Genomic DNA, 56961 nt, shown 5'->3' on the forward strand with positions numbered 1-56961 from the left:
ACTTCCGCGGGGACACGGTGCACCCCTCGACCCTGCGGATCATCGAGGAACTGGGGATGATCGACGAGTTCCTGCGGATCCCGCACAGCAAGGTCAGCACCATCACCGTGCAGACGCCCGCGGGTCCCACCGTCTTCGCCGACTTCGCGAAGATCCACGGCACCCACCCGTACATCGCGTTCATGCCGCAGTGGGACGTCCTCGACTTCCTCGCGCGCAAGGGCCAGGAACTGGACACCTTCCGGCTGTTCCAGAAGGCCGAGGCCACCGAGGTGATCCGGGAGGGCGACCGGGTCCGCGGGGTGCGGGCCGTGACGCCGGACGGGCCGCTGGAGGTCCGGGCGGACCTCGTGCTCGCCGCCGACGGCCGGCACTCCACCATGCGCCGGTCCGTCGGGCTGCCCGTCTCGGCGTCCGCGGCCCCCATGGACGTGCTCTGGTTCCGGCTGAGCCGGGAGCCGGGCGAGACCATGAGCTTCCTGCACACCGGCCCCGGCTTCGTACTGGTCACCATCGACCGCGGTGACTACTGGCAGATCGCCTACGTCATCCCGCAGAACGCCTACGAGACGGTCCGCGCGGAGGGCCTGGACCGGCTGCACGCCGACGTGGCCTCCGTGCACGGGCCGTTCGCCGCGCGTCTGGGCCGGGAGATCACCGACTGGGACCACGTGAAGCTGCTGAGCGTGCGCGTCGACAGACTGCGCACCTGGCACCGGCCGGGGCTGCTGTGCATCGGCGACGCCGCCCACGCGATGTCGCCGGCCGGCGGGGTGGGCATCAACCTCGCCGTGCAGGACGCCGTGGCCGCCGCGCGGATGCTCGGTCCGGTGCTGCGCGCCGGCCGCACCCCCGGCCGGCGCGAGCTGGCCGCGGTCCAGCGGCGCCGCTCCCTGCCGGTGCGGGCGGTGCAGACGGCCCAGGTGCACATGCTGGCCGACCTGTACCCCAAGGACCGCAGGACCACGGTGGAACGCCCCCTGGCCGCCCGCGTCGTCCGCCGCTTCCCCTTCCTGACCCGCTGGACGGCCCAGTTCATCGGCGTCGGCCTGCGCCCGGAGCACGTGGACTGACACGGTGCGGGAAGGGCCGGACGGCGGAGGACGCCGCCGGGGAGGGGGGACGGGCAAGGGCGCGGCCGGCCCGCCCGGCCCCGTGTCGCGCCGGCGGGCGAACGCGGGGCACGGGCTCCGTGAACGGCACGGGCGTCCGGGACGACGGCCCCGTCGGGTGCGGGGTGGCCGGACACGCGGGGCGGTTCCGTGGCCGGCGTGTCCGGGCCACCGAACCGCGTCAGGCGCGGATCGACGGCCAGATGACGTCCAGGACCCGATCGGCCCAGTCGGACGGCGGCGTGCCCTGGGTGACGGAGCGGGCGATGTAGGAGCCCGCCAGCATGCTCACCACCGTCTCGTGGTCCACGTCGGCCCGCAGCTCCCCCGCCGCCACCCCCGTGCGCAGCGTTCCGAGCATGACGTCCAGGCGGGGACGGAGAATGGTCTCGCGGAAGGCGCGGGTGAATTCCGGGTCCTCGTCACCGTGCAACACCGCGGCGAGGGCGCGCAGCCCCACCACGTCCTCGACACCGCGCCTGAATTGCTCAAGCAAATTCCGCAGCCTTTCCCGGGCCGCGATTCCCACCGGCGGCTCGGGAATGTCCTCCACGAAGGCCAGGGAGGAACGCAGCAGCTCGTAACGGTCCCTGTAACGCCGGTAGATCGTGGTCTTCGCGACCCCGGAACGCTGGGCCACGGCCTCCACGGTGACTCCCGTCGGCCCTCTTTCCCGCAACAACGCGAGCGCCGCCAGGACGATCTCCCTGGACACTTCCGCGCTGCGCGGCCGCCCCGGAGCCGGCCGAGTGTTCTCTCCCTGAACCATTCCGCGGATTATATCGGTGTCAAGGGGTCGTACGGGTCCCCGCGCCGACCGCGGACCGGCTCACCGGCGTCCCGGCCGTGTACAGCCGGCCGAGGGCGTCCAGCATCGTCCCCGTGCCGTCGGTACTGCGGCCCAACGAGGCCGGCCAGAGACGTCCGCCGCCCGGCAGACAGCGGGCACCGAGCCCCACCAGCGCCCGTCCCGGCCCGAGTTCCAGGAAGGCCCGTACCCCCATCGCGTCCACCGCGCGGATCGCGTCCAGGAACCGCACCGGACCGCGCATGTGCCGCCCCCAGTACGCCGGGGTGAGCTGTCCGGCCTCCAGCGGGCGCCCGGTGACGGTGGAGACGAAGGGCACGCGCGGAGCACGGGTGCGCACCCCCTCCGCGGCGGCGGCCAGTTCGCCGAGTGCCGGTTCCTGGAGCGGCGAGTGCAGTCCCGCCGGCACCGGAAGTCTGCTGACCCGGGTTCCCGAGGCGCCCAGCCGCTCCGTGATCCGGGCCAGGGTGGCGGCCCGTCCCGACAGCGACACCTCCCCCGGTGAGATGACCGCCGCGATCCCCACCGTCGGCTCGAAGTCCCCGAGCACGTCGAGTGCGGTGCGCTCGTCCAGGGCGACGACCGCCATCGCGCCGTCCGTGACCCGTTCCGCCAGGGTGATCTCCGTACCGAGCAGCCGCACCGCGTCCTCCACGTGGAGCACGCCCGCGCAGGCGGCGGCCGCGTACTCGCCGGAGCTGAAGCCGAGCACCGCCGCGGGCTCGACGCCCCGGCTGCGCCACAGTTCGGCGAGGGCCGTGCTCACGCAGAAGGTGCCGAGCGCGCCGTGCGCCGTCCGGTGCACGGCGTGGGGCTCCGCGTCGGGGTGGAGGAGCCGCTGCAACGGCGTCGAGACGAACGGCCGGGCCGCCTCCGCACAGCGGTCGAACGTCTCCCGGTACACCCGCTCGGTGCGGTACAGCCCCTGTCCCATGCCCGCGAACTGCGCGCCCTGCCCGCTGAAGAGGAACGCGACGCGCGCGGTCCTCTCGGCGACCCCGGTGTGCACCTCGCGGACCGTCTCCCCGGCCAGGTGGGCGTCGAGGCGGGCGGCGACCTCCTCGGCGGTGCGTCCGGTGACGGCCAGCCGGTGGGCGGCGTGCGGGCCGTCGGCGGCGCGGGCGCACACCTCCGGCAGTGGGGGGCCGCCGGGGCGCGTCAGCCGGGCCGCGGTGTCGCGTGCGAGGCCGGCCAGTTTCCCGGCACTGGGGGCGGACAGCAGGAGCAGGCGGGTGGCGTGGTCCGCGGTCATGGCCGCCGCCCCGTCGCCGGGCCCTCGCCGGCGCGGGCCGTTTCGGCCACCGCCCGGCACCAGGCCGCGCCCGCGTCGGCCAGGGCCACGGGGAAGGCCGTGAAGGTGAAGGGTCCCTCGGGGATCTCCCGGAGCCGGGCGAGCCCTTCGATCTGCACGAACTCCCGTCGTCTGCCGTGCATGTGGGCGGGCCACAGGACGTCGCGGTCCCCCGAGGCGTAGTAGCGCTCGACCATGTCGCGGGCGGGCCCGTCGAAGCTCCAGCAGTCCGTGCCGAGGACCTTCACGCCGAGGTCCAGCAGGTGGTCGACGGCTCCGGGGGTGATCGCCGTGGACCGCGTGTGGTACTCGGGTGTGCCCAGGCGCAGATCGGAATCGGTGCGGAAGAGCACCACGGTTCCGGGCCCGACGTGTGCCCCGGAGCCCGCCAGCGCCTCCTTGACGTCGGACGCGGTCACCCTGTTCCCGCAGGCCCGGACGTCCAGCACGGCCCCGGGCCCGCGGAACCACTCCAGCGGCAGGTCCATGACCTTCTTGGCGGGGCGTCCCTCGCACTCGGGTCCGTAGTGGAAGGGCGCGTCCACGTGCGTGCCCTGGTGCACGGACATGCGGTAGAACTCGTTGGACAGGAAGCAGCCGTCCGGCAGGTCCCGGGGGCTCAGCCGGCGGCGGCCGGTCAGCCACCGCCAGTGGTTGACCAGCCGGTCCCTGCGGCTGTCGCCGGGCAACGCCCGTATGCGGCGGGAGAGGTGGCGGATGCCGTCCCGGTGGAGCCACTGCTCGAACTCGACCCCGGGGGCCCGGCGGCTGACGGGGATGCTCAGGTCGACGTACACGACTACTCCTCACTCAGGGCGTGCGCCGGTGCTCGGTCCGGCGGCCGGTGGTCCTCGCGGTGCCGGGGATCCACCCGGGCACCGCGCGCCGGTAGGCGGCGTACTGCTCCCCGAAGGCCGCCCTCAGCCCCGGCTCCTCGATCCGGACGGTGGTCACGCAGGACACGGCCAGGACGAACGCGGCCCAGACCAGGACGGCCGTCGCGGACCACAACAGGGCCTCACCGGCCAGGAGCAGGGTCATCCCGGCGGCCATGGGGTTCCTGATCACCCCGTACCAGCCCGACCGGACCAGCCGCTCGGGCGGGCGGTCGCCCAGGGGGGTGGGCTGGCGCAGGTAGACACGGTCCACGGCGTCCGCGGTCATCCAGGCGCCGAGCAGGACCAGGGCGAGCCCGCCGGTCGCACGGAGCACGCCCCCGCCCGGCACCGGAGGGCCCTGCAGCCACAGGCCGAGCGCCGCGGGGACCGCGCCGGCCACCACCAGGGGGATCAGCAGGGGCTCCGCGCGCAGTGTCCGTACACGGCTCACGGCATGCTCCCGAGCACGGGGGCGAGCGCGGTCGTCACGCGCTCCCCGTAGGCGGTGCGGAGCCGGGCCGCGAGCGAGCGGGCGCTCACCGTGTACTCCTGGGTGCCGGCCGACTCCAGGGCGAAGGAGGCGAGGACGCAGCCCAGCCGGGCCGCCGCCTCGACCGGGACGCCCCGGGCGACGGCGGCGAGCATCCCGGCGCGCAGCGCGTCGCCCGCGCCGGTCGGTTCGACGGCCGTGACGTCCGGGACCGCCGGCACCACGAGCGGCTCGTGGCCGGAGCGCTCGACCAGCACCCCGGCGGCACCGAGCGTGGTCACCCAGGTCCCGACCCGTTCCAGAACGCGCCGGGCGCTCCAGCCGGTGCTCTCCTGGAGCAGCGCCGACTCGTACTCGTTGGTGAACAGCCAGCGGGCGTCCGTCAGCAGGAACTGCACGTCCGCGCGGTTCAGGCGGGCGATCTGCTGCGAGGGGTCGGCGACGAACGGCAGGGCCGCGGTGCGGCACTCCTCGGTGTGCCGGAGCATCGCCGCCGGGTCGTTCGGCGAGACGACCACGAGGTCGGGCGGCCCGGCCCGCTCGGCCACCTCGTGCAGTGAGATGGTGCAGGCCGCCCCCATGGCCCCGGGGTGGAAGGCGCCGATCTGGTTGTGGTCGGCGTCGGTCGTGCAGACGAACCGTGCCGTGTGCCCGCCGGGCACGACGAGCACGGAGTCGGTGTCGACGCCGCGCTGCTTCAGCCACACCTGGTAGTCGGCGAAGTCGGCTCCGACCGCACCCACGAGAAGGGGCGTCAGGCCCAGCCGGCCGAGGCCCAGGGCGATGTTGGCGGCGACCCCGCCGCGCCGGGTCTCCAGCCGGTCGCACAGGAACGACAGGGAGACGCTGTGCAGCCGGTCGGGTACCAGTTGTTCGGTGAAGCGGCCCGGGAAGAACATGAGATGGTCCACCGCGATGGACCCGGTGACGGCGATACGCACCCTGGAGCCTCCTGAGGGATTGCGTCGGTGCGGGTCAGACCCCGGCGGCCTGCCGGAGTTTGTCGGCCCGGTCGGTGGCCTCCCAGGTGAACTCCGGTCCGGTGCGGCCGAAGTGCCCGTAGGCGGCGGTCCGGGAGTAGATCGGGCGCAGCAGGTCCAGATCGCGCACCAGGGCTCCCGGCCGCAGGTCGAACACCTCGGTGACGGCACGCTGGACGGTGGCGACCGGCACGGTCTCGGTGCCGAAGCACTCCGTGAACAGGCCGACGGGGCGGGCGGTGCCGATGGCGTAGGCGACCTGCACCTCGCAGCGGGCGGCCAGGCCGGCCGCCACCACGTTCTTGGCGACCCAGCGCATCGCGTACGCGCCCGACCGGTCCACCTTGGAGGGGTCCTTGCCGGAGAAGGCGCCGCCGCCGTGGCGGGCCATGCCGCCGTAGGTGTCGACGATGATCTTCCGACCGGTGACGCCCGCGTCGCCCATGGGGCCGCCGACCTCGAAGCGGCCGGTCGGATTGACCAGCAGCCGCACCCCGGAGACGTCCAGGACGCCGGCCAGCGCGGGAAGTTCGGGATCGAGGACGTGGGCGCGCAGGTCGGGGGCGAGGAGCGTGTCCGGGTCGATGTCGCGGGCGTGCTGGCTGGAGATGACGACCGTGTCCAGCCGGACCGGGCGGTCGCCGTCGTACTCGACGGTGACCTGGGTCTTGCCGTCCGGGCGCAGGTAGGGGACCGTGCCGTTCCTGCGCACGTCGGACAGGCGCCTGGACAGCCGGTGGGCGAGGGTGATGGGCAGCGGCATCAGCTCCGGCGTCTCGTCGCAGGCGAAGCCGAACATCAGCCCCTGGTCGCCGGCGCCGAGCCGGTCCAGTGCGTCCGCGTGTCCCTCGATCCGGGACTCGTAGGCGTCCGAGACGCCCCGGTCGATGTCGGGTGACTGCCGGCCGAGGGAGACGCTCACCCCGCAGCTCGCGCCGTCGAAGCCCTTGGCGGAGGAGTCGTAGCCGATGGCGAGGATCCGTTCCCGGGCCACGGCGGCGACGTCGATCCCGGCGCTGCTGGACACCTCGCCGGCGATGTGCACCTGACCGGTGGTCACGAGGGTCTCCACGGCCACCCGGGCGTCGCGGTCCTGGGCGAGCAGGGCGTCCAGGACCGCGTCGCTGATCTGGTCGGCGATCTTGTCGGGGTGTCCCTCGGTGACCGACTCCGACGTGAACAGGCGCCGGGTCACGGCTGTACGGCCCCGGACTCGATCTTCCGCTTGATGCCGGCCTGGTTGTGGCGGGTGTGGTCGTTCATCCGCTCCAGGACGGTCTCCAGCGGCACCTCGAACTTCTCGTCGAGTTCGAAGTCCTGGACCCAGGTCATCAGCGTGCCCTCCGGTACCGGGTGATAGCTCCACCTCAGGTGCATGTACCGGAACGGGTACAGCGGGTCACGCCGCTCGGCGACCGCGACGAGTCCGCGGTGGTCCAGGATGCGCCAGGAACGCCAGCTCGCGCCCTCGGCGTTGGTGAGCTCGAAGACGATCTCGGTCCAGCGGCCCTCCCGCTCCTGGGAGACGACCTTGGCGTCGCTGTACTCGTCGAAGATCTCCGACCAGCGGGCGATGTCGTTGGTGACGTCGAAGACCTGGCCGGCGTCGGCCTCGATGACGATGCTGTTCTCGATGCGCGGCACGGTCTCATCCCCTTCCCGCGACGGCCGGGAGCAGGCGCGTCACGCAGGCCACGAGGTCGCCGAAGGTGGTGAACCCGCCCTCGGTCTCGGCGTCGATGTCGATCCCGAAGCGCTGTTCCAGGGCGACGACGATCTCCACCAGCTCGGTCGAGTCGATGTCGAGGTCGCGGCCGAGGTGCCGGCCGTCCTCGAGTTCCCCGGCGTCGAACCCGACGCCCCGCAGGACGTCGACCACTTCTTCCCGAACGTTCATCCGGCTCACTGACTCCTTCACTCGTTCTCGTCGTGTCTCACACGGCCACGGCGACGGCCACGGCGACGCCGGCCTCGTGCGTGATGCTCAGGTGCAGGCGGCTGAGCCCGGCGGTCTCGAACGCCCGCGCCGCCCGCCCGGTCAACCGGGGCACCGGCGCCCCGGACGGTTCCCGGCCGATCTCCACGTCCCGCCACGCGCAGCCCGCGCCGTGTCCGCCGAGGGTCTTGCGCACGGCCTCCTTGGCCGCCACCCGGCCGGCCAGGCAGGCGGCGCGGTGACGCGCCGACGCCCCCTGGCACAGGGTCTGTTCGGCCGGGGTGAGCAGCCGGTCGAGCAGCGGCTGCCCGCGCCGCTCCAGCATGGTGCGCAGCCGTCCGACGTCGACCACGTCGATGCCCACCGCCCGCACACCCGGTGCGTCCGGGACCACCTGCCCGGTCAGCGCCTCAGCACCAGGCACGCGTTGACACCTCCCAGCCCTCGTGAGACCACCAGCGTGTGCTCCCACCCGGGGGCGGGCCGGGCCTCGCCGCCCACCAGGTCCAGGTCGATGCCCGGCGCCGGGCGGTCGAGGTTGACGGTGGCCGGGACCGTCCCCTCCCGCATGCCCCGCAGCGCCAGCGCCACGTCGGCGGGCGCGGCGGCACCGAGCAGATGGCCGAACCCGGACTTGGGCACGGTGACCGGCACCCGGGCCGCGGCCGGTCCGAAGGCCTCGTGCAGCGCGTAGCCCTCGGTGACGTCCTCGAAGGGGATCGCGGAGCCGTGGGCGAACACCGCTCCCAGGTCCTCGCCCGAGACGCCGGCCCGGTCGGCCGCGGTGCGCATGGCCCGGCCGAGGACCTGACCGGTCGGTTCGACGGTGTAGTACGGCATGTAGCCGTCGGTGCTCACGCCCCAGCCGGCCAGTTCGCCGAGGATCGTCGCGCCCCGGCGTTCGGCGTGTTCGCGCCGCTCCAGGATCAGGAACACCGCGCCCTCGCCGAAGACGCTGCCGCCGTGTCCGGCGTCGAAGGGCCGGTACAGCTCGTCGGGGGCGAGCGTGCCGCGGGCCTTGGCGCCGAGCCCGCTGGTCTCCAGGCACAGCCAGCCGTACGGTGACAGCGGCGCCTCGACACCGCCCGCGATGACGACGTCGGCGCGGTCGCGCAGCAGCGCCTCGGCCCCGCCGATCAGGGCGTACGCGCCGCTCGCGCGGTCGGCCACGAAGGTGCGGGCCGGGCCCTTGACGCCCTGGTCGATGCAGATGTTGCCCTGCGGGGCGGCGGGGAACCAGGCGGTCGCCTGGTAGGGGCTGACCGCGCGCGGGCCGTCGGTCCACAGGTTGCGCAGCTCGCGTTCGGCGAACTCCCAGCCGCCGAGGATGTTGCCGACCATGACGGCGGTGCGCTCGGGGGTCACGTCCGTGCCGACGGCGACGCCGGCCTCGTCGAGGGCCTGGCGCACGGCGTGGACGGCCAGGTGCGTGAAGCGGTCGGTGCGCTTGACGAACCGGGACGGCAGTTCGGCGTCGGCGTCGAAGCCCGACTGGCCCGCGGCCGGGCAGGCGTAGGCCGAGGCGTCGAAGCGGTCGATGGCGGCGATGTGCGCGACCCCTTCCCTGGCTCCCTCCCACAGGGGGTCGAGACCCGTGCCGGCCGGGGTGACCGCGCCGATTCCGGTGACGACGACGCTCATCGCCGGCCTCCTTCCCGGACCGCGCCGGCGACCAGGGCCGCGTGCAGGCCGGCGAAGCCGCTGGCGTCCTTGAGGATGACCTCACCGTCCCAGGGCCGGCCGGTGCCCGGCACGTAGTCGAGGTCGCACGTCGGGTCGGGGTTCTCGTAGTTGGCGGTGGGGTGCACGAAGCGGTGGGTGCAGGCCAGGGCGCACAGCACGAGCTCCATGGCGCTGGCCGCGGCCAGGGCGTGGCCCAGCATGGACTTGGCGGAGTTCACCGGGATCGCCCGGGCGCGCGGGCCCAGGGCCAGTTTGAGCGCACTGGTCTCGCAGGTGTCGTTCTGCCGGGTCGAGCTGCCGTGCGAGCTGACGTGGTCGATGTCGTCGGGGCTCAGTCCGGCGCGCTCGACGGCCTGGGTCATGGCACGGGTCAGATCGGCGCCGTCGGACAGCAGGTCGGTCATGTGGATGGCGTTGGAGGTGTGGGAGAAGCCGTCGATCCGCAGGTACGGCGTCGCCCCGCGGGCGCGTGCGTGCTCCCGTTCCTCCAGCACCAGGATGCCGCAGCCCTCGCCCAGTACGAAGCCGTCGCGCCCGTCGTCGTAGGGGCGGGAGGCGGCCTCGGGCCGGTCCTTGTGGGCGCGGGAGAGGCAGTTGATGATCTCGAAGGATGCCACGGTGACCGGGGTGATGGGCGCTTCGGTGGCTCCGGCGATCATCACGTCCGCGTCCCCGTGGGCGATGGTCTCGAAGGCGTGGCCGACCGCGTCGATGCCGCCGATGCAGCCGGTGGACAGGGTGACGCACGGACCCTGCGCCCCGAACAGGGCGGACAGGACCGTGCCGGGGGTGTTCGACATGGAGGCGAGGTACAGGTCGCGGCCCGCCTTCGCCGGGTCGATGGGCTTGCGGCCCTCATCCGTGACAGCGAGGAACTCCTCCTCCATCTTGGGCGTGCCGCAGATCGCCGTGGACAGCGAGATGCCGGTGCGGTCGGCCGTGTGACCGCCGGCCTCGAGGCCGGCGTCCCGCATGGCCTGGGCGGCGGCCGCGACGGCGAACTGCACGTACCTGTCCAGCCGTTGCACCTCGGGCGGCAGGGAGGGTACCTGCTCCTCGAATCCGGGTACCTCCGCCACCGCGTCGGAGAGAAAGGAGAATTCCTTGAACAGGGCGGAACTGGTGATGTCGGAGAGCGGTTTGGTGACGCTCCTGCCCGCCGAGACCGTGTCCCAGAAGGCTTCCTTTCCTGTTCCCGCCGGGCTGACGACTCCGAGCCCGGTGACGACCACTTCTCGCATGGTTACTGCCTTTCTCCCGTCAGGGCCGTCACCAGCCCGCGAGTGACGCATTCCTTCGCCGTGATCCCGGCCTCGGCCATGAGGGCGCGGTATTCGTCGGCCTCGGGCAGGCCGCCGTTCTCGGTGTTCACCAGGAGGCTGAGCGCGAGCATGGGACGGCCGAGCGGGGACTGTCCGGGCGGCGTCCGCATGATGTCGGCGAGCAGCAGCGTGCCTCCGGGCCGCAGCACGCGGGCGCACTCCCGGAGCAGCAGGGCGGCGGTCCGCCGGCCGGCGAACCGGCCCGCGTGCGCCATGACGACGGTGTCGAACTCGCCCTCCGCGAACGGCGTGCCCCCGAAGTCGGCCGGTACGAAGCGGAACCTTCCGGCGACCCCGAACTCCGCGGCGCGTTCGCGGGCCACGGCGAGCAGGGCCGGATCGTCGTGCGCGGTCACCCGCGCCCGGGGGTCGGCGCCGGCCAGCGCGATGCCCCACTCCCCGCTGCCGCAGGTGAAGTCCAGGACCCGGCCGGCGTCGACCGGCCCCAGGTCCGCGACCACACCGGACGCGATCCGCACGGCGAGCGGGAAGGCGCCGGCGAACATGCCCCGGTGCCGCCCGCGTCCGGCCGGGTCGCCGAGGTCGCCGCCGCGGTCGCCGGAGCGCACGAGGGACGTGAGCGCGCTCCAGCGGTCCCACTGCGCGAGCACCTCGTCGAAGTGGTCCCCGAGGTAGGCCGGGGCTCCCTCCACCAGGTAGGCGCGCGCCGTCCCGGTCGGCGCCCAGCCCGCTCCGCCGTCACCCGACACCAGCCCGAAGTCCTGGAGGACCTCCAGCAGTTCGCCCAGCAGCCGCGCGTCGCAGCCCAGGTCGCCGGCGAGTCGTGCCGTGGTGCGCGGCGCCCCGGCCAGGGCGGTGAACACGCCCAGGTCCAGGGCCGCGCCCAGTGCCCTCGCCCGCGCGAAGCCGAAGTTGAGGGCCAGCAGCGGTGCGGGGTCGGGCAGTGCGGTGTAGCGGGCGAGGGCCGTGGCGACGGAGGCCGGCGGCGTGGACGTGTCCGTCACCCGGAGCCCTTCGTCGCGACGAGCAGCCCGGACAGCGCCGACACGTTCCCGGTCTCCACGTCCCGGAATCCGGCGGCGTCCACCCAGGAGCGGATCTCGTCGACGTCCCGGACCTCGCCCTCCTCGGTGTTGACCAGCAGGATCAGCCCGAACATGGAGGGGAAGAGCCCGGAGGCGAGCGACGGCATGTGGGAGTGCACCAGCAGCCGCCCGCCGTCGGGGAGGTGGGCGTGGATCCGCTTCACCAGGTGCGCGGCGCGCTCGGGGCCGTAACCGTCGAGGACGTGGGAGAGCAGGACGGCGTCGCTCTCGGGCCAGGCGTCCTCCATGATGTCGGCGGGCACGACCTCGATCCGGTCCTCGAGCCCGGCCTCCTTCACGTTGGCGCGGGCCAGGTCGGTGACGGCGGGGTAGTCGAGGGAGGTGACGCGCAGCCCGGGGTGGCGCTTGGCGAGCGCGATGGAGTAGTCGCCGGAGCCGCAGCCCAGGTCGATGACGTGGCGCACGTCGTCCAGGGGCGCGGCGGCGGCCAGCCTGTCCGCCTGGAGGCGGGAGCTGACCCGCATGGCCTGGATGAGCCGGCCGGTGCCCTCGCGGCCCTCGCCGGCCGCGGCGCCCTGGTCGCGGTACCCCTTCTTCAGCACCCGCTGGTTGAGCGAGGCGTTGGTGCGTACGGCCTCGTCGAGCCGGGCGAAGTGGCCGAAGTGGGAGTCCTGGTGCTCGGCGAAGCCGCCCATGTAGTCGGGCCGCCCGGCGACCAGGTAGCGGTCGGCCTCCTCGCTGTTGCGGTACGTCCCGCCCTCGGCGCGCACGAGGTCCAGGCCCTTGAGCGCGACGAGGAGCGCCCGGGTGGGTCGCGGACTGAGGCCGAGCTCGCCGGCCAGGTCCTCCACGGTGCGCGGCGCCTTGTCCAGGGCTTCGAAGACACCCAGGTCGAGGGCGGTGAACACCGCCTTCGACTGGAGGTAGGCGGTCAGGATGGAGTGGACCCGGGAGGAGTCCTCCCGGGTAGGCGCCGTGGTGGTCACTTGCCCTCCAGGAGGCTGGTGTACTCGGGCAGCTGGGTGTACTCGTAGGGGTCCTCGGAGAGGAAGACGTTGCGCACCGGGGGCCGCTCGGTGGGGGCGACGACCAGGAACCGGCAGGTCTGGTCGGGTCCGGTCACGAAGCCGTGCGGCTCGTTGCGGGGGATGAAGATGGCGTCTCCGGGGCCGACCTGCTCGGTGCGGCCCTGGTCGGGCATGACGAGGCCCATGGAGCCTTCGATCACGTAGATCTCGTGCTCCCACTCGTGGAAGTGGGGCGGGGTGGAACCGTTCGGCGCCACCTCGAACTCCGTGAGGACGAACCGGTCGGCACCGTCCGGCGTGTCGATGAGCTTGCGGTGGGTCGTCTCCTTGGCACCCGGCTCCCGTACGATTTCGGCCTTCACCTGTGTCCGGTGCACGCGTTTCATCCGACACCCTTCTTTTCACCGGGGAAATTCCCATTGCGGAATGCGAGCGGAATGCGAGCGGAAATACGACTGGAATACGACGGTTTTCGCCGGGCCGGTTCCTGCCGTACCGGCTTTCGCCTCGCCGACCGCCGGTGCCGAATCTAGGTGAGCGTCTCCGGCCGTCTCGACGGGCAAGGGCCACTGCGCGCGCCGGGCGAATGTCCGGCCCGCGCATGGGACAAACGCCCACGGGGCCGGGACGCACGGGAACACGCCGACGGCTCCGACCGGGCCCCGGCGCAGATGGGCGAGCGGATCCCCTGCCCCGGCGGCCACGCGCGCCGCCCTGCGTCTCCGTGAACGGGCCCGTCACCGGCCTGCTCGCGCTGCCCGACGACGACCTGGTGAAGCAGGCGAACGACGCGGCGGCCGGGGTCCCGGGGGGCTTCGGCCCGCGAGTGGCGCACGGCCACGGTGATGAGTTCCATGGCGTGGCCTGCCGGGTCCATGAAGTACACGCCGCGGCCACCGTCGTTGTGGTCGATCGCGTCGGGCTGCTTGCGGTGGGGGCGGCGTAGTGCTGGGGGTGGTGCTGTCCGCGGGGATGGTGGCGAAGTCCGGCGTGACGCCGTTGCTCAGGTCGGCCGCGGTGAACGGGCCCCACTCGGCGGTGCCCTCAAGGCCGAGCAGCTTCTCGAAGAGCCCCGCGGACTCCCGGTCGCCCCGGGCGTGGACGATCGTGTGGTTCGACCCGACTGACGGGGAACGCCTCCGAAGGGATGTCCCGACACCTCCATGCCTCACCCAGCCGGTGACCGACACGCGATGTCGTCGTGAAGCACGGTCCTGTCGTCACGTGGTACGAGGACGCGCGGACAGCGGGTGCGATCACGGTCGGCGGTTCGGGCGTTCGCCCCGGTGGTGGGCCGTCCCTGAAGGACGTCGAACTCGTCTTCGGCTAGACCCCGCCTCCTTGACCCTCCACGGGCTGAGGCGTTCGCGGGTGGTCCATGGTGGTGCCGTCGGGATTCCGCCCGAAGGCGGCCTCCAGAACGGCGGGGAGGTCTTCCTCGGGGACCGTGGTGCGCACGTCCGCCAGAACCCGGGGAAAGTCGTCGTCGTCGATGACGCCCCTGTGCTCCTGACGGAGTCGGTGGATGATCTCGACGAGCTCCGGTCTCAGCCGCATCCAGGAACGGGAGGTACGTATTTCCTCATCGGCCTGGTGCATGAACCAGCGCATGACCTCGTACGGGACGTCCTGGTGCCCTGCGTGCGGGTTGAAGCACACCGTCGGCTCCCGTGCCGGATCCTCGTCGGGGACGATCGCGGTCACGAGGTTCCGTTGCCCGGCCACGAGATCCAGTTCCAGATACCAGGCGTCATCGGGCACGGAGTACATCGTGGTGATCGCGTAGTCGCCGTCAGGGTGTCGAAGGACCATCGCCACATGCTGCCACGCTGGACCGAGGAGGTGTCTCTCCGGAAGGCGAGCCGGTGCGGCCACGCGAGCAGGGCCGGGCCTCGGACGCCGGCCTACGGGCCGCCCTGGACGATTCCGGCGTGGACCCGCAGGTCAGGGTGGGCGGTCGGCACCTTCCACCGACGCAGGGCGTCCCTGGCACCGTACGGCCAGGCAGCCTCGTCCTGGCCGGCGACGAAGCGCACGACACACTGCCGCACGGTGCTCGGGTCGTCGAAGGACCGCGGTGGTTCGGCGGGATCGCCCGGGAAGAGCAGCGTGAACAGCGTGTGCGCTGTCGCGAAGGCGGAGGCCCAGCGCAGCTCGACGACCGGGCTCTCCAGGTAGGGCTCGATGAAGGGGACGGTCGCCGGATCGCCGAGCAGGCCGAGGGCGACCACTCCCGTCGCCGCGGACTCGGGGAACCACGCCGGCAGGTTCGCCGTCGTGGCCCGCAGTTCGGGGCTGCCAGAGGTCAGCAGGGTGGCGAGGAGGCCGCCGACCCGCGCGTGGCCACGGCTCGACGGTGCTCGCAGCGGCCGTCGACGAGTGGCTGTGACCAGCACGCCTTCACAGGGGTTCTACGCGACCTTGACCACGTACTTGCCCTGGACGCCGCCCGCTTCCAGCGCCTGGTGGGCCGCCGCGGTCTCCTCCAGGGGGAAGACCGTGTCCACCGCGGGGCTCAGCCTGCCCTCGGCCACATGGCGGGCGAGGTCGTCGAAGTCCGCCCGCGTGGGGTTGCCGCTGAAGAAGCGCACCCGGCCACGCCCGTGGACCGTGCTGGCCGCGAGGTAGCCGAGCGATGCCGCGGGCCGTTTCATGTCGAAGGCGATGGTGACCATGCGCCCGCCGGGATTCAGCAGGCGGCGGAAGACTCCCGGATCGGTGCCCACGGTGTCCAGGACCACGTCGAAGCGGCCCAGTTCCGCCGGCCGCACGCCCCGGTGGTCGACGGCCCTGTGCGCGCCGAGCCCGCGCACGAAGTCGAGGTTGGCCGCACGGGCGAGGGCCGTGACCTCGGCGCCGTACGCCCGTCCGAGCTGGACGGCGGCGTTGCCGACGCCGCCCGCCGCGCCCCGGACGAGGAGTCGTTCGCCGGGGCGCAGCCCGGCTTTGTCCCGCAGGGCGGTGACGGCCGTGGTGGCCACCGGCAGCGCGGCGGCGTCCACCAGGTCAAGGCCGTCAGGGAGCCGGCCGATCCGCTCGGCGGGCACGGTCACGTACTCGGCGGCGCTGCCGAACCCTGAGGTGCGGCCGAGGACTCCCCATACGCGGTCGCCGTCCGCGAGCCGTGTGACGCCGGCACCCGATGCGGCGACCTCGCCGGTGAAGTCCAGGCCGACGCGCTTGGGGAATCTCCGGCCGGTCACGAGGCGAAGGCGGCCGGCACGGACTGCCAGTTCACCGCCGTTGACGCTGAACGCGCGCACCTTCACCAGCACCTCGCCGGCGGCCGGCTCGGGGCGTGGCACGCGGCCCAGGTACAGCACGTCGGGGCCGCCGTAGCGGTCGTAGAGCACGGCTTTCATCATGCGGTCGTTCATCGTTCCGCCTTTGTCGCCAGTCGTCGTACAAGGAACCGACACCGACGGTAGGCTCTCAAGTGGACGCGATCGTCCGTTTAGAGCCGAAGCGAGAAACAGTGATGGTGGAATCCTCTCGGATCGCAGCCCGGGGCGGACTGCGGGCGGACGCCCGGCGCAACCGGGAGCGCGTCCTCGTCGCCGCCCGCGCGGTCTTCGCGGAGCACGGGATCGACGCCCCGATGGCGACCGTGGCCCGTCGGGCCGGAGTCGGCGTGGCGACGCTGTACCGGCATTTCCCGACCCGGGACGCCCTGGTGCAGGGCGCGTTCGCGCAGCAGATGGAGACCTGCGCGCGAGCGCTCACCGAGGCTCTGGCCGCCCCCGATCCGTGGCAGGGATTCCAGCAACTGGTCGAGACGGTCTGCGCCCTGCAACGGGAGGAACGCGGGTTCCCGGCCGCGTTCGTCGCGGCCTTCCCGGAAAGCACGTCGGAACACGCGCGGTCCCGGCAACGAGCCGAGCGGGACTTCACGACCCTGGTACGCAGGGCCCAGGCGTCGGGCGCCCTGCGGGCCGACTTCCACCCTTCCGACCTCGCCATGGTCCTGTTGGCACACTGCGCCCTGGTGACCGCCCTGCCGGGTGACGACGCGGCGTCCCGGCGCCTGGTGGCCTACCTGCTCCAGTCGTTCCGCGCCGACGCGGCCGACGAGCCGCTGCCTCCGCCGAGTGCGCTGACACTGCGCAGCCTCCCGATCGCCGCTGACGGCTCCCGGCGGCAGCGGGTCCCCCGAGCCTGACCTGACCCGGTACCCGCCGCAGGGCGCGTCCGGTCCGGCAACTCCACTTCCCCGGCAGGCCCCGGCCGGACCCCGCCCGTTGCACCGCAACGTCAACAACCTTGTGATGCGAGGGAGTTCTGTCGCTGCCCGTGCCGGCCGTCGGTCAGGACGGACACGGCTGCGGCCCTTGACCTGAAGGCGACTTGAGGTTTCAGAGTGATCTGCATGAACACCGAAACCGCGGACATCAAGGCCATCGAGCAGGTCGTGGCCGCCGTCGAGCGCGCTCAGCGCGCCAAGGACGCCGAGGGGTTCCTCGCGCTCTTCCACCCCGACGCCCTCTGGACCACTGCCCACGGCAAGGTCCTCATCGGCTTCGAGGCGATCGCCGAGTTCACCCGCGCCGTCCTGCCCCACGCGAGCTGGGACGGCGAGGTCACCTACGAGGCAGTGCACACGCAGTTCCTGCGGCCCGACGTGGCGGCCGTCAAGGTCCGGCAGGTCTACCGTTCCGCAGAAGGCGACACGGAGGGTGCTCCGCTGTACGTCATGACCAAGCAGGAAAACGGGACCTGGCTGCTGCACGCCTGCCAGAACACCGAAGTGCGAGTCGATCAGCGCTCCGCGTCACTGGTCACCCGGGCCGCCGTTCCTCTCACGACCGGGCGAACCACCGGCTGAAGCTTCCGCAGGAGCGGACAACCGGCATCTCGCGAAGCGCAACGGGACTGATCGATCCGACGGCGACGGCCGCCACCGCCACCCACCGCCCGGTCGAGGGTCACAGCGGGCCCAGCGCCTCTTCTGGTGCGGCTGCCGGCTCGAGGGTTTCGAGCACGGTGAGCAGTTGCCGCTCCTCGTAGCGGAAGTGGTTCTCCATGATCGCGGCAATGCCTTCGAGGTGCCGGCCGAGTTCCTCGGGCGGTGCGGCCCGGTCGACAGCGTTGCGCAGGCTGCCCAGCAGGTGGGCGATCACCGAGTGATCCTGCTCGAGCGAGCGCAGCACCGGGCGCAGCTTCGGGTACGCGGCTGCGACGGCCGGGAACAGGGTGCGGTCTTCGCCTTGGTGGTGGCCGTCGAGAGCCGTGCAGAAGCCGTGGCAGTACAGCAGCAGTTCACGAGTGGCCGCCTCACCGGGGGTGCCGTCGGCAAGGGATGCGCGGGTCACGGACAACGCTTCTCGCAGTCGGCCGTGCACCCGGCGGAGTTCCTGGCTCCAGGCGACGAGCCTGGTCGTCTCGCGCTCAGTCACGCGAGAGCGAAGGGTGCGACGAGTACATCGTCGGCCTCCTTCGATCCGGCGCCTCCATGCCTGACACGGTCTGCCACCGGCACGCGACGCTTCCCGCACACTACCGTGCCCGCTGCCGCCGGCACCACTGCTGTCCCCACGCCGAGCGTGGCCCGCCCTGCGCAGGCGGGGTCGTCGTGAGAGGCGGGAAGCGGCCAAGGGGACGAGATCTCAAGCGGCTCACCGGCTCCGGTGAGCGGTCGGCGGACGCGGTGTTCGCGCAGCGGTCCGCTCGCCGGGGCCGGTTCGTGTGCGGTCAGCCGGTGGAGACGGTCTCGGCGGGGTCTGTCTCGTCCGCGACCGTGGAGGGTGTGTTCCTGGGGCCGCGGAGGGCGATGTGGACGAACAGGGCTCCCATGAGGAGGGCGCCTGCCCACATGGCCTGCTGCCAGCCGTCGACGAAGGACTGCTGCGCCGCGTGGAGCAGGTCCGATGCGTGCGGTCCGGTGCCGCCCGCCACCTCGACAGCGTTGGCGACGCCTTCCCGGGCGGTGTCCGCGGCGTCTCGGGGGACGCCGTGCAGCCTGTCGTCGATGGCGTCGCGGTAGCCGGCGGACACGAGCGCGCCGAGCAGGGCGATGCCGAGTGCGGTGCCGAACTCGCGGGTGACGTCGTTGAGGGCGGAGGCGACGCCCTGCTTCTCGCGCGGCAGGGAGGCGGTGATCGCCTCCGTGGACGGGGTCATCGACAGGCCCATCCCGACGCCCATGGCGAGCAGGCCGGGCAGGACGGACGGGTAGCCGCCGCCGACGGAGACGAGGAGCGCCATGAGTGCCATGCCGGCCCCGGCCAGTGCGACGCCCACCATCACGGTCGGGCGGGCACCGATGCCCGCGGCCAGCCCGGGGGCCAGGCCGGAGGCCGTCATCATCGCGACGGCCATGGGCATCATCGCGACCGTGGACAGCAGTCCCGACCAGCCGAGTACGGCCTGGAAGAACGGGAAGAGGACCACGCCGATGCCCGCCTGGACGCCGAAGACCACCAGCAGCGTGAGCGAGCCGCCCGACAGTCCGCGCTCCCGGAACAGCCGCACGTCCAGCAGGGAGGCGTCGCGGCGGTGCAGCTCCCAGGCCACGAACCCGGCCGTGGCGACGAGGCCGGCTGTCAGGCCGGTCAGCGTCGCGGGCGCGGTCCAGCCGCGTTCGGGGCCTTCCTGCAGGACGAAGATGAGGCCGGTCACGGCGATCGCGGAGAGCAGGGCGCCGACGGTGTCGAACCGGTGGGCCGGGGTCTCGCGGGAGTCGGGAACCGACTTCAAGGTCATGGCCAGGGCCACGAGGACCAGGACCGCCGGCAGGACGAACAGCCAGCGCCAGTCGGCGACGTCGACGAGGAGCGCGGAGAGGAACATGCCCAGGATCCCGCCTCCCCCGGCGACTCCGGTCCACACGCCGATCGCCTTGCCGCGCCGCTCCTCGGGGAAGGTGGAGGTGATGACGGAGAGCGTGATCGGCATGATCATGGCGGCGCCGATGCCGGCGGCCGCGCGGGCGGCGAGCATCACTTCGGCGGTCGGGGCCAGACCGGCGATCACGGTGGCGGTGCCGAAGACTCCCAGGCCGGCGACGAGCAGGGGCTTGCGGCCCAGGCGGTCGCCCAGGGCGCCGAGCGGCAGCAGCAGCGCGGCCAGGGCGAGGGTGTAGACGTTGATGATCCACAGGACCGTGCCCTGGGAGGCGCCGAACTCCACGGCCATGTGGGTCTGCGCGACGTTCAGCCCGGTCACCGAGGCGATGACCGCCATCAGGGCGAGGGAGACGGTGATCAGGATCATGCGCAGCCGACGCGCGTCGGGGGCACTCCGGCCACCGGTCCGCGCGGCCGGTACGGGCTGGTTCGTACTCATGGATTCCTCTCAGAAGGGCGTGCCGGGTCAGCACCGGGGCGGGACCGGTCGCCGGGTGAAGGGGGCGGGCGGTGCCGCGCCGGATGTCAGAGGGCGGGAGTCCCGCCCCGGGCCGCGGTGAGGGCCGCGTCGGTGTCCGCGGTGACCGGCACGCCGTCGATGTGGGCGCCGGCCCGGGCGGCGGGGCCGGTGGCGTCGCCCGCCACCCGCACGCCCGCCACCCGCACGCCCCGCGCCCCGGTGGTGCCCGCCGCGCCGGAGGCGAGGCCGCGGCCCGTGCCGTCGGGCAGGTCCCGCACCGGCGGCTTCGGACCGTTCAGACCCCCGGTACGGGCCTCCGTCCGGGTGGCGACCGCGGTCCCGCCGGGCAGTGCGTCGCTCGCGTACGGGGAAATCGCCACGGCCATGGCCTCCTGTCCTTCTCGTGCACCGGTCCCGGACGCCGCGGACCGTCTGCACACGACGCTAAGCCGGGCTTGCCTCAAAGGCATACGATGTTGCCCATGACGCAAGAAGATGGAGATCTGGACAGCCTCGTACGCAAACGCATCCGCGCCTTGCGGGTGGCGCAGGGCTGGTCCCTGGAGGAACTGGCCTCCCGCGCCCACCTCAGCCAGTCCTCGCTGAGCCGTATCGAGAACGGCCGGCGCCGCCTCGCACTGGATCAGCTGGTCACCCTCGCCCGCGCCCTGGACACCACGCTCGACCAACTCGTGGAGACCGCCACCGACGACGTCGTCACCAGCCCGACGATCGACGGCGCCCACGGCCGGATGCGCTGGACCGTCAAGGCCGACCCCGGGATGAGCGTGGTGCGCCAGCGCATGACCGGGCCGCCCCCCGAGAACCCGGCGCGCATGCGCGCCCACCCGGGGCGCGAATGGCTCGTCGTCCTGTCCGGCACGGCGATCCTCATGCTCGGCCACCGCCGCTTCCGCCTCGAGACCAATCAGGCCGCCGAGTTCCCCACGATGATGCCGCACGCGATCGGCGCCGACGGCGGACCCTGCGAGATCCTGGGCATCTTCGACCGCGACGCCCGCCGCGGCCACCAGAGCGACAGCGACGACGACGCCCAGGGCGCTCCCGAGTGACGGCGGGGCCGCGCGGCGGCCCTCCCGGTCGGCGAGTTCGGGGCCGGTGTGCGGGGTGGCGCAGGCGGAGAGGTGGGCGAGCCGGACCGACGGCAGCCGGAGCCGGGCCGGATCGCGGACGGTCAGCGGGCGTTCGGTGCGGTCGTGCAGGACGAGCCGGCTGCCGGAGGGGTGCTCCAGGTCGCCCAGGGCGTGACAGGCGGAATGCGCGTGGGCGTGGTGGCGCAGGACACGGGAGACGGCATGTCGGCGGTGTTCGGGAAGGCCGGGTGACGGCCCGGTACCCGCGGGCGGCCCGGGCGTCGTGCAGCGCGGGCACGGTCGCCACCATGCCGCGGAACACCACATGACGTCCCGTCACGGCCACCCGTACGACATCTCAGGAAAACGGACATCACCGGCGCCCGCGCCCGTCGTGCCGCGCGACCGGGTCGGTCCGGAGATCGGACCGGGCGGGTTTCGTCGTCCGAGGTGGGCGTCGTTTCTGATGCCGGTCGTCACGGTGCCGACGCCCGCGGTCACGGGGGCGCGCACCCGGCGATCCGGTAGCCGTCCCGCCCGAAAGGTCCTCGTGAAGCCCACCCCGGCCGCCGCGCGGCTCCGCGGCAGTCCGACGCAGTGCCTCACGACGACGAAGTCCTTGCGCGGCGGCACCCTGCGGGCCGAGGAACCGAAGGAGGGACACACCCCTCCGGGACGTCACGCATCACCCTCGGTGGCACGAGAACGATCGATGGCCCCGACCGTTTCGGTCGGGGCCATCGATCGAGCGATGTGTCCGAGGGGGGACTTGAACCCCCACGCCCGATAAAGGGCACTAGCACCTCAAGCTAGCGCGTCTGCCATTCCGCCACCCGGACAAGGTGTCCGCCGCCTCGGCGGGGTGTTCCCCCCGCGGCGACATGGACAACCATACCAAGGTTTCGCAGTGCCTTTCACCTGCGTTTTCCGTCCCTCCGGGCGGCGGCGGGGCGGGGTGCACGGCGTGTGTCCGGGCGGTCACGCGGGTCAGGGCATGAGCTGGTACTCCGGGAAGTTGCCGGGCAGGCGTTCCCCGGCCGGGCCCCGGGTCACGGCGCGGACCAGGAGGTCGCCGCCGACGAACGCGCCGCGCCAGGACGCGCCGAAGCCGCCGAACAGCTCGTCACGGTCGCCGCGGGAGCGCGGGACGCCGTGGCCGACCTTGAAGGCGCGGATGTGCGGGGCCAGCCGGTCGTAGGTGGACCGGTCGTCCGTGGAGAGCGTGGCCACCAGCGCGCCGTTGGACGCGTTCATGGCGGCCAGCAGTTCCGCCTCCGTGTCGACCAGGACGATGGTGTCGACCGGGCCGAACGGCTCCGCGTGGTGCAGCGGGGACGAGCGGGGCGGGTTCAGCAGCGTGACCGGCTGGACGTACGCCGAGGTGTCCTGGCCGGGCAGGAAGCGGGCGTCGGACGGCGTGCCCCGGTGCAGCGGGACGGCGCCGCGGTCGATGGCCTCGGCGACCTGGTCGTGGAGCTCCTTCGCCTTGGCCGCGTTGATCACCGGCCCGAAGTCCAGCCGCGGGTGGGGGTCGGAGGGGTGTTCGACGGCGAGCGGGTGGCCGACCCGGAGCGTGCGGACCGCGGGGAGGTAGGCGGCCAGGAAGTCGTCGAAGAGCCGTCGCTGGACGACGAAGCGCGGGTAGGCCGTGCAGCGCTGCTTGCCGTAGTCGAAGAGGGTGGGGATCACCGCGCTCAGGGTGTCCCAGTCCGAGTGGTCCCAGATGCCCCAGGTGTTGAGTCCTTCCTGTTCGAGGATGTGCCGCTTGCCGAGGTCGGCGACGGCGGTGGCGACCGCGGCGCCGGTGTCGCGGCCGCCGACGAAGGAGACGCAGCCGACCTCGGGCGCCCGCACCAGCGCCTCGGACAGCTCGCCCCCGCTGCCGCTGACGAGGGTGACGGGTATCCCCTCGCGGGCCGCGAGCGCCGAGGCCAGGGTCAGGCAGGCGACACCGCCGTCGGTCGGGGTCTTGGCGATGACCGCGTTGCCCGCCAGTGCCTGTACCAGCAATGCGTGAACGAGCACGCTCATCGGGTAGTTCCAGCTCGCGATGTTGGAGACGGGTCCGTCGAGCGGGGACCGGCCGGCGAGCATGCCGTCGATGCCGTCGACGTACCAGCGCACGCCGTCGATGGCACGGTCGACGTCCGCCCGGGCGAGCCGCCAGGGCTTGCCGATCTCCCAGACGAGCAGCAGCGCGAGGAGTTCGCGGTGCTGGGTGAGGGCGTCGAGGGTGGCGGCGACGCGGGCGCGGCGCTCCGGCAGCGGGACGTGCCGCCAGGTGCGGTGCCGGTCGAGCGCGGCACGCACGGCCTGCCGGGCGGTGGCCCGGTCCAGGCGCGGCGGGCCCGCGACGGGGCTGCCGTCGACGGGGCTGACGGCGGGCAGCACCCGGCCGTCCGGCTGCCAGGCCGCGTTCCAGAGGTTGAGGACCCGGTCGTCCCGGAAGGCCTCGGGGGCGACGCCGAGGCAGCGCTGCCAGGCGTCGGTCCAGGAGGTGCCGGATTTGAGGGTGAGGGTGGGTGGCATGCGGTTCGCTCCGCTCTCGGTGCACGGTCGAGAGAAAGGGGAGGACCTCGAGGGGCCTCAGCTGTCGGCGTTCAGGACGGCGAGCACCTGCCGGGCCGTCTCCGTGGGCGTGTCGCCGACCCTGACCCCGGCCGCCTCCAACGCCTCCTTCTTCGCCCGCGCCGTACCGGACGACCCTGAGACGATGGCGCCGGCGTGGCCCATGGTGCGGCCCTCGGGTGCGGTGAAGCCGGCGATGTAGCCGACGACCGGCTTGGTGACGTGGTCGCGGATGTACGCCGCCGCGCGTTCCTCCGCGTCGCCGCCGATCTCGCCGATGAGGACGATCAGGTCGGTGTCGGGGTCGTCCTGGAAGGCGGCGAGACAGTCGATGTGGGTGGTGCCGACGACGGGGTCGCCGCCGATGCCGACGCAGGTGGAGAAGCCGGTGTCCCGCAGCTCGTACATGAGCTGGTAGGTGAGCGTGCCGGACTTGGAGACCAGTCCGACGCGGCCCGGCTTGGTGATGTCGGCCGGGATGATGCCGGCGTTGGACTGGCCGGGGGTGATCAGGCCGGGGCAGTTGGGGCCGATGACGCGGGTGCCCCGCTGCCGGGCGTGGGCGAGGAAGGCGACGGAGTCGTGGACGGGGATGCCCTCGGTGATGACGACCGCGAGGCCGATGCCGGCGTCGGCGGCCTCGACGACGGCGTACTTGGCGAAGGCGGGCGGTACGAAGACGACGGTGACGTCGGCTCCCGTCGCGTCCATGCCCTCGGCGACCGAGCCGAAGACGGGGACCGGACGGTCGTCGAAGTCGACGCGGCGGCCCGCTTTGCGCGGGTTGACACCGCCGACGACGTTCGTGCCGGCGGCGAGCATGCGCCGGGTGTGCTTCATGCCCTCGCCGCCGGTCATGCCCTGGACGAGGACCTTGCTCTCCTTGGTGAGGTGGATCGCCATGTCGTCCGGTCTCCTCAGGGTGTGGTGGCGAGGTGGGCGGCCCGGCTCGCGGCGCCGTCCATGGTGACGGCCTGTTCGACGAGCGGGTGCCGGCGCTCGTCGAGAACGGCCCGGCCCCGGGCCGCGTTGTTGCCGTCGAGCCGTACGACGAGCGGTTTGGTCAGCCGTACGGTGTCCAGGGCGCGGACGATGCCGTCGGCGACCGCGTCGCAGGCGGTGATGCCGCCGAAGACGTTGACGAGGACGGACTTCACGGACGGGTCGGAGAGGACGACCGACAGACCGTCCGCCATGATCTGCGCGGAGGCGCCGCCGCCGATGTCGAGGAAGTTGGCGGGGCGGGCTCCGCAGCCGGCCACCACGTCGAGGGTGGACATGACGAGTCCGGCGCCGTTGCCGATGATGCCGACCTCGCCGCCGAGCTTGACGTAGGTGAGGCCCTTCGCGGCCGCGGCGGCTTCCAGCGGGTCGTGGTGGGTGCCGTCCTCGGCTCCCCAACGCGCTTGGCGGAAGACGGCGTTGTCATCGAGGGTGACCTTGCCGTCGAGGGCCATGATGCGGCCGTCGGTGGTGCGGACGAGCGGGTTGACCTCGACGAGCAGGGCGTCCTCGCGGACGAGTACCTCCCAGAGCCGGACGAGGGCGTCGACGGTCTGCGGCGGCAGTCCGGCCGCCTCGGCGATACGGGACGCCGTCGCCGGGGTGACCCCCTCGGCCGGGTCGACGGGGATGCGGGCGACCGCCTCGGGGCGGGTCGCGGCGACCTCCTCGATGTCCATGCCGCCCTCGGCGGAGGCGATGGCGAGGAAGCGACCGGCGGCGCGGTCGAGGACGTAGGAGACGTAGAACTCCTCGGCGATGTCGACGGGCCGGGCCAGCATCACCGTGCCGACCGTGTGGCCCTTGATGTCCATGCCGAGGATCTGACGTGCCGTGAGTTCGGCGGCGGCCGGGTCGGCGGCGAGTTTGACGCCGCCCGCCTTGCCCCGTCCGCCGGTCCTGACCTGCGCCTTGACGACCACTCGGCCGCCGAGCCGGCGGGCGATCTCGCGGGCCTGTTTGGGCGAGTCGGTGACCTCGGCCGACGGCACCACGATGCCGTGTTCTGCGAAGAGTTCCCTTGCCTGGTGTTCGTACAGGTCCATCTCGGCTCCTGTCTGCGAAGTCGCCGGAAGGTCCGGGGAGGGGCCGGAGACCGGCGACCGAAAAGTGCCGCGCACCCCCTGGACACCACCCATCGGATGCGGGATAACAAGCTTCATACAGTATTCGTCGACTGTATGCAATGTACCGCGAGAGCGTTCCCCGCCCCCTAGGAAGGGACAAGGACTTCGCCATGCCCGACGACACCCAGGACGTCATCTCAGGCGGTCATCTCGTCGCCAAGGCCCTCAAGGCCGAGGGCGTCGACCGCATCTACACGCTGTGCGGCGGCCACATCATCGACATCTACGACGGCTGCGTCGACGAGGGCATCGAGGTCGTCGACGTACGGCACGAGCAGGTGGCCGCCCATGCCGCCGACGGCTACGCGCGCGTCACCGGCAAGCCCGGCTGCGCGGTCGTCACCGCAGGGCCGGGGACGACCGACGCCGTCACCGGAGTCGCCAACGCCTTCCGCGCGGAGTCACCGATGCTGCTGATCGGCGGTCAGGGGGCGCTCACCCAGCACAAGATGGGGTCGCTGCAGGACCTGCCGCACGTCGACATGATGAACCCCATCACCAAGTTCGCGGCGGCCGTGCCCGACACGGCGCGTGCGGCGGACATGGTGTCGATGGCCTTCCGCGAGTGCTACCACGGCGCCCCCGGCCCCTCCTTCCTGGAGATCCCGCGCGATGTGCTGGACGCCAAGGTGCCGGTGTCCAAGGCGCGCGTGCCGCGGCAGGGCGCGTACCGGGCGTCGACCCGGTCGGCCGGTGACCCCGAGGCGGTCGAGAGACTGGCCGATCTGCTGGTGCACGCCGAGAAGCCGGCGATCCTGCTCGGCAGCCAGGTGTGGACGACCCGGGGCACCGAGGCGGCCATCGAGCTCGTACGCACGCTGAACGTCCCCGCGTACATGAACGGCGCGGGGCGCGGCACGCTCCCGCCCGGGGACCCGCACCACTTCCAGCTGTCACGGCGGTACGCCTTCTCCAACGCCGACGTCATCGTGATCGTCGGTACGCCCTTCGACTTCCGCATGGGCTACGGCAAGCGGCTCTCCCCCGACGCGACGGTCGTACAGATCGACCTCGACTACCGCACCGTCGGCAAGAACCGCGACATCGACCTCGGGATCGTGGGCGACGCGGGGCTGGTGCTGAAGTCGGTGACCGAAGCGGCCTCCGGGCGGGTGAACGGGGGTGCGTCCAAGCGCAAGGAGTGGCTGGACGAGCTGCGGGCGGCCGAGCAGACCGCCCTGGAGAAGCGGCTGCCGCAGCTCCGGTCGGACGCCTCGCCCATCCATCCGTACCGGCTGGTCAGCGAGATCAACGACTTCCTCACCGAGGACTCGGTCTACATCGGCGACGGCGGCGACATCGTCACCTTCTCCGGGCAGGTCGTGCAGCCCAAGTCACCCGGGCACTGGATGGACCCGGGGCCGCTCGGCACCCTCGGCGTCGGTGTCCCCTTCGTGCTGGCCGCCAAGCAGGCACGGCCCGACAAGGAGGTCGTCGCGCTCTTCGGCGACGGCGCCTTCTCGCTCACCGGCTGGGACTTCGAGACCCTGGTCCGCTACGACCTCCCCTTCGTCGGCGTCGTCGGCAACAACTCCTCGATGAACCAGATCCGCTACGGCCAGGCCGCCAAGTACGGCAAGGAGCGCGAGCGGGTCGGCAACACCCTCGGCGACGTCCGGTACGACGAGTTCGCGCGGATGCTGGGCGGTCACGGCGAGGAGGTCCGCGACCCCGCCGACATCGGCCCCGCGCTGCGCCGGGCCCGCGAGTCCGGCAAGCCGTCGCTGATCAACGTCTGGGTGGACCCCGACGCGTACGCCCCCGGAACCATGAACCAGACCATGTACAAGTGAGGTGCGCCCATGACCCCCAAGGCACTTGAGGGCATCCGCGTCCTGGACATGACGCATGTCCAGTCCGGCCCCTCCGCGACCCAGCTGCTGGCCTGGCTCGGCGCGGACGTCGTCAAACTGGAGGCGCCCACCGGCGACATCACGCGCAAGCAGCTGCGCGACCTGCCGGACGTCGACTCCCTCTACTTCACGATGCTCAACTGCAACAAACGGAGCATCACCCTCAACACCAAGACCGAACGCGGCAAGGAGATCCTCACCGAGCTGATCCGGCGCTCGGACGTCATGGTCGAGAACTTCGGGCCGGGCGCGATCGACCGGATGGGGTTCACCTGGGACCGCATCAGGGAGATCAATCCACGGATCGTCTATGCCTCCATCAAGGGGTTCGGGGACGGCCCGTACACCAACTTCAAGGCGTACGAGGTCGTCGCGCAGGCCATGGGCGGGTCGATGTCGACCACCGGTTTCGAGGACGGGCCGCCGCTGGCGACGGGGGCCCAGATCGGGGACTCGGGCACGGGTGTGCACGCGGTGGCGGGCATTCTCGCCGCGCTGTTCCAGCGGGAGCGCACCGGGCGCGGGCAGCGGGTGAACGTGGCCATGCAGCACGCGGTGCTCAACCTCTGCCGGGTGAAGCTGCGCGACCAGCAGCGCCTGACCCATGGTCCACTCGCCGAATATCCCAACGAGGACTTCGGCGACGAGGTTCCCCGCTCCGGGAACGCGTCCGGCGGAGGCCAGCCGGGCTGGGCGGTGAAGTGCGCGCCGGGCGGCCCGAACGACTACGTGTACGTCATCGTGCAGCCCGTCGGCTGGAAGCCGCTCAGCGAGCTCATCGGCCGGCCCGAGCTGGCCGACGACCCCGAGTGGGCGACGCCGGAGGCGCGGCTGCCCAAGCTGAACAAGATGTTCCAGCTGATCGAGGAGTGGTCCTCGACGCTGCCCAAGTGGGAGGTGCTGGAGCGGCTGAACGCGCACAACATCCCGTGCGGGCCGATCCTGTCCACCAGGGAGATCATCGAGGACCGCTCACTGGTCGCCAACGAGATGGTCGTCACCGTCCCGCACCCCGAGCGCGGCGAGTTCGTCACCGTCGGCAGCCCGCTGAAGCTCTCCGACTCCCCCGTGGACGTGGTCGCCTCCCCGCTGCTCGGCGAGCACAACGCGGAGGTCTACGTCGGTGAACTGGGCCTCGGGGACGAGGAGCTGCGCCTGCTCAAGTCGAGCGGGGTGATCTGACGTGATGGCCGAGGACCGGACGCCGCGGGTCCGCGCGCTGCTGGACTCGGTGCGCGCCGAGGGCCGTACCGCGCTCACCGCGCCCGAGGGCAAGGTGATCGCCGACGCGTACGGGATCGCCGTACCCGGTGAGGAGCTGGCGACGGACGTCGACGAGGCCGTGGCGTACGCGGCGCGGTTCGGCGGGCCCGTCGTGATGAAGATCGTGTCGCCGGACATCCTGCACAAGACCGACGCCGGCGGTGTGATCGTCGGAGTGGAGGGCGCGGCGGACGTACGGGCGGCGTTCCGCCGGATCGTCGAGAACGCGCGGGCGTACGCCCCCGACGCCCGGATCGAGGGCGTGCAGGTGCAGGAGCTGCTGCCGAAGGGACAGGAGGTCATCGTCGGCGCGGTCACCGACCCGACGTTCGGGAAGGTGGTGGCGTTCGGGCTCGGCGGGGTGCTCGTCGAGGTGCTGAAGGACGTCACCTTCCGGCTGGCGCCGGTGGACTCCGACGAGGCGCTGTCGATGCTGGACTCGATCCGGGCGGCGGAGGTCCTGCGCGGGGTGCGGGGCCAGGAGGGCGTGGACCGGTGGGCGGTCGCCGAGCAGATCCGGCGGGTGTCGCAACTGGTGGCGGACTTCCCGGAGATCGCCGAGGTGGACCTCAACCCGGTGATCGCCACCGCGGACGGAGCGGTCGCCGCCGACATCCGCGTGATCCTCTCCGCCGGGACGCCGAAGGAGCGGCGCCGCTACTCGCGCGGGGAGATCCTCACCTCCATGCGGCGGCTGATGCAGCCGCGTTCGGTGGCCGTGATCGGGGCCTCCAACGAGCCCGGCAAGATCGGCAACTCGGTGATGCGCAACCTCGTCGACGGCGGTTTCGCCGGGGAGATCCATCCGGTGAACCCCAAGGCCGATGACATTCTGGGCCGCAAGGCGTACAAGAGTGTCACCGACGTGCCCGGTGAGGTGGACGTGGCGGTCTTCGCGATCCCCGCCAGGTTCGTGGCCCAGGCGCTGGAGGAGGTGGGGCGCAAGCGGATCCCGAACGCCGTACTGATCCCCTCCGGGTTCGCGGAGACCGGTGAGCACGGACTCCAGGACGAGATCGTGGCGATCGCCGAGCGGCACGGCGTCCGGCTGCTCGGGCCCAACATCTACGGCTACTACTCCACCTGGCAGGACCTGTGCGCCACGTTCTGCACGCCCTACGACGTCAAGGGCGGGGTGGCGCTGACCAGCCAGTCGGGCGGCATCGGGATGGCCGTCCTGGGCTTCGCGCGGACCACCAGGACGGGAGTGTCGGCGATCGTCGGCCTCGGCAACAAGTCGGACCTGGACGAGGACGACCTGCTGACCTGGTTCGGCGAGGACCCGCGCACCGAGTGCATCGCGATGCACCTGGAGGACCTCAAGGACGGGCGCGCGTTCGTCGAGGCCGCGCGGGAGACCGTGCCGAAGAAACCGGTCGTGGTGCTGAAGGCGGGGCGTACGGCGGCGGGCGCGAAGGCCGCGGGCTCGCACACCGGCGCGCTGGCGGGCGACGACGCGGTGTACGACGACATCCTGCGGCAGGCGGGCGTCATCCGGGCGCCGGGCCTGAACGACATGCTGGAGTACGCGCGCGCGTTGCCGGTGCTGCCCACTCCGCGGGGCGACAACGTGGTGATCATCACCGGGGCCGGCGGCAGCGGGGTGCTGCTGTCGGACGCGGTGACGGACAACGGGCTGTCGCTGATGGAGATCCCGCCCGACCTGGACGCGGCGTTCCGGGAGTTCATCCCGCCGTTCGGGGCCGCGGGCAACCCCGTGGACATCACCGGCGGGGAGCCGCCCTCGACGTACGAGGCGACGATCCGGCTGGGTCTTCAGGACCCGCGCATCCACGCGCTGGTGCTCGGTTACTGGCACACGATCGTCACTCCTCCCATGGTGTTCGCGGAACTCACCGCGCGGGTGGTGGCGGAGTTCCGGGAGCGCGGGATCGAGAAGCCGGTGGTGGCGTCCCTGGCGGGCGACGTGGAGGTGGAGGAGGCCTGCCAGTACCTCTTCGAGCGCGGGGTCGTGGCGTACCCGTACACCACCGAGAAGCCGGTGGCCGTGCTGGGCGCCAAGTACCGGTGGGCGCGGGCCGCCGGACTGTCGGGGGGCGGTTCATGAGGTGAGGCCGCGAGGGGCCGGCCGACGGGTGCGCGTCGGCCGGCCCCGGGGACCCGCGCGCGCACGAAAGGCATTGGACAGGGGGCGCTGGCCAGAACTTTCGACGCTAGGGGTGCAAACGACATGACAACCACCGATGTCACACGGGTCGCGGCCTACCGGGAGGTGACCGACAGGAACGGACGCGTCTACCGCGTGGGCGAGTCCGACATCGACATCATGGGGCGCAAACGCAAGTGGATGGTGATCCTGCCCTGGATCGGCATGATGGGCATCTCCTCCGCCGAGTACGCGTTCGCGTCCGCCGAGGACACGCTCCACGAGGCCCACCACTGGTCCAGCGGCAGCATCTACTGGATGATGACCGCCTGGGTGTTCTGCCAGGCCGCGGTCGCCTTTCCGGCGGGACGGCTGCGGGAGAGCGGCAGACTGCCCGCGCGGTGGGCGATGATGCTGGGCTCGGCCGGCACGCTGCTCGGCTATCTGTCGCTGGCGTTCGCGCCGCACGTCGCGCTCGCCTTCATCGGGTTCGGCGTGTTCAGCGGCATGGGCGCGGGCATGGTGTACGCGACCTGCGTCAACATGGTCGGCAAGTGGTACCCGGAGCGCAGGGGCGGCAAGACCGGCTTCGTCAACGGCGGTTTCGCCTACGGCTCGGTGCCGTTCGTCTTCATCTTCCACGGCTACATGGACGGCTCCAACTTCCGCTGGGTGCTGGTCTCGGCGGGTGTCTTCCTCGCCGCGACGGTGGCTCTCGCCGGCTTCTACTTCCGGGACCCGCCGAAGAACTGGTGGCCGGCCGCCGTCGACCCGCTGAACCCGCCGGACGACCCGCGGGCCCGGCGTTCGCTGGAGAAGAACCCCCCGGCCGTCAAGCAGTACTCCCCGATGGAGGCGTGGAAGACCGGACGGGTGGCGCTGATGTGGTTCTGTCTCGCCTGTACCTCCGGCGTGAACATCTTCGGCATCGCCTTCCAGGTCGACATCGGTGAGGACGCGGGCTTCGCGGCCGGCATCGTGGCCACCGCGATGTCGCTGAAGGCGATCGTCAACGGCACCGGGCGCGGCGTCATCGGCTGGCTCTCCGACCTCTACGGCCGCAAGCGGTGCCTGCTCTACGTGTGCGCGATCCTGGGCCTCGCCCAGTTCGGCATCATCTGGTCGGCCGAGATCAAGAACCTGCCGCTGTTCCTGGTCTTCTCCGCCGTCTCCGGCTTCGGCGGCGGTGCCATCTTCCCGATGTTCGCCGCGCTGACGGCGGACTACTTCGGTGAGAACAACAACGCCACCAACTACGGGATGGTCTACAGCTCCAAGCTCGTCTCCGGTCTGGGCGCGGGCATGGGGGCCGTGGTCGTCGGCGCCTGGGGCTACAACGGCGCCTTCACCCTGGCGGGCTGCATCTCGATCTTCGCCGGGTTCGTGGCGCTGTTCCTGCAACCACCGGGACGCTCGAAGAACAAGCACGTCACGCCCAACCCCCGGCCGCTCGGCGAGGGATGACCTGACGAAGCCTCCCCCGCACGGACCGGGCGGCCCCTCCCACAGCACGCGGGAGGAGCCGCCCGGTCCGTGTTCCGGGTCAGCGGCGCCGCTTGCGCAGGGCCGCCATGTTGTCGTAGCTGATCTTGGCCTCGCGCAGCGACTGCGCGGGGTCGGTGGCGCTCGGGGAGTTGTCGTCCTCGACCATCGGGTTGTGGTAGTTCCGCTCGCCGACCCGCGAGAAGAACGTCGTGTAGTCGATGACGCCGGTCCCGAAGGGCACCATGTCGTAGCCCATGCCGTTGGTCGTGCTGACGACGCCGTCCTTGGCGTGGAACAGCGGGTAGCGCTTGTTGTTGCGGGCGACCAGGCCGGCCGGGTCGAAGACGTTCTTCCTGGTCGAGCCGTCGTGGGCGGTGTACGTGTGGAACTTGTACTGGGCGACGTGCGCCCAGAAGATGTCCATCTCCAGCCAGACGAGCCTGGGGTCGGTGACCTTGAGGAAGTACTCGAGCTTCCGGATGCCGGAGCTGCGGGTCGGCCGGCCCTGGTCGTCCAGCGGGCCGCCGTCGAGCAGGAAGCCGTAGGCGCTGTCGTGGTTGTGGGTGTAGAGCTTGATGCCCTCGCGGCGGGCGATCGCACCGAGGGCGTTCCACTTGTCGGCGGCCACGTCCCAGTCGGCGCGGTAGGAGCTGCCGGTGGGGTCGCCGCCGGTGCCCATGTGGTCCATGCCGATGATGTTGGCGATCTCCAGGTGCTTCTTGAAGGTGTCCAGGTCCGCGGTGGTGAGCGGCCAGGACGGCGGGATGAAGCCGTGGTTGCCCTGGGCGCGCAGACCGTGGTCGTCGAGCCAGCAGCGCAGCAGCTTCGCGCCCTCGATGCTTTCCAGGTCGGCGCCGCCGGGTGCGTTCGCGTGCTGGCGGTAGCCGGCGAACTCCACCTGGCGGTAGCCGTGGCGGGAGAGCTGCTTGAACACCTCGCGGAAGCCGGAGGGCAGGTCCGTGGCGAGCGGGTCGCGGGCGGTGGCGTCACGGACGGTGTAGAGGATGATGCCGCGCTTGTGCGGCGGGACGAGCACCTGCCCGCGTCCGTGCCCGTGGTCGTGGTCTCTGTCCCGGTCGTGGGCCAGGGCTGGGGCGGCGCCGAAGACGGGGGCGGCGACGGCTCCGGCCGCCACGGCGGTGCAGGTGCTGAGGAAGCGGCGCCGGTCCACACCGAGGGTGCGGCGCAGTCCCTCGTCCGGGGCGTCGGCGGCTTCGGTGCGTGAAGGGGCGGAGTACGGGGTCACGAGTGGCCTGCCTTCTCGGTCGTGGCCGGTTCCGGTCCCGCCGGGACCGGCCGTTGTCAGTGCCGTGTGTTTCACTCTCGGTAGTCGGATCTCGGAGGGCCGTGCCGGGTGGCGCGTCAGCCGAGTCCGGCCAGCCGGAGCAGGAGTTGTTTGACATCGGTGGCCGCGACGCGGTCTCCGACAGCGCGGGGGGTGGAGCAGATGAGGAGCGGACCGTCGTCGTCGCTCGCGGGGAGGCGGCCGTGGCTGCCGCGAACAGGTGAGGGGTCCAGGGGCACGACCGCCATGCGGTAGCGCATGCCGAGTTTCTTGCGGGCCAGGGCGGTGGCCGCCTTGACCTTGACGTAGGGGTCGAGGGGATCCATGAAGAGTTCGACCGGGTCGTAGCCGGGTTTGCGGTGGATCTCGACGAGCTGCGCGAAGTCGGGAGCGCGGTCGTCGTCGAGCCAGTAGTAGTACGTGAACCAGGCGTCGGGTTCGGCGACGGCGACGAGTTCGCCGGCGCGCGGGTGGTCGAGGTGGTGGGTCTTCTTGCCCTCGTCGTCGAGGAGTTGCTCGATGCCGGGCAGTCCGTCGAGGGCGGCGCGGGTGGCGTCGAGGTCCTCGGGGCGGCGCACGTAGACGTGCGCGAGCTGGTGGTCGGCGACCGCGAAGGCGCGGGAGGCCATCGGGTCGAGGTACTCCATGCCGTCCTGGGTGTGGACCTCGAGGAGGCCGGCGCGGCGCAGGGCGCGGTTGATGTCCACGGGCCGGTTCACGCGGGTGATGCCGTACTCGGACAGGGCGACGACGGTACGGCCCTCGGCGCGGGCGTCGTCCAGCAGCGGGGCCAGGGCGGCGTCGAGGTCGGCGGCCGCTTGCAGGGAGCGCGGGTCGTCGGGGCCGAAGCGCTGCAGGTCGTAGTCGAGGTGAGGGAGGTAGCAGAGGGTCAGGTCGGGGTGGCGGGTGCGCATGATGTGGCGGGTGGCGTCGATGATCCACTGGCTGGAGACCAGGTCGGCGCCGGGACCCCAGAAGTGGAAGAGGGGGAAGGTGCCGAGTTTCTCGGTGAGTTCGTCGTGCAGGGCGGGCGGCCGGGTGTAGCAGTCGGGTTCCTTGCGGCCGTCGGCGTAGTAGACGGGGCGGGGGGTGACGGTGATGTCGGTGTCCGCGCCCATGGCGTACCACCAGCAGATGTTGGCGACGGTGTAGCCGGGGTGGGCGCGGCGGGCGGCGTCCCAGAGCTTGTCGCCGGCGACGAGGCCGTTGTGCTGCCGCCACAGCAGTACGTCGCCGAGCTCGCGGAAGTACCAGCCGTTGCCGACGATGCCGTGCTCCGAGGGCATGGTGCCGGTGAGGAAGGTGGACTGGGCGGCGCACGTCACGGCCGGCATGACGGTGCCGAGCGGGGCACGGGAGCCGGACCGGCCGAGCGACTTGAGGTGGGGCATGTGGTCGAGGAGACGGGGGGTGAGGCCCACGACGTCGAGGACGAGCAGGGGGGTGGGGTCGGTCATGGGAGCTCCTTCAGGCCGAGGTCCGTCAGGAGGTCGCGGGCCAGGGTGAGTTCGGCGGCGATGCCGTCGGCGAGCTGGGTGCGGCCGCGGGGGCGCAGCTCGGGCGGGAGGGCCTGCCAGGTGTAGGTCTCGACCTCGAGGTGGCGGGTGAGGGGGTGCGGGCCACCGACCAGCCGGGTCAGGACGGATTTCAGGACGGGCAGCGTGGAGGTGAGGGGCGCGGTGGGGGCCGCGTGCAGCGGGACGTGGAAGTGGGAGCGCCAGGGCGCCGCGTCGGGCAGGGCGTCGCCGGCCAGGGCCTCGTCGAGGTCGTCGGTGCCGCGCAGTCCGGCGAGGGTGGAGGTGCGCGTCTGGTGCAGGAAGCGGGGTTCGGCGAAGGCGGCCAGGGCCTCGCGGACCTCGGTGAGGTGGGGCTGTTCGGCGTGCAGGGCGGCGGAGAGCTGGGACTTGACCACGGGCACACCGGCCCGGGTGAGGTCGTCCAGGGCGGTGTGCGGGTCTTCGAAGGAGGTGGCGAGGTGGCAGGTGTCGACACAGATGCCGACGCGGTCGTGGGCGATCGCGGTGAGCGGGGCGATGGCGTCCCGGGTGGTCTCGACGACGCAGCCGGGTTCCGGTTCCAGGGCGACGCGGATGGAGCGTCCGGTCAGTTCCTGGAGGGCGTCGAGGCGTTCGGCGAGGGTGCGCAGGGCGGTGCGGGCCGTCTGTGCGCGCTGCTCGTCGTAGGCGGTGCGCCAGGCGAGCGGCAGGGTGGAGATGCTGCCGTCGGTGACGTCGTCGGGGAGCAGTCCGGCGAGGACGCGGGCCAGGGAGGTGGTGTGCTCCAGGCGCTCGGGGTCGGCCCAGTCCGGTTTGTAGACGCGGTACTTGACCTCCTCGGCGCCGAAGCCCTCGTAGGGGAAGCCGTTGAGGGTGACGACCTCCAGGCCGCGCCGGTCGAGTTCGCAGCGCAGTCCGCGCAGGGCGGCGGGGTCGGTGACGAGGGCGTGCGCGGCGTCCTTGGCGAGCCACAGGCCGATGCCGAGCCTGTCCCGGCCGAGGCGGCGGCGGACCGGTTCGCAGTGGTCGCGGAGCTGGGCGAGGACGCCGTCCAGGGTTTCGGCGGGGTGCACGTTGGTGCAGTAGGCGAGGTGGACGGTGGAGCCGTCGGGGTGGCGGAAGCGCATGGCTCACGCCTCCGTGGCGGGGGCGCCGGCCGGCTGGGGCTCGTCTCTCGGCGCGCCGCGCAGGATGGAGTTGCCCTCGTGGGTGGCGTCGGTGGCGTCGACGTCGAGGTTCAGTCGGCCGCTGAGCCCGTAGAAGGCGACGGGGTTGCGCCACAGCACCCGGTCGACGTCGTCCTCGGTGAAGCCCTCGGCGAGCATCAGGTCGGCGACCTTGCGGGTCTTGAGGGGGTCGCTCCTGCCCCAGTCGGCGGCGGAGTTCACCAGGACCTGCTCGGGACCGTAGGCGCGCAGGATGGCGACCATCCGCTCCTCGTCCATCTTGGTGTCGGGATAGACGGAGAAGCCGAGCCAGGCGCCGCTGTCCTTGGCCTCCTTGACGGTGGTCTCGTTGAGGTGGTCGACCAGGACGCGGTCGGTGGGCAGGGCGGACTCGCGGACCACGTCCAGGGTGCGGCGCAGTCCGGCGAGCTTGTCGCGGTGCGGGGTGTGCACCAGCGCGGGCAGGCCGTGGTCGGCGGCGAGCTGGAGCTGGGCGGCGAGGGCGGTGTCCTCGGCGGGGGTCATGGAGTCGTAGCCGATCTCGCCGACGGCCACCACGTTGTCCTTGACGAGATACCGGGGCAGCGCGTCGAGGACGGGCGTGCAGCGCGGGTCGTTCGCCTCCTTGGGGTTGAGGGCGAGCGTGCAGTGGTGGGCGATGCCGTACTGGGCGGCGCGGAAGGGTTCCCAGCCGAGGAGGGCGTCGAAGTAGTCGAGGAAGGAGGCCGGGGAGGTGCGGGGCTGGCCGAGCCAGAAGGAGGGCTCGACGACGGCGCGGACGCCCGCGGCGTACATGGCCTCGTAGTCGTCGGTGGTGCGCGACGTCATGTGGATGTGGGGGTCGAAGATGCGCATCAGGACTCCTTGCCGTGGGGGTCGTCCGTGCCGTGCGGCGGGGTGGCGGGGGCGGACTCGGTCAGGGCCAGGACGCGGTGCAGGTCCTCGGGGACGGTGCGGCCGGCGGCGGTGCGTTCCGCGGCGTAGTCGCCGAGCATGCGGGCGAGTTCGCCGTCGCCCCGGGCGCGCCGGGCCAGGTCCGCCACGTGGCCGAGGCCGACACCGGTGAACAGGCACTTCAGGACCGCGTGCCGCCAGGCGTGGGCGTCCAGGTGCCGGGCGGCGTAGGGGCCGAGGGCGGCGGCGACGAGCCGGGTGTCGTTGGTGCGCAGGGCGTCCTCGACGAGCGGGAGGGCGTCGGGGCCGTCGGGCACGAGGTGCGGCAGGGCGTGCAGGACGGCGCGGCGTTCGTCGGCGGTGCCCTGGAAGTAGACCCGGGTCAGGGCTTCGGCGTCGGCGTGGGCCGCGTGCAGGATGAGGACGCGGGCGGCGTCGGCGTGGGCGGGACCGCAGCGGCGGCCGGCCTCGGCCAGGCGCAGCTCCCACACGGAGATGGGCCCGTGGGTGCCGGGGTGGGCGGCGGCCTCGTCCAGGGCCTGGTCGAGCCAGGCGCGGGCGGCTCCGCCCAGCCGGCCGGCGAGGCGGCGGCGCAGTTCGGCGGGCGGGGTGAGGGCGGGGGTGGTGCCGTCACCGGGGATCTCCGGTCCGCCGGTGGTGTCCGCCTCCGGGGTGGCCGGGGTGACATGGGGGCGGGTCATGGGGTTCTGCTCCCTTCGGGGGTGGCGGAGGGATCGCCGTGCGGTGGGACGGGGACGGAAGGGGCGGCGCGGCGGAGGAACGGGAGGGAGCGGGCGGCGAAGTGAGGGCCGGCGTGGGAGTGGCGGGGCAGTTCGACGACCGTCAGGCCCTGGTAGCCGGTGGCGGCGAGGGCCTCGAGGACGGGCGGGAAGTCGATCTCTCCGTCGCCGAAGGGGAGGTGTTCGTGGACGCCTCGGCGCATGTCCTCGATCTGGACGTGGCGCAGCCAGGGGGCGGCGTCGCGTACGCAGTCGGCGGGCGGGAGGGGTTCGAGGCACTGGCAGTGGCCGATGTCCAGGGTGAGGCCGAGGGGCTCGGGATCGCCGAGCGTGCGGCGCAGGTGGTGGAAGTCGGCGAGGGTGGCGAGGAGGTGGCCGGGTTCGGGTTCGACGGCGAGGGGGACGCCGGCGGTGGCGGCGGCGTCCAGGACGGGGGCGAGGGTCTCGGCGAGGCGTTTCCAGGCGGTGTCCTCGTCGGTGCCGTCGGGGACGATGCCGCTGAAGCAGTGCACGGCGTGCGCGCCGAGGTCGGCGGCGACACGGACGGCGCGCAGGAGGAGGCCGACGCGACGGGCGCGGTCGTCCGGGTCGGGGTCCAGCAGCGAGGGGCCGTGCTTGCGGCGGGGGTCGAGCACATAGCGGGCGCCGGTCTCCACGGTCACGCCGAGCCCGAGCTCGTCGAGACGGTGCGCGACCCGGCGGGTGCGGGCGGCGAGGTCCGGGGCGAGCGGATCGAGGTGCATGTGGTCGAGGGTCAGGCCCACACCGTCGTAGCCGAGGTCGGCGAGGAGGGCGAGGGCGTCGTCGAGGCGGAGGTCGGCGAGGCCGTTGGTGCCGTAGCCGAAACGGAGGGGGGTACGGGCACTCCGGTTCACGTCACGGTCCCCGTCCGCGTGTGCGGCTCGGCTCACGTCCCGGCTCGTGCTCCGGCCCGGGCCATGACCGTCGCCGCTCCCCTCCCGGGCCGGGCGACCCGTCACCTCCTGACTCGCCTCCACGACCGGAACACGACCGCCCCCGGTCGCGTCCTGGCTCGCGTACCGGGCCGGGCCGCCGCTCGTGTCCCGGCTCGCCTCCGGGGCCGGGACACGGACGTCCTCGGGCGTCTGCCGGCTCGCGCCCTGGTTCGGGTTCCGGCTCATGTGATGCTCACCTTCCTCATACCGGCCCTCCTCGCGAACATCCGGCCGGCCGGGGCCAGGGCCGCGACCAGGAGGGACGTGGCGGTCGCGCCGGAGCGGGCGGCGAGGGCGGCCTGGAGTGGGACCGTGGCGCGGATGCCGCCGCCCACGGCGCGTTGGGTGAGGGGAGGTGAAGGGTTGAGCGTGGCGTGGAAGTAGGGGCGGGCGGCCGTGGCGGCGTAGGCGGCGCCCAGGGCGGTGGCGACGGCGCCGGCGGCCCCGGGTGGGCGCGCGGCGGGGCTGGAACCCGGCAGGCCGGGGGCGGCTGCTGCCCGCCGGCCTGCCGGGAGTCGGGTGCGGCGGTGGGTGACCAGCCGGGTCAGCACCCCCGTCGTCGCGAGGGCCGCCAGAGGGGCCAGGGCCGAGCCGCCGGTGGTCTCCCGGCGGGAGACGGCCGTGACCGCGAGGGTGTGGCTGCCGAGCAGCGCGGCGGAGGGCAGCGCGGCACGGGTGCCGCCGCCGGTGGCCGCGGCGCCCAGGAGCAGGTCGAGTCCGCGGGCGGCGGCCATGGCCGCGGGACCGGCGGGCGTGTGCTTCAGGGCGAGGTCGTAGGCCCAGACGGTCGCCGCCAGGGGCGCGGCCACCGCGAGGGCGGGGCGTCCCGCACCGGCGGCGAGCGCCAGTCCGGCGCCGGTGAGGGCACCGGCGGCGGTGAGGGCGGCGGCCGGACGGATACGGCCGGACGGCAGCGGGCGGTGCGGGCGCTCCACGGCGTCCTCGGCGCGGTCCGCCCAGTCGTTCAGGGCCATGCCGGCCTCGTACAGGCACAGGGAGGATCCGATGGCGAGCAGGGTGCGGGGCCCGGGGCGCACACCGGCCGCCGCCGCACCGGCCAGGGCGTCGCCGGGGACGGTGAACAGCGCGGGCAGGCGCAGTAGTTCCGCCCACGCGCCCGCACGGCCCGAGCGGGCGCGGGCGGCGCCGCCGCCGGAGGACAAGGCGGCGTCCTCGGAGGCCGGGCCGCCTGCCGGCGCGAGGCCGCCCTGCGCGGGCTCGCCCCGCGCGGGCGTGTCCTGCGCGTGTCCCGTCGTGGTCGTGTGCGGGTGCGTTGTGGTTGTTCGCGCAGTTCCCCGCGCCCCTGGGGAGTCGCCCTGCGCAGGCTCCCCCCGTGCGGGCATGTCATGGGCGTCGGGTGCCGGGCGGCTCATCGGCGGGCCTCGGGATCGGTGGCGGCGGGCCGCAGGCGTTCGGCGAAGTGCCTCAGGTCCGTGTACTGCTCGGCCAGTGACGACGGGCCGTCGCCGACCGGGTCCTTGAAGTAGAAGCCCAGCTCGCTCAGCGGGCCGGTCAGGCCCTTCTGCCGGGCGCGGACGGTCAGTCGGGCCAGGTCGAGGACGAGGGGGGCGGCGAGGGACGAGTCGCAGCCCTGCCAGGTGGTCTGGAGGATCATGCGGGCGCCGAGGAAGCCGTCGAAGGCGATGTGGTCCCAGGCCGTCTTCCAGTCGCCGAGGGCCGGTACGTCGTCGATGTGGACCTCGCCCTCGGGGGTGGTGCCGAGGGTGTCGGCGAGGACGCGTTCCTTGCCGGCGTTCTTCGCGGCGGCGGCAGCGGGGTCGGCCAGGGCGGCACCGTCGCCGCCGCCCAGGAGGTTGGTGCCGGACCAGGCGCGCACGGCGAGGGCGCGTTGCAGGAACATCGGGCCGAGTACCGAGCGCAGGAGGGTCTGGCCCGTCTTGCCGTCGCGGCCCGCGTACGGCAGGCCCGAGGAGGCGGCGAGCGGGGCCAGCGCCGGGTGGTGCAGGCCCGTGGAGGGGGTGAAGTTGACGTAGGGGCAGCCGGCGCGCAGGGCGGCCGCCGCGTAGAGGGAGCTGGGCGGCAGGGAGCCGTCGGTGGGGGCCGGCTCGGTGGAGGCCACGTTGATCACGACGGCGCCCGCGAGGTCCTGGCGGCGCACGAAGTCGCGGATGTCGGCCGCGAACACGTCGATCCACTGGTCCTGGGTGCGGCCGGTGTCGCCGGGCGGGGGGCCGCCGGGCCTGATCTCCCGGTCGGCGGCGACGAGTTCGGCGTGCACGGCGGACGGCAGGCCGTGCGGCAGGACGCCGCCGTCGGCGAGGTGCTCGGCGCGCTTGGGCAGCGGGCAGTCGACGGTGTCGTGGCCGCCGAAGACGAGGGACGACAACGAGGGCAGACCGCACGAGGTGAAGGGAGCGGTCTCGGTGACCATGCCGGTCGGCGGGTGGAGCCCGGCGGCGACGGCGGCGCAGCCCGCGATCGCGGTGGTGGCGACGGAGCCGCGCGCCCCGATGAGCCAGACGCCGAAGCGGGGGGCCGGGGAGGGGGTGGGGAGGGACGGTTCGGCGGACATGGGCAGCCTCCTTGTCGTACGCGAACCTGGTGCGAGCGCCGGAGGGGGACGAGCGGGGTGCCGGGTGCGTCGGCCCCGGCGGGACGGCGGGCGGAGGTCCGGCGTCCTCCGCCCGCCGCCGTTCCGGTTGCCCCAGAAGGGCGGTTCGCCCTAGGAGGGCAGTTCCTTCAGCTGGATGTTCCGGAAGGAGACCTGGTCGTCGGCGCCGTGGTTCTGCAGGCCGATGTAGCCGTCGGTCAGGCTCCGCTCGGGGTCCTTGTTGGTGAAGTCGTTGATCTTGACTCCGTTGAGGAACACCTGGAGGCGTTCGCCGCGGACCTTGATCTCGTAGGAGTTCCACTGGCCGGGCGGCCGCAGGACCTGGTCACGGGCCTTGATGTCCGCCGACTTGAAGGAGTAGACGGAGCCCGTGGTGCGGTCGGGCGCGTCCGTGGCGTCGATCTGGATCTCGTAGCCCTTGTTCACCGCGGACCAGGGGTCGTCGGAGGCCGGGAAGCCCACGAAGATCCCGGAGTTGTCGTCGCCCTGCATCTTCCAGTCGAGCTTGAGGGAGTACGACTGGAGCTCCTTGGCCTGGTACCAGAGCAGACCCATGCCGCCCTCGGACTCCATGGTGCCGTCCTTGACGACGAACTTGCCGGGGCCGGCCTGCTTCCAGCCGTCCAGGGTCTGGCCGTTGAAGATCTCCCGGTAGCCCTTGTCCGGCTTGCAGTCCGCCTTCACCTGGCCGGTGGCGTACTGCATGCCGCCGAGCAGGTGGGTGCGGAAGGCCTCGTCGGCGTACGACTCCTTGGTGTGGCCGCCGCCGGTGTAGAAGGAGCGGCCGCCGCCGTAGCTCTGGCACCAGGCGATCGGGTGGTCGCCCTTCATGTTCCCGCCCTGGTAGGTGGTCTCGTCGAGGGTGGCGAGGACCTTGGCCTGCTCACGCGGGTTGGTGCGGTAGTTGTACCACTCGTCGGTGCGCTCCCAGGCGTCGTCGAGGTGCGCGGTGGACGGGTGGTCGTGGTCGTGGACGCGCACGGTGGCCTTCTGGATGGCCGGGTGCGAGTCGAAGTAGGCGCCGACGAGGCCGCCGTAGAACTCCCAGTCGTACTCGGTGTCGGCGGCGGCGTGGATGCCCATGTAGCCGCCGCCGTTGCTGACGTAGTTCTCGAACGCCTTCTGCTGCTCGGCGTCGAGCACGTCACCGGTGGTGGACAGGAAGGCCACCGCGTCGTACTTGGCGAGGTTGGCGGTGGTGAACTGCCGGGCCTCCTCGGTCGCGGTGACCGAGATGCCGGCCGGGGCGCCCAGCTCCTTCAGGGCGGCGACGCCCTCCGGGATGGAGTCGTGGCGGAAGCCGGCCGTCTTGGAGAAGACCAGGACCTTCTTGCCGGCCTTGAACGGCTCCTTGGAGAACTCGAAGTCGTCCACGTCGTACAGCGCGCCGTCGCCGCCCCGGAAGACCAGGTAGATCTCCGTGGTGCGCTTCGGCAGCGACCGCAGCGGCACGTCGACGTCCTGGAACGTCTCCCAGCCGCCCGTCGGCGGGATGTACGCCGAGCCGTGCAGCTTGCCGGTGGGCGAGCCGGTGCGCAGCTCGATGAAGCCGCCGGAGCCGCCGGAGGAGGCCCGTACGGTCATCTTCTTCTGCCCGTCGAACTTGTAGGGGCTGAAGGAGATCCAGTCACCGTCGTTGATGTCGCCGACGGTCTTGCCGCCGTTGGCCGTGGCCTTGTCGAAGGTGTTCACGCCCGACTGGGTGGTGAAGTGCTCGGCCTGGCGGTGCAGCGGCTGGAGCACGGTGCGCGCGGTGCCGGTCAGGGCCTCCTGGCCGTTGGCCCCGCCGTCGGTGTAGCTGGCGCCGACGACACCGTAGATGTTGGCGTTGGGGTCGTGACCGCCGTCCCCGGCGGGCGGCTTGAGGGTGCCCTCACAGCCCGTCTCGCTGGTCAGCTCGTGGGCGTGGGAGTCGTGGCCGAGGCTGTAGGCGACCTTGACCCTGGAGCAGTCGATGGTCTCCTCGGGGTCGGTGACCGTCACCTTGAACGGCACGGGCTCGCCGAAGGCGGCCAGGCTGCCGTTGCCCGGCACGGTGATCTTCACCGTGGGCTCGGTGTTGCCGACCACGATCCGGACACTGGCGTTGCCGGTGTTGCCCTCGGGGTCCTTCGCGGTGAAGGTCGCGGTGTAGGTGCCGACCTTCTTGTACCGGTGGGTGGGGGTGAGGCCCTCACCCTTGGTGCCGTCGCCGAAGTCCCAACCGTAGGTGAGGTCCGGGGAGTCGGCGTCCTTGGCGCTGCCGGTGAACTTGACCCTCAGCCCGGCCGCACCGGACGTCTTGTCCGCGCTGACCTCGGCGATCGGGGAGAAGCCGTCCTCGGCGTTCTCGATCCGGTACAGCGCGGAGTTCTCGTCGCCCTGGAACCAGGAGACGCCGTAGTCGAGGACGTAGAGCGCGCCGTCGGGGCCGAACTCCATGTCCATGATCTGGGTGCCGGTCCACGGGAAGTCGTTGATCGTCGCGACCGTGCCGTCCTCGTTCTGCTCGATCCGCTTGATCCAGCGGCGGCCGAACTCGCCGGCGAAGAAGTCGCCGTCGTACGCCTCGGGGAACTTCACGCTGGAGTCGAGCTCGGGGTCGTAGCGGTAGACCGGGCCGCCCATCGGGGACTCGGAGCCGGTGCCGAACTCGGGCACGGAGTCGCCGTCGTAGGGGATCCAGGCGGGCTGCGCGGGCGGCAGGTCGACCAGGCCGGTGTTGTGCGGGGAGGTGTTCTTCGGGGCGGCGCAGTCGAACGTCTCGCCGGAGGCGCCGGTGGCGAAGTCGTAGTCGACGTAGGCGTCGTTGTCGCCGGTGCAGAACGGCCAGCCGAAGTTGGCCGCCTCGGTGACCTTGGCGAACTCGACCTGTCCCCCCGGACCCCGGTTCGGGTCGGCGGCGCCCGCGTCGGGACCGTAGTCGCCCACGTAGATGGTGCCGGTCTTCTTGTCGATGTTCATCCGGAACGGGTTGCGGAAGCCCATCGCGTAGATCTCGGGGCGGGTCTTCTCGGTGCCGGGGGCGAAGAGGTTGCCCTCCGGGACGGTGTACGAGCCGTCCTCGGCGACCTTGATGCGGAGGATCTTGCCGCGGAGGTCGTTGGTGTTGCCGGAGCTGCGGCGGGCGTCGAAGGCCGGGTTGCGGTTCGCCCGCTCGTCGATCGGCGTGAAGCCGTCGGAGGCGAAGGGGTTGGTGTCGTCGCCGGTGGACAGGTAGAGGTTGCCCTCGGCGTCGAAGGCGATGTCGCCGCCGACGTGGCAGCAGGTGCCGCGGGAGGCCGCGACGTCCAGGACCTTCTTCTCGCTGGCCAGGTCCAGTGTGCCGTTGGGGTTGAGGACGAAGCGGGAGAGGCGGTTGACGCCGTCGAACTTCTCGAAGTCCTCGGCGGTGCCGGTCTCCGGGGCGTCGCCCGCGGGGGTGTCGAGCGGCGGGGCGTAGTAGAGGTAGATCGCCCGGTTGTTCTCGAAGTCCGGGTCGATGCCGACGCCCTGCAGACCTTCCTCGTCGTGGCTGTAGACGTCGAGCTTGCCGGCGACCTTGGTGACGCCGCCCTGGTCGGTGATCCTCAGTGTGCCGTCGCGCGAGGTGTGCAGGACGCTGCGGTCCGGGAGCACGGCGAGCGACATCGGCTCGCCCATCTCGGGCTCGCCCTTGGCGAGCGGTACCTGCTGGAACTGCCCCTCGGCGGCTGCCGTCCCGTCGTGCTCCGGGTGGCCCGGGTGGGCGCCGGCGACGGTCGCCGGGGTGCCCACGGCCAGCAACAGGCCGGTGAACAGGGCGAGGGTGGTGCGGAGTCTGGGGCGTTTCGTGGTCCGGGTGGATTTGAGTCTGCTTCTGTGCACGAAGTCCCTCCGGGAACGGGTGGGCCGTACGGAACGGATGCGAAGACGTGCGGTGCGTGCGGGCGCCGGGGTGCGCCGTCACCCCGGAGGCGTGGGTGTCCTGAACACTTCAGGGACGGTAACCGCGTTCTTCCGGGGCGAACACCCCTGGGACCGGGACCGGTTGAACTTTTTCCCAACTCAGGACAAAGCAGGATCCGGGCAGGTCGGACCGGGGACCGGCGGATGTTCCGGCCCCCGTCCCCGACCTGCCGTCGGGCGCGCGGATCAGCTGTTGAACGCGGCGTCGAAGGACGCGCTGGGCGGCTCGAAGTCGAAGGCCTTGAGGCGGGTCAGCGCCTCGGGGGCGCCCTGGAGCCGGTCCATGCCGGCGTCCTCCCACTCGACGGAGACGGGGCCCCGGTAGTCGATGGAGCGCAGCATGCGGAAGACGTCCTCCCAGGGGACGTCGCCGTGGCCGGCGGAGACGAAGTCCCAGCCGCGCCGCGGGTCGCCCCAGGGCAGGTGGGAGCCGAGGCGGCCGTTGCGGCCGTCGAGGCGTCTGCGGGCCTCCTTGCAGTCGACGTGGTAGATCCGGTCGCGGAAGTCCCACAGGAAGCCGACCGGGTCGAGGTCCTGCCACACGAAGTGGGAGGGGTCGAAGTTGAGGCCGAAGGCCGGCCGGCGGTCGACCGCCTCCAGGGCGCGTACGGTCGTCCAGTAGTCGTAGGCGATCTCGCTGGGGTGGACCTCGTGCGCGAACCGCACGCCCTCGGCGTCGAAGACGTCCAGGATCGGGTTCCACCGCTCGGCGAAGTCCTCGTAGCCGCGTTCGATCATCGACTCGGGGGCGGGCGGGAACATGGCGACCAGGTGCCAGATGGCGGAGCCGGTGAAGCCGATGACGGTGTCGACTCCGAGGAGGGCCGCGGCGCGCGCGGTGTCCTTGATCTCGGCGGCGGCCCGCTGCCGTACGCCCTCGGCCTCGCCGTCGCCCCAGATGCGGGCGGGCAGGATCGCCCGGTGGCGTTCGTCGATGATGGCGTCGCACACCGCCTGCCCCACCAGGTGATTGGAGATCGCCCAGCACTTCAGGCCGTACTTCTCCAGGAGCTGGTGGCGGCCGGCGACGTAGGACGGGTCGGCGAGCGCCTTGTCCACCTCGAAGTGGTCGCCCCAGCAGGCGAGTTCGAGGCCGTCGTAGCCGAAGTCGCGGGCGAGTCGGCAGACCTCCTCCAGCGGCAGGTCTGCCCACTGGCCGGTGAACAGCGTGAAGTTGCGCGGCATCCGTATCCGTCCTCTCAGGCGGCGATCGGTGTGTAGACGGAGTTCTTCTCGGCGCTCTCCTCCACCGCGGCCAGGACGCGCTGCACCTGGAGTCCGTCGGCGAAGGAGGGTTCGGGACTGCGGCCCTCGGCGACCGCGTGGACCAGGTCGCGGGCCTGGTGCACGAAGGTGTGCTCGTAGCCGAGGCCGTGGCCCGGCGGCCACCAGGCCTCGAGGTAGGGGTGCTCGGGTTCGGTGACCAGGATGCGGCGGAAGCCCGCGTGCGTCCCGGGCTCGGTGCCGTCGTGGAACTCCAGTTCGTTGAGCCGTTCCAGGTCGAAGGCCAGCGACCCGCGCTCGCCGTTGAGTTCGATGCGCAGGGCGTTCTTGCGTCCGGTGGCGTACCGGGTGGCCTCGAAGGAGGCGAGGGCACCGGAGGCGAAGCGGCCGGTGAACAGGGCCGCGTCGTCGACGGTGACCTGTCCGGTGCCGGCGGCGGTGACGGCTGCCAGGCCGCTGCTGGGCGCGGTGGGCAGCGGCCGCTCCCGTACGAACGTCTCGGTGAGCGCGGAGACCCCCGCGAGCCGCTCACCGGACAGGTACTGCGCCAGGTCGACGATGTGCGCGCCGAGGTCGCCGAGCGAACCGGAGCCGGCCTGCTCGCGGCGCAGCCGCCAGGTCAGCGGGAACTCCGGGTCCACCAGCCAGTCCTGCAGGTACGCGACCCGCACGTGCCGCAGTCTCCCGATCCGGCCCTCGGCCACCATCCGCCGGGCCAGCGCGGTCGCGGGCACCCGGCGGTAGTTGAAGCCGACCATCGCCGACTTCCCCCGTGCCCGCGCCTCTTCGGCGGCGCGGGTCATCGCCTCGGCCTCCTCGACGCTGTTGGCGAGGGGCTTCTCGCACAGCACGTGCTTGCCGGCGGCGAGCGCGGCGAGCGCGATCTCGGCGTGGCTGTCGCCCGGGGTGCAGATGTCGACGAGGTCGATGTCGTCCCGTTCGACCAGGGCGCGCCAGTCCGTCTCGGTCTCCGCCCAGCCGTGCCGGTCCGCCGCCGCGCGCACGGCGTCGGCGTCCCGGCCGCAGATCACGGCCATGTCGGGGCTCATCGGCAGGTCGAAGACGCGGCCCGCGGTGCGCCAGCCCTGGGAGTGGGCGGCGCCCATGAAGGCGTAACCGACCATGCCGATGCGCAGCGGTGGCTTCCCCGTCTCCGCCCCGTCGGACGCTTGCGGCTGTGCCATTCGGATGTCCTCCTCGTCGTCGTGGCGGGCGGGGTGGACCCCGCCCGGAGGGCTGGTCAGGCCCGTGGTGCGGGGCTCCTCACTTGAAGCCCGTGGACATGTACTGGTCCACGTTCTCCTTGTCGACGACGGCCGAGTAGCAGGTCACCGACGAGGGGATCTCGAACTCCGCGAGGCCGCTCACGCCCTTGCCCTGGCCGAGGGCGCGGGCCAGGTCGATCGCGGAGGCGGCCATCGTCGGCGGGTACAGGACGGTGGCCTTCAGGACACCGCTGTCGGCCTTGATGGCCTCGAACGCGGAGAGCGCGCCCGCGCCGCCCACCATCAGGAACTCGTCCCGCCCGGCCTGTTCGATGGCGCGCAGCGCGCCCACGCCCTGGTCGTCGTCGTGGTTCCACAGCGCGTCGATCTGCGACTGCGCCTGGAGCAGCTGGGCCATCTTGGCCTGGCCGGACTCGACGGTGAACTCGGCGGCCTGGCGGGCCACCTTCTGGATGTTGGGGTAGTTCTTCAGCGCGTCGTCGAAGCCCTGGGTGCGCTGCTTGGTCAGCTCCAGGTTGTCCAGGCCGGCCAGCTCGACGACCTTGGCGCCCTGCTTGTCCTTGAGCTTCTCGCCGATGTAGTGACCGGCGTTCAGGCCCATGCCGTAGTTGTCGCCGCCGACCCAGCAGCGGTACGCCTGCGGGGTGTTGAAGATCCGGTCGAGGTTGACGACGGGGATGCCGGCGCGCATCGCCTTCAGCCCGACCTGGGTGAGGGCCTTGCCGTCGGCGGGCAGGATCACCAGGACGTCGACCTTCTTGTTGATGAGGGTCTCGATCTGGCCGATCTGCTGGGCGGTGTCGTTGGAGCCCTCGGTGATCTCCAGGGTGACGTCGGAGTACTTCTCCGCCCGCTTCTTGGCGTTGTCGTTGATGGCGTTGAGCCAGCCGTGGTCGGCCTGCGGTCCGGCGAAGCCGATGGTGACCGGCTTGCCCGGCTTGTCGTCGGCGGCCGGCTGGTCGTTCGCGGCGGGCTCGTCGTCGCTGGACTCGTTGCTGGTGCAGCCGGTGACGAGGACGCCGGCGGACACGGCGGCGGCTCCGAAGAGCAGCCCTCTGCGGCTGGTGAACTCTGGCATGGCGGTGAACCCCTTCATCAGGTCGTGCTCGCGGTACGGCGCTGGACCAGCACGGCGGCGACGATGATCGCGCCCTTGGCGATCTGCTGGACGTCGCTCTGCAGGTTGTTCAGGGCGAAGATGTTGGTGATCGTGGTGAAGATCAGGACACCGAGGACGGAGCCGACGATGGTGCCGCGGCCTCCGGTGAGCAGGGTGCCGCCGATGATCGCGGCGGCGATGGCGTCGAGTTCGTAGAGGTTGCCGTTGGTGTTCTGGCCGGAGCCGGCCAGCACGATCAGCAGGAAGGCGGCGATGCCGCAGCACAGCCCGGACAGCAGGTACAGGTAGAGCCGCTGGCGGCGCACGTCGATGCCGGCGAGCCGGGCGGCCTCCGCGTTGCCGCCGACGGCGACGGAGCGGCGGCCGAAGGTGGTCCGGTTGAGCACCAGCCAGCCGACGACGGTGACCGCGGCGAACACCAGGACCAGCGGCGGGATGCCGAGCACGTAGGAGTCGCGCTCACCGAGGTCGAGGACGCCGTCGACGGTGACGATCTGGGTGCGCCCGTCGGTGATCTGCAGGGCGAGACCGCGGGCCGAGGCGAGCATGGCGAGGGTGGCGATGAACGGGACCATACCGCCGTACGCGATGAGCACCCCGTTGACCAGTCCGCACCCCAGTCCGACGAGGACGGCGGTGAAGAGGATGCCCGCGAAGCCGAACTCCTGGGTGGCGACGGTGGTGGCCCACACCGAGGCGAGGGCGACGATCGCGCCGACCGACAGGTCGATGCCGCCGGAGATGATGACGAAGGTCATGCCGACGGTGACGACACCGATGACGGAGGCCTGGGTGAGGACCAGTTGGAGGTTGCGGGTGTCCAGGAACTGGTCCGGTTTGGTGATGCCGCCGATGAGGATCAGTGCGGCGAGCACGCCGAGCAGCGACAGGGTGCGGACGTCGGCGCGGAACAACACGGCGCGCCAGGCGGGCTTTTCGCCGGCCGACGGCGCCTTGGGGGCGCTGTCCCGCGGCGGGGAGACGGGCTGCGTCATGACGCCGGGCTTCCTTCCATGACCAAATCGAGTACACGGTGTTCGTCGAGTTCACGGGCGGGCGCCGTGTGGACGACGCTGCCCTCGCGCAGCACCAGGACGCGGTCGGCGAGGCCGAGCACCTCGGGCACCTCGCTGGAGACCAGCAGCACGGCGAGGCCCTCGTCCGCCAGCCGGCGGACGACCGCGTAGAGCTCGGCGCGGGCGCCGACGTCGACGCCTCGGGTGGGTTCGTCGAGCAGCAGCACCCGGCAGCCGCGCAGCAGCCAGCGCGCGAGCACGGCTTTCTGCTGGTTGCCGCCGGACAGGGTGCGCACGGGCACGTCCGGGTTGTCGGGCCGCAGCGACAGTTCGCGGACCGCCGCACGCGCCGCCCCCAGTTCGGCGCCGCGGTCGATCCAGCCGGCCTTCGCGAACCGCGACATGGAGGAGACCGACACATTGCGGGTGACGGACTCCAGCATCAGCAGGGCCTGCGCCTTGCGTTCCTCGGGGGCGAGCCCGAGTCCGGCGCGCACGGCGGCCCGTACGCTGCCCGGCCTCAGGGGGCGTCCGTCGACGAGGACCCGGCCGGTGTCGGGCTTGCGGGCGCCGTAGATCGTCTCCAGGATCTCGGAGCGTCCCGAGCCGACGAGTCCGGCGAGTCCGACGATCTCCCCGGGCCGCACCTGGAGGTCGAGCGGGGCGAACTCGCCCTCGCGGGACAGTCCTTCGACGGTGAGCACCGGTTCGCCCTGCGGGGCGGCGGCGGGCCGCTCCGGGAAGACGTACTCGACGTTGCGTCCCGTCATCAGCGCGACGACCTCGCGGGTCGGCGTCGACTTCGCGGGCAGCCCGCCGGCGACGGCCCGGCCGTCCTTGAGCACGGTCACCCGGTCGCCGATGCGCCGGATCTCCTCCAGGCGGTGCGAGATGTAGACGACGGCGACGCCGTCGGCGGTGAGGTCGCCGACGATGCGGAAGAGGTTGTCGACCTCGTCCGGGTCGAGGGCGGCGGACGGCTCGTCCATCACGATGAGCCGTACGTCGTGGGAGAGCGCCCGCGCCATGGACACGATCTGCTGCTGCGCCGCGGAGAGTTCGCCGACCAGCCGGGCCGGGTCGACCTCGGGGTGGCCGAGCCGCTTGAGGAGTTCGGCGGTCGACGACCTGGCGGCCCTTCCCCGTACGACGAAACCGGCGGCCGTGGGTTCGTGGCCGAGGTGGACGTTCTCGGCGACCGACAGGTGTTCCACCAGGTCGAGTTCCTGGTAGATGGTGGCGATGCCGAGGCGCATGGCGGCGATCGGCGAGCGCAGGGTGACGTCCTCGCCGCGCCAGCGGATGGTGCCGGTGTCGGGCTGGTGGGCGCCGGCCAGAACCTTGATCAGGGTGGACTTCCCGGCGCCGTTCTGGCCGAGCAGGCAGTGCACCTCGCCGGCCTGGACGTCGAGGTCGACGCCGTCCAGGGCCCGGACTCCGGGGAACGACTTGGTGATGCCGGACATGCTGAGCAGCGGTGGTTGTGGTGCCATGCGGATTCCCCTCGGCGGGCGTACGGGCCGGTGTCAGGGCGATCCCCTTGCGGGGCAGGCGTTTTCGGGCAGGGCGGGGTAGGGCGGTGGCGGTGCCTGGTACGGGTGGTACGGGTGGGCTGTTCCGGTGCGGTGGAAGCCGGTGCGGTGGAGCGGATGCCGTGACGCGGATGCGGTGGTGTTCGGAGCAGGTGCCGTGGCGCGGATGCGGTGGTGCCTGGAGCAGGTGCCGTGACGCGGATGCGGTGGTGCCTGGAACGGGTGCGACGAAGGAGCGGGAAGGGCTGCTTACGCGGGTGAGAACAGGTGGTCGCTGATGAGCCGGGCCGCGCCGATGACTCCGGCGGTGGGCCCCAGCTCCCCCAGCACGATGGGCAGGTTGCCCGTGGCCAGGGGCAGCGAGCCGCGGTAGACCTGGGTGCGGATCGCGGCGAGCAGGGTGTGGCCGAGGCCGGTCACCCCGCCGCCGATCACCACCAGGCCGGGGTTGAAGAAGCTGACCAGGCCGGCGATGACCTGGCCGGTGTGGTTGCCGCCCTCGCGGATCAGATCGAGGGCGGTGGCGTCACCGGCCGCGGCCGCGGCGGCGACGTCGACGGCGCTGAGCGTGCCGTTCGTCTCCAGCCGGCCGGCGAGTTCGGCGGAGAGCCGCTGTTCGGCGGCCTCCATGGCGTCCCGGGCGAGGGCCGCACCGGAGAAGTGGGCCTCCAGGCAGCCCCGGTTGCCGCAGGCGCACGGGCGGCCGTCGGGCACGGCCTGGATGTGCCCGATGTCGCCCGCACTGCCCGTCGTACCGCGGTAGACCTCACCGCCGACGACGATGCCGCAGCCGATGCCGGTACCGATCTTGACGCAGAGGAAGTCGGCGACGGTGCGGGCGACGCCCGCGTGCTGCTCCCCCATCGCCATCAGGTTCACGTCGTTGTCGACCATGACCGGGCAGCCGAGGTCCTGGCTGAGCGCCTCCCGCACGGGGAAGCCGTCCCAGCCCGGCATGATCGGCGGAGCCACCGGGATGCCCTCGGGGAAGCGGACCGGGCCCGGGACGCCGATACCGGCGCCGTCGAACCCCTCCGCGAGCCCCGAGGCCTTCAACTTCGCTGCCATGGCGAGTACTTGCTCGAAGACCGCGACCGGCCCCTCGCGTACGTCCATGGGCTGGTTGATGTGCCCGAGGATCTCCAGCTCGGCGTTGGTGACGGCGACGTCGACCGAGGTCGCGCCGATGTCGACGCCGAGGAACCGCAGGTGCGGGTTGAGCCGGATGTTGTGGGAGCGCCGACCGCCGCGCGAGGCGGCGAGTCCGTCGGCCACGACGAGATCCGTCTCCAGCAGCCGGTCCACCTCCACGGCCAGTTTCGACCGGGAGAGGTCGACCTGGTCGCCGAGCTGGGCACGGGAGTTGGGTCCGCCGTCGCGCAGCAGCCTGAGCAGTCGTGCCTGGTGGGCGTTGGCGGGTCGCGCTGTCATACGTCTCACGAGCCCCTCCCCGCCTCGATCGGCCTGTGCGCGCCGGATTCCGGCCACGTGTGTGGCGTTCCTTCGGATGGGAAAGTAGCAGCGCCTGCCGGAGGTGGGAAGAAGTCGCGCAGGAATTGCCCCCTACTTTTTCCACTCACAGGACAAAGGAGTCCGTGAGGGCACGGGGAGAGGCGTCACAAGGTAACCGAAAAGCCGCACTCAGGACTTCGCGCGGGCGTGGTACGAGCGCCGGGTGTGCTCGGTGTGTTCGCGCATGAGCCGGGTGGCCAGTTGTTCGTCATGGGCGGCGACGGCCGCGATCAGCTCGCGGTGCTCGACCCAGGACTGTCCGCCGCGCTGCCGGGCGACGGGTGTGTAGTACCAGCGCACGCGCCGGTCGACCTGGGCGGCGAGTTCGGCGAGCACGGCGTTGCCGGCCAGCTCCATGATCTTGGCGTGGAAGCGGGCGTTGAGGGCGACGGCGGCGTCCACGTCGTCGGCGTCGACGGCCTTGAGCCCCTCGGCCAGGATCTCCTCCAGGGCCTCCACGCCCGCCCCGTCGGCGTTGCTCGCGGCCAGCCGGGCCGCCTCGGCCTCCAGCAGCGTACGGACGGTGAGGAGCTGGTCGGCCTCCTCCTCCGTCGGCTCGTGCACGAACGCGCCCTGCGCGGGCCGCAGATCGACCCAGCCCTCGGTGTTGAGCCGCTGCAGCGCCTCGCGCACCGGCTGGCGGGAGACGCCGAGGTGGCCGGCGAGTTCGCTCTCGACGAGGTGCTGGCCGGGCTGGAGGGCGCGGGTGGTGATGAGTTCGAGCAGCGCCTCGTAGACCCGGTCGCGCAGCGGTCCCGGCCGTTCGAGCTTGGGCACCGCCCCCTGGGGCAGTCCGGTCGACAGCATCGCGGTCCCCCTCCTCGGCGGCGCCGCGCACCGCCGCGAACGCCGGTGCACCGCAACGCCAGTAGTGATTGTCTTTCGTCTACAGTCTACGGCGCACGGACACCAGGGGGTCGGGGAGTCGTCCTCGTCACACCGGCGACGGGCTCAGGGGCAGCGCACGACCTGTCCCGCGTACGACAGGTTCCCGCCGAAGCCGAAGAGCAGCACCGGGTCGCCGGTCGTCACCGCGCCCTGTTCGACGAGCTTGGAGAAGGCGAGCGGGATGCTGGCGGCCGAGGTGTTGCCGGACTCGGTGACGTCGCGGGCGACGACGGCGTTGACGGCGCCGAGCCGGCGGGCGAGGGGTTCGATGATCCGCAGGTTGGCCTGGTGCAGCACCACCGCGGCGAGGTCCTCGGGCGCCAGCCCCGCCTTCTCGCAGGCCTGGCGGGCGACGACCGGCAACCGGGTGGCCGCCCAGCGGTAGACGCTCTGCCCCTCCTGCGCGAACCGCGGGGGCGTCCCCTCGATCCGCACCGCGTGGCCCATCTCGGGCACCGAGCCCCACAGCACCGGGCCGATCCCCGCCTCCGCGCCCGGGGCGCAGGCCTCCACGACGGCCGCGCCCGCCCCGTCGCCGACCAGCACGCAGGTGGTGCGGTCGGTCCAGTCGGCCACGTCGGACATCTTGTCGGCGCCGATGACCAGCACCCGGCTCGCGCCGCCGGCCCGTACGGTGTGGTCGGCGGTGGCGAGGGCGTGGGTGAATCCGGCGCAGACCACGTTGATGTCCATGACGGCGGGTCCGGGCATGCCGAGGCGGGCCGCGACGCGGGCGGCCATGTTGGGCGAGCGGTCGATGGCGGTGGACGTGGCCACCAGGACCAGGTCGATCTCGGCGGGGGTCCGGCCGGCCGCCGCCAGTGCCTTGGCGGCGGCGTGCGCGGCCAGCTCGTCGACCGGTTCGTCGGGTCCGGCGATGTGACGGGTGCGGATGCCCACGCGGCTCGTGATCCACTCGTCGCTGGTGTCGACCATGCCCGCCAGGTCCTCGTTGGTGAGGACCCGGGCGGGCTGGTAGTGGCCGACGGCGACGATGCGCGAGCCGATCATGGGTGATCCCCCTAGTGGTTCAGTTGCGGGATGCACCAGTCTGATCAGTGACTCACGGGTAAGAGGGCAGGTGAAGTGACAGGAAACGGGCGTCGGGCTTGTCGGCTTCCCTCAGCCTCCGAAGCACCGTCCCGGCCGTCCGCGGTCAGCCGGTGAACAGTTGTGTCGCCTTGCGCACGAGCTCGTACAGACCGTAGGCGAGCGGCACTCCCACCCACAGCCAGGAGAAGGTGACGAGCCCGCGGCGGCCGGGGCTGCTAGGCGGATTCTGGCTGCTCTCGCCGGTCATCGGCGGTCTCCTTCGCTGCTTCGGGGCCGGGCACGTGATGACGGGGATGGACGGGCCGGACCAGTTCGTTGGCGACGAAGCCGACGACGAGCAGCCCGATCATGATGACCAGCGACGTTCCGTAGAGGGACGGTCCGTGTCTGCCCGCCTCCTCCTGCCGGTCGGCGACCCAGTTCACGATCAGCGGTCCGAGCACACCGGCCGTGGACCAGGCGGTGAGCAGCCGGCCGTGGATCGCCCCGACCTCGTAGGTGCCGAAGAGGTCCTTCAGATACGCCGGGACCGTGGCGAAGCCGCCGCCGTAGAAGGAGAGGATCACCAGGGCGCACAGGACGAACAGCGGTTTGGAGGAGTCGCCCAGCAGCCGGATGAGCGCGTACATCAGCGCGCCGACGCCGAGGTAGACCCGGTAGATGTTCTTGCGGCCGATGAGGTCGGAGGTGGTCGACCAGCCGATGCGGCCCGCCATGTTGGCCGCCGACAGCAGGGCGACGAATCCCGCGGCGGCGGTCGCCGACACCGGTGCGGAGGCGTCCGCGAAGAAGTCGGTGATCATCGGGGCGGCCTTCTCCAGGATGCCGATGCCCGCGGTGACGTTCATGGTGAGCACGATCCACAGCAGCCAGAACTGCGGGGTGCGCACGGCGGAGCGGGCCGAGACCTGCGGCCCCGTGACCGCGGCGGGCCCGCCGGCCACCGGGCGCGCGGTGCGCGGCACCCGCACCAGCACCACGCCGAGCAGCATGAACACGGCGTACGTCAGCCCGTGCACGAGGAAGGCGAGCGCGATGCCGGTGTTGTCGGCGCCGAAGGAGTCGAGCATCCGCGCCGACCAGGGCGAGGCGATCAGCGCGCCGCCGCCGAAGCCCATGATGGCGATGCCGGTGGCCATGCCGGGCCGGTCGGGGAACCACTTGATGAGCGTCGAGACGGGTGAGATGTAGCCGATGCCCAGGCCGATGCCGCCGACGAAGCCGTAGCCGAGGACGATCAGCCAGTACTGCTCGGTGGCCGCGCCCAGGGCGGAGAGCAGGAAGCCGGAGGAGAAGCAGATCAGGGCGACGGTCATCGCCCAGCGCGGGCCCCGGCGTTCGACGAGGGTGCCGCCGAACGCGGCGGACAGGCCGAGCATGACGATGCCGAGCTGGAAGGGCAGTGCGCTCTGGGTGCCGCTGAGGCCGAGCGCGGACTCCAGCGGCGGCTTGAACACGCTCCACGCGTAGGCCTGGCCGATGGAGAGGTGGACGGAGAGCGCGGCGGGCGGGACGAGCCAGCGGCTCCAGCCCGGCGGTGCGACGGGGGGACTCATGGGTCCCCAACCGTAGGGACGGCGCGGGCCGTTGAGAAGACGGTTGAGCAGACAACCACTGGTGCTGCACAAAGCCTTGCTGGGGCCACCCCCATACTGTAGACAATATTTCGTCGACAGAGATTCGGCGGTTTCCGTGGTCCTCGGTGTCCCTCGACCGGACGGAGCTACCCTCGCCATGAAAGTCGCAGTCCTCGGCGCCGGGGCGATCGGCGCCTACGTCGGTGCCGCGCTCCACCGTGCGGGCGCCGACGTGCATCTCATCGCCCGTGGACCGCATCTGGCGGCCATGAGGCAGTACGGAGTACGGGTGCGCAGCCCGCGCGGTGACTTCACCGCGCGCCCCCGCGCCACCGACGACCCGGCCGAAGTCGGCCCGGTCGACCATGTGTTCCTGGGTCTGAAGGCCAACTCGTACGCGGCGTGCGGGCCGCTGATCGAGCCGCTGCTGCACGACACCACGACCGTCGTGGCCGCCCAGAA

Annotated in this window: 51 protein-coding genes, 1 tRNA gene and 3 pseudogenes (2 of these 55 only partly in view); 10 read left to right on the plus strand and 45 right to left on the minus strand. The window is 72.2% G+C overall.

Annotation, left to right across the window (positions count from 1 at the left end; all coding sequences use genetic code 11):
• On the plus strand, positions 1–1073 hold the 3' portion of the coding sequence (locus ACZ62B_RS16190; RefSeq protein WP_469690786.1) for an FAD-dependent oxidoreductase. The gene continues 127 nt to the left of window position 1, outside the view; the window shows 1073 of its 1200 coding nt (coding positions 128–1200); its start codon lies off the left edge, out of view; it ends in the stop codon at positions 1071–1073.
• A 220-nt stretch (positions 1074–1293) separates the two neighbouring features.
• Here the strand turns inward: ACZ62B_RS16190 and ACZ62B_RS16195 are convergent, their stop codons facing one another.
• From ACZ62B_RS16195 to ACZ62B_RS16265, 15 genes and pseudogenes are all read right to left on the minus strand, one after another.
• Positions 1294–1827, minus strand: a complete 534-nt coding sequence (locus ACZ62B_RS16195) for a TetR/AcrR family transcriptional regulator (RefSeq protein ID WP_073931344.1) — start codon at positions 1825–1827, stop codon at positions 1294–1296.
• A gap of 73 nt (positions 1828–1900) precedes the next feature.
• Positions 1901–3172, minus strand: coding sequence for an acyltransferase domain-containing protein (locus ACZ62B_RS16200; protein ID WP_469690788.1), 1272 nt, complete (start codon positions 3170–3172; stop codon positions 1901–1903).
• Complete coding sequence (locus ACZ62B_RS16205; protein WP_468877639.1) at positions 3169–4008, minus strand: cyclase family protein; 840 nt, start codon at positions 4006–4008, stop codon at positions 3169–3171. The genes ACZ62B_RS16200 and ACZ62B_RS16205 overlap by 4 nt, the downstream gene beginning before the upstream one ends.
• A 13-nt stretch (positions 4009–4021) precedes the next feature.
• On the minus strand, positions 4022–4540 hold the full coding sequence (locus ACZ62B_RS16210; protein ID WP_468877643.1) for a methyltransferase family protein: 519 nt from the start codon (positions 4538–4540) through the stop codon (positions 4022–4024).
• Complete coding sequence (locus ACZ62B_RS16215) at positions 4537–5520, minus strand: carbohydrate kinase family protein (RefSeq protein ID WP_469690790.1); 984 nt, start codon at positions 5518–5520, stop codon at positions 4537–4539. Before ACZ62B_RS16215 ends, ACZ62B_RS16210 begins: the two co-directional genes overlap by 4 nt.
• A 34-nt stretch (positions 5521–5554) precedes the next feature.
• Positions 5555–6754, minus strand: a complete 1200-nt coding sequence (gene metK, locus ACZ62B_RS16220; protein ID WP_468888473.1) for a methionine adenosyltransferase — start codon at positions 6752–6754, stop codon at positions 5555–5557.
• Positions 6751–7203, minus strand: a complete 453-nt coding sequence (locus ACZ62B_RS16225; RefSeq protein WP_073931338.1) for an SRPBCC family protein — start codon at positions 7201–7203, stop codon at positions 6751–6753. The genes metK and ACZ62B_RS16225 overlap by 4 nt, the downstream gene beginning before the upstream one ends.
• A 4-nt stretch (positions 7204–7207) precedes the next feature.
• Positions 7208–7456 (minus strand): acyl carrier protein, encoded by a 249-nt coding sequence (locus ACZ62B_RS16230; RefSeq protein WP_468877654.1) that lies wholly within the window; start codon positions 7454–7456, stop codon positions 7208–7210.
• A 37-nt stretch (positions 7457–7493) separates the two neighbouring features.
• Positions 7494–7919, minus strand: a complete 426-nt coding sequence (gene acpS, locus ACZ62B_RS16235; protein ID WP_235617959.1) for a holo-ACP synthase — start codon at positions 7917–7919, stop codon at positions 7494–7496.
• Positions 7898–9136 carry a beta-ketoacyl-[acyl-carrier-protein] synthase family protein gene (locus ACZ62B_RS16240; RefSeq protein WP_468877658.1) on the minus strand — a complete coding sequence of 413 codons (1239 nt, stop codon included), beginning with the start codon at positions 9134–9136 and terminating at the stop codon, positions 7898–7900. The genes acpS and ACZ62B_RS16240 overlap by 22 nt, the downstream gene beginning before the upstream one ends.
• Positions 9133–10419, minus strand: a complete 1287-nt coding sequence (locus ACZ62B_RS16245) for a beta-ketoacyl-[acyl-carrier-protein] synthase family protein (protein ID WP_469690793.1) — start codon at positions 10417–10419, stop codon at positions 9133–9135. The genes ACZ62B_RS16240 and ACZ62B_RS16245 overlap by 4 nt, the downstream gene beginning before the upstream one ends.
• Positions 10420–10421: 2 nt before the next feature.
• The gene (locus tag ACZ62B_RS16250) at positions 10422–11465 is read right to left on the minus strand and encodes a methyltransferase domain-containing protein (protein WP_469690796.1); all 1044 of its coding nucleotides are present in this window, start codon (positions 11463–11465) and stop codon (positions 10422–10424) included.
• Positions 11462–12493, minus strand: coding sequence for a class I SAM-dependent methyltransferase (locus ACZ62B_RS16255; RefSeq protein WP_468877667.1), 1032 nt, complete (start codon positions 12491–12493; stop codon positions 11462–11464). Before ACZ62B_RS16255 ends, ACZ62B_RS16250 begins: the two co-directional genes overlap by 4 nt.
• The gene (locus tag ACZ62B_RS16260) at positions 12490–12921 is read right to left on the minus strand and encodes a cupin domain-containing protein (RefSeq protein WP_030818971.1); all 432 of its coding nucleotides are present in this window, start codon (positions 12919–12921) and stop codon (positions 12490–12492) included. The genes ACZ62B_RS16255 and ACZ62B_RS16260 overlap by 4 nt, the downstream gene beginning before the upstream one ends.
• A 452-nt stretch (positions 12922–13373) precedes the next feature.
• Positions 13374–13707: pseudogene (locus tag ACZ62B_RS16265) on the minus strand (VOC family protein); the annotation flags it as partial.
• Between the two features lie 29 nt (positions 13708–13736).
• Between ACZ62B_RS16265 and ACZ62B_RS16270 the strand changes: the two are divergent.
• Positions 13737–13865 carry a hypothetical protein gene (locus ACZ62B_RS16270; protein WP_469690799.1) on the plus strand — a complete coding sequence of 43 codons (129 nt, stop codon included), beginning with the start codon at positions 13737–13739 and terminating at the stop codon, positions 13863–13865.
• Here the strand turns inward: ACZ62B_RS16270 and ACZ62B_RS16275 are convergent.
• From ACZ62B_RS16275 to ACZ62B_RS16285, 3 genes are all read right to left on the minus strand, one after another.
• Positions 13862–14347: a hypothetical protein gene (locus ACZ62B_RS16275; RefSeq protein ID WP_469690801.1), complete on the minus strand. Its 486-nt coding sequence runs from the start codon at positions 14345–14347 to the stop codon at positions 13862–13864. The two genes, ACZ62B_RS16270 and ACZ62B_RS16275, sit on opposite strands and share 4 nt — an antisense overlap.
• A 92-nt stretch (positions 14348–14439) precedes the next feature.
• The gene (locus ACZ62B_RS16280) at positions 14440–14931 is read right to left on the minus strand and encodes a HEAT repeat domain-containing protein (RefSeq protein ID WP_469690802.1); all 492 of its coding nucleotides are present in this window, start codon (positions 14929–14931) and stop codon (positions 14440–14442) included.
• Positions 14932–14946: 15 nt separating this feature from the next.
• A complete protein-coding gene (locus tag ACZ62B_RS16285) occupies positions 14947–15912 on the minus strand; it encodes an NAD(P)-dependent alcohol dehydrogenase (protein WP_469690803.1) in 966 nt (321 codons plus the stop codon).
• A gap of 101 nt (positions 15913–16013) precedes the next feature.
• On the opposite strand from ACZ62B_RS16285, the gene ACZ62B_RS16290 reads away from it, so the two are divergent.
• Both ACZ62B_RS16290 and ACZ62B_RS16295 read left to right on the plus strand, forming a co-directional pair.
• Positions 16014–16694 (plus strand): TetR/AcrR family transcriptional regulator, encoded by a 681-nt coding sequence (locus ACZ62B_RS16290; protein ID WP_468877685.1) that lies wholly within the window; start codon positions 16014–16016, stop codon positions 16692–16694.
• Between the two features lie 207 nt (positions 16695–16901).
• Positions 16902–17291 (plus strand): annotated as a pseudogene (locus ACZ62B_RS16295) (SgcJ/EcaC family oxidoreductase); the annotation flags it as partial.
• A 166-nt stretch (positions 17292–17457) separates the two neighbouring features.
• Here ACZ62B_RS16295 and ACZ62B_RS16300 read toward each other — a convergent pair.
• From ACZ62B_RS16300 to ACZ62B_RS16310, 3 genes are all read right to left on the minus strand, one after another.
• Entirely contained in the window at positions 17458–17928 is a 471-nt protein-coding gene (locus ACZ62B_RS16300; protein WP_469690806.1) for a hemerythrin domain-containing protein, read from the minus strand.
• Between the two features lie 295 nt (positions 17929–18223).
• On the minus strand, positions 18224–19816 hold the full coding sequence (locus ACZ62B_RS16305) for an MFS transporter (protein ID WP_469690808.1): 1593 nt from the start codon (positions 19814–19816) through the stop codon (positions 18224–18226).
• A gap of 86 nt (positions 19817–19902) precedes the next feature.
• On the minus strand, positions 19903–20223 hold the full coding sequence (locus ACZ62B_RS16310) for a hypothetical protein (RefSeq protein WP_469690996.1): 321 nt from the start codon (positions 20221–20223) through the stop codon (positions 19903–19905).
• 96 nt (positions 20224–20319) lie between these two features.
• Here ACZ62B_RS16310 and ACZ62B_RS16315 point away from each other — a divergent pair, with 96 nt between their 5' ends.
• Positions 20320–20910 (plus strand): helix-turn-helix domain-containing protein, encoded by a 591-nt coding sequence (locus tag ACZ62B_RS16315; protein WP_469690810.1) that lies wholly within the window; start codon positions 20320–20322, stop codon positions 20908–20910.
• 111 nt (positions 20911–21021) lie between these two features.
• Here the strand turns inward: ACZ62B_RS16315 and ACZ62B_RS16320 are convergent.
• From ACZ62B_RS16320 to sucC, 5 genes and pseudogenes are all read right to left on the minus strand, one after another.
• Positions 21022–21258, minus strand: a pseudogene (locus ACZ62B_RS16320) (hypothetical protein); the annotation flags it as partial.
• 427 nt (positions 21259–21685) lie between these two features.
• A tRNA-Leu gene (locus ACZ62B_RS16325) sits at positions 21686–21770 on the minus strand.
• Between the two features lie 148 nt (positions 21771–21918).
• Positions 21919–23460, minus strand: a complete 1542-nt coding sequence (locus ACZ62B_RS16330) for an aldehyde dehydrogenase family protein (protein WP_469690812.1) — start codon at positions 23458–23460, stop codon at positions 21919–21921.
• 57 nt (positions 23461–23517) lie between these two features.
• Positions 23518–24402, minus strand: coding sequence for a succinate--CoA ligase subunit alpha (gene sucD, locus ACZ62B_RS16335; protein WP_469690813.1), 885 nt, complete (start codon positions 24400–24402; stop codon positions 23518–23520).
• A 14-nt stretch (positions 24403–24416) separates the two neighbouring features.
• On the minus strand, positions 24417–25547 hold the full coding sequence (gene sucC, locus ACZ62B_RS16340; RefSeq protein ID WP_469690814.1) for an ADP-forming succinate--CoA ligase subunit beta: 1131 nt from the start codon (positions 25545–25547) through the stop codon (positions 24417–24419).
• A 191-nt stretch (positions 25548–25738) separates the two neighbouring features.
• Between sucC and ACZ62B_RS16345 the strand changes: the two genes are divergently transcribed.
• The 4 genes from ACZ62B_RS16345 (at position 25739) to ACZ62B_RS16360 (ending at position 32315) form a co-directional block, all read left to right on the plus strand.
• Positions 25739–27421 carry a thiamine pyrophosphate-binding protein gene (locus ACZ62B_RS16345; protein ID WP_468877708.1) on the plus strand — a complete coding sequence of 561 codons (1683 nt, stop codon included), beginning with the start codon at positions 25739–25741 and terminating at the stop codon, positions 27419–27421.
• A gap of 9 nt (positions 27422–27430) precedes the next feature.
• A complete protein-coding gene (frc, locus tag ACZ62B_RS16350; protein WP_468877711.1) occupies positions 27431–28663 on the plus strand; it encodes a formyl-CoA transferase in 1233 nt (410 codons plus the stop codon).
• 4 nt (positions 28664–28667) lie between these two features.
• On the plus strand, positions 28668–30812 hold the full coding sequence (locus tag ACZ62B_RS16355; protein ID WP_469690816.1) for an acetate--CoA ligase family protein: 2145 nt from the start codon (positions 28668–28670) through the stop codon (positions 30810–30812).
• 123 nt (positions 30813–30935) lie between these two features.
• Positions 30936–32315: an OFA family MFS transporter gene (locus ACZ62B_RS16360; protein ID WP_468877716.1), complete on the plus strand. Its 1380-nt coding sequence runs from the start codon at positions 30936–30938 to the stop codon at positions 32313–32315.
• 79 nt (positions 32316–32394) lie between these two features.
• On the opposite strand, the gene ACZ62B_RS16365 is transcribed toward ACZ62B_RS16360, so the two are convergent.
• The 19 genes from ACZ62B_RS16365 to ACZ62B_RS16455 form a co-directional block, all read right to left on the minus strand.
• Positions 32395–33582, minus strand: a complete 1188-nt coding sequence (locus ACZ62B_RS16365) for a sugar phosphate isomerase/epimerase family protein (RefSeq protein WP_344558387.1) — start codon at positions 33580–33582, stop codon at positions 32395–32397.
• Between the two features lie 116 nt (positions 33583–33698).
• Complete coding sequence (locus tag ACZ62B_RS16370) at positions 33699–35078, minus strand: nucleotide pyrophosphatase/phosphodiesterase family protein (RefSeq protein ID WP_468719052.1); 1380 nt, start codon at positions 35076–35078, stop codon at positions 33699–33701.
• The gene (eboE, locus tag ACZ62B_RS16375; RefSeq protein ID WP_344558383.1) at positions 35075–36244 is read right to left on the minus strand and encodes a metabolite traffic protein EboE; all 1170 of its coding nucleotides are present in this window, start codon (positions 36242–36244) and stop codon (positions 35075–35077) included. The genes ACZ62B_RS16370 and eboE overlap by 4 nt, the downstream gene beginning before the upstream one ends.
• Positions 36245–36247: 3 nt before the next feature.
• The gene (locus ACZ62B_RS16380) at positions 36248–37138 is read right to left on the minus strand and encodes a TatD family hydrolase (RefSeq protein WP_344558372.1); all 891 of its coding nucleotides are present in this window, start codon (positions 37136–37138) and stop codon (positions 36248–36250) included.
• Complete coding sequence (locus tag ACZ62B_RS16385) at positions 37138–37878, minus strand: EboA domain-containing protein (protein WP_468719047.1); 741 nt, start codon at positions 37876–37878, stop codon at positions 37138–37140. Before ACZ62B_RS16385 ends, ACZ62B_RS16380 begins: the two co-directional genes overlap by 1 nt.
• Entirely contained in the window at positions 37875–38828 is a 954-nt protein-coding gene (locus ACZ62B_RS16390; protein WP_468719139.1) for a sugar phosphate isomerase/epimerase family protein, read from the minus strand. Before ACZ62B_RS16390 ends, ACZ62B_RS16385 begins: the two co-directional genes overlap by 4 nt.
• Positions 38829–39055: 227 nt before the next feature.
• Positions 39056–40036, minus strand: a complete 981-nt coding sequence (locus ACZ62B_RS16395; RefSeq protein ID WP_469690820.1) for an SCO3242 family prenyltransferase — start codon at positions 40034–40036, stop codon at positions 39056–39058.
• Between the two features lie 206 nt (positions 40037–40242).
• Positions 40243–41406, minus strand: a complete 1164-nt coding sequence (locus ACZ62B_RS16400) for an inositol-3-phosphate synthase (RefSeq protein ID WP_468719043.1) — start codon at positions 41404–41406, stop codon at positions 40243–40245.
• A 150-nt stretch (positions 41407–41556) separates the two neighbouring features.
• The gene (locus tag ACZ62B_RS16405; RefSeq protein WP_469690822.1) at positions 41557–45270 is read right to left on the minus strand and encodes a ThuA domain-containing protein; all 3714 of its coding nucleotides are present in this window, start codon (positions 45268–45270) and stop codon (positions 41557–41559) included.
• Positions 45271–45537: 267 nt separating this feature from the next.
• Positions 45538–46536 (minus strand): sugar phosphate isomerase/epimerase family protein, encoded by a 999-nt coding sequence (locus ACZ62B_RS16410; protein ID WP_085575680.1) that lies wholly within the window; start codon positions 46534–46536, stop codon positions 45538–45540.
• A 14-nt stretch (positions 46537–46550) separates the two neighbouring features.
• Complete coding sequence (locus tag ACZ62B_RS16415; protein WP_344558336.1) at positions 46551–47759, minus strand: Gfo/Idh/MocA family protein; 1209 nt, start codon at positions 47757–47759, stop codon at positions 46551–46553.
• A gap of 79 nt (positions 47760–47838) precedes the next feature.
• Positions 47839–48879 carry a substrate-binding domain-containing protein gene (locus tag ACZ62B_RS16420; RefSeq protein WP_344558334.1) on the minus strand — a complete coding sequence of 347 codons (1041 nt, stop codon included), beginning with the start codon at positions 48877–48879 and terminating at the stop codon, positions 47839–47841.
• A gap of 17 nt (positions 48880–48896) precedes the next feature.
• Positions 48897–49916: an ABC transporter permease gene (locus ACZ62B_RS16425; protein ID WP_344558332.1), complete on the minus strand. Its 1020-nt coding sequence runs from the start codon at positions 49914–49916 to the stop codon at positions 48897–48899.
• A complete protein-coding gene (locus tag ACZ62B_RS16430) occupies positions 49913–51430 on the minus strand; it encodes a sugar ABC transporter ATP-binding protein (protein WP_344558331.1) in 1518 nt (505 codons plus the stop codon). Before ACZ62B_RS16430 ends, ACZ62B_RS16425 begins: the two co-directional genes overlap by 4 nt.
• 288 nt (positions 51431–51718) lie before the next feature.
• Complete coding sequence (locus ACZ62B_RS16435; protein ID WP_344558330.1) at positions 51719–52900, minus strand: ROK family protein; 1182 nt, start codon at positions 52898–52900, stop codon at positions 51719–51721.
• Between the two features lie 210 nt (positions 52901–53110).
• Positions 53111–53788 (minus strand): GntR family transcriptional regulator, encoded by a 678-nt coding sequence (locus tag ACZ62B_RS16440; RefSeq protein ID WP_073931304.1) that lies wholly within the window; start codon positions 53786–53788, stop codon positions 53111–53113.
• 144 nt (positions 53789–53932) lie between these two features.
• Complete coding sequence (locus tag ACZ62B_RS16445; RefSeq protein WP_344558327.1) at positions 53933–54880, minus strand: beta-ketoacyl-ACP synthase III; 948 nt, start codon at positions 54878–54880, stop codon at positions 53933–53935.
• 145 nt (positions 54881–55025) lie between these two features.
• Positions 55026–55169, minus strand: a complete 144-nt coding sequence (locus tag ACZ62B_RS16450) for an MFS transporter small subunit (protein WP_344558325.1) — start codon at positions 55167–55169, stop codon at positions 55026–55028.
• On the minus strand, positions 55138–56478 hold the full coding sequence (locus ACZ62B_RS16455) for an OFA family MFS transporter (RefSeq protein ID WP_344558323.1): 1341 nt from the start codon (positions 56476–56478) through the stop codon (positions 55138–55140). Before ACZ62B_RS16455 ends, ACZ62B_RS16450 begins: the two co-directional genes overlap by 32 nt.
• Positions 56479–56656: 178 nt before the next feature.
• Here ACZ62B_RS16455 and ACZ62B_RS16460 point away from each other — a divergent pair, with 178 nt between their 5' ends.
• A protein-coding gene (locus tag ACZ62B_RS16460; RefSeq protein ID WP_468719033.1) for a 2-dehydropantoate 2-reductase crosses the window boundary here: on the plus strand, positions 56657–56961 show its start. Its footprint extends 667 nt past the window's final position; the window shows 305 of its 972 coding nt (coding positions 1–305); the start codon lies at positions 56657–56659; its stop codon lies off the right edge, out of view.

The organism is Streptomyces sp. NPDC053426, from assembly GCF_055585405.1.

Coding starts and splice junctions, on each gene's coding strand:
- ACZ62B_RS16425 (WP_344558332.1), bottom strand. CDS start 49,916: ATGACGCAGCCCGTCTCCCCGCCGCGGGACAGCGCCCCCAAGGCGCCG.
- ACZ62B_RS16315 (WP_469690810.1), top strand. CDS start 20,320: ATGACGCAAGAAGATGGAGATCTGGACAGCCTCGTACGCAAACGCATC.
- ACZ62B_RS16435 (WP_344558330.1), bottom strand. CDS start 52,900: ATGACAGCGCGACCCGCCAACGCCCACCAGGCACGACTGCTCAGGCTG.
- ACZ62B_RS16245 (WP_469690793.1), bottom strand. CDS start 10,419: ATGCGAGAAGTGGTCGTCACCGGGCTCGGAGTCGTCAGCCCGGCGGGA.
- ACZ62B_RS16305 (WP_469690808.1), bottom strand. CDS start 19,816: ATGAGTACGAACCAGCCCGTACCGGCCGCGCGGACCGGTGGCCGGAGT.
- ACZ62B_RS16415 (WP_344558336.1), bottom strand. CDS start 47,759: ATGGCACAGCCGCAAGCGTCCGACGGGGCGGAGACGGGGAAGCCACCG.
- ACZ62B_RS16345 (WP_468877708.1), top strand. CDS start 25,739: ATGCCCGACGACACCCAGGACGTCATCTCAGGCGGTCATCTCGTCGCC.
- ACZ62B_RS16260 (WP_030818971.1), bottom strand. CDS start 12,921: ATGAAACGCGTGCACCGGACACAGGTGAAGGCCGAAATCGTACGGGAG.
- ACZ62B_RS16275 (WP_469690801.1), bottom strand. CDS start 14,347: ATGGTCCTTCGACACCCTGACGGCGACTACGCGATCACCACGATGTAC.
- sucD (WP_469690813.1), bottom strand. CDS start 24,402: ATGGCGATCCACCTCACCAAGGAGAGCAAGGTCCTCGTCCAGGGCATG.
- ACZ62B_RS16310 (WP_469690996.1), bottom strand. CDS start 20,223: ATGGCCGTGGCGATTTCCCCGTACGCGAGCGACGCACTGCCCGGCGGG.
- ACZ62B_RS16385 (WP_468719047.1), bottom strand. CDS start 37,878: ATGACCCGCCCCCATGTCACCCCGGCCACCCCGGAGGCGGACACCACC.
- sucC (WP_469690814.1), bottom strand. CDS start 25,547: ATGGACCTGTACGAACACCAGGCAAGGGAACTCTTCGCAGAACACGGC.
- ACZ62B_RS16380 (WP_344558372.1), bottom strand. CDS start 37,138: ATGCGCATCTTCGACCCCCACATCCACATGACGTCGCGCACCACCGAC.
- ACZ62B_RS16445 (WP_344558327.1), bottom strand. CDS start 54,880: ATGATCGGCTCGCGCATCGTCGCCGTCGGCCACTACCAGCCCGCCCGG.
- ACZ62B_RS16455 (WP_344558323.1), bottom strand. CDS start 56,478: ATGAGTCCCCCCGTCGCACCGCCGGGCTGGAGCCGCTGGCTCGTCCCG.
- ACZ62B_RS16410 (WP_085575680.1), bottom strand. CDS start 46,536: ATGCCGCGCAACTTCACGCTGTTCACCGGCCAGTGGGCAGACCTGCCG.
- ACZ62B_RS16450 (WP_344558325.1), bottom strand. CDS start 55,169: ATGACCGGCGAGAGCAGCCAGAATCCGCCTAGCAGCCCCGGCCGCCGC.
- ACZ62B_RS16440 (WP_073931304.1), bottom strand. CDS start 53,788: ATGCTGTCGACCGGACTGCCCCAGGGGGCGGTGCCCAAGCTCGAACGG.
- ACZ62B_RS16355 (WP_469690816.1), top strand. CDS start 28,668: ATGGCCGAGGACCGGACGCCGCGGGTCCGCGCGCTGCTGGACTCGGTG.
- ACZ62B_RS16230 (WP_468877654.1), bottom strand. CDS start 7,456: ATGAACGTTCGGGAAGAAGTGGTCGACGTCCTGCGGGGCGTCGGGTTC.
- ACZ62B_RS16430 (WP_344558331.1), bottom strand. CDS start 51,430: ATGGCACCACAACCACCGCTGCTCAGCATGTCCGGCATCACCAAGTCG.
- ACZ62B_RS16330 (WP_469690812.1), bottom strand. CDS start 23,460: ATGCCACCCACCCTCACCCTCAAATCCGGCACCTCCTGGACCGACGCC.
- ACZ62B_RS16360 (WP_468877716.1), top strand. CDS start 30,936: ATGACAACCACCGATGTCACACGGGTCGCGGCCTACCGGGAGGTGACC.
- ACZ62B_RS16420 (WP_344558334.1), bottom strand. CDS start 48,879: ATGCCAGAGTTCACCAGCCGCAGAGGGCTGCTCTTCGGAGCCGCCGCC.
- frc (WP_468877711.1), top strand. CDS start 27,431: ATGACCCCCAAGGCACTTGAGGGCATCCGCGTCCTGGACATGACGCAT.
- ACZ62B_RS16240 (WP_468877658.1), bottom strand. CDS start 9,136: ATGAGCGTCGTCGTCACCGGAATCGGCGCGGTCACCCCGGCCGGCACG.
- eboE (WP_344558383.1), bottom strand. CDS start 36,244: ATGCGCTTCCGCCACCCCGACGGCTCCACCGTCCACCTCGCCTACTGC.
- ACZ62B_RS16290 (WP_468877685.1), top strand. CDS start 16,014: ATGGTGGAATCCTCTCGGATCGCAGCCCGGGGCGGACTGCGGGCGGAC.
- ACZ62B_RS16370 (WP_468719052.1), bottom strand. CDS start 35,078: ATGACCGACCCCACCCCCCTGCTCGTCCTCGACGTCGTGGGCCTCACC.
- ACZ62B_RS16400 (WP_468719043.1), bottom strand. CDS start 41,406: ATGTCCGCCGAACCGTCCCTCCCCACCCCCTCCCCGGCCCCCCGCTTC.
- ACZ62B_RS16285 (WP_469690803.1), bottom strand. CDS start 15,912: ATGAACGACCGCATGATGAAAGCCGTGCTCTACGACCGCTACGGCGGC.
- ACZ62B_RS16200 (WP_469690788.1), bottom strand. CDS start 3,172: ATGACCGCGGACCACGCCACCCGCCTGCTCCTGCTGTCCGCCCCCAGT.